Source organism: Nitrospina gracilis 3/211 (assembly GCF_000341545.2).
Taxonomy (GTDB): Bacteria; Nitrospinota; Nitrospinia; order Nitrospinales; family Nitrospinaceae; genus Nitrospina; species Nitrospina gracilis.
The window spans coordinates 2754737-2812407 of sequence record NZ_HG422173.1; the positions used below are offsets into that span (position 1 = coordinate 2754737).

55 protein-coding genes (1 of these 55 cut by a window edge) are annotated in these 57671 nt (G+C 56.0%); 15 read left to right on the forward strand and 40 right to left on the reverse strand.

Annotation, left to right across the window (positions count from 1 at the left end; translation table 11 throughout):
- The 3 genes from TX82_RS16560 to bcp all read left to right on the forward strand — a co-directional run.
- A partial coding sequence (locus TX82_RS16560) for a hypothetical protein (RefSeq protein ID WP_042251292.1) occupies positions 1–204 on the forward strand: 204 nt, incomplete at its 5' end.
- Between the two features lie 238 nt (positions 205–442).
- Entirely contained in the window at positions 443–832 is a 390-nt protein-coding gene (locus TX82_RS13195) for a hypothetical protein (RefSeq protein WP_042251295.1), read from the forward strand.
- Positions 833–845: 13 nt separating this feature from the next.
- Positions 846–1307 (forward strand): thioredoxin-dependent thiol peroxidase, encoded by a 462-nt coding sequence (gene bcp / locus TX82_RS13200; protein ID WP_005011705.1) that lies wholly within the window; start codon positions 846–848, stop codon positions 1305–1307.
- 3 nt (positions 1308–1310) lie between these two features.
- Here the strand turns inward: bcp and TX82_RS13205 are convergent, their stop codons facing one another.
- Positions 1311–2723, reverse strand: a complete 1413-nt coding sequence (locus tag TX82_RS13205) for an aminopeptidase P family protein (protein ID WP_005011708.1) — start codon at positions 2721–2723, stop codon at positions 1311–1313.
- A 135-nt stretch (positions 2724–2858) separates the two neighbouring features.
- Between TX82_RS13205 and TX82_RS13210 the strand changes: the two genes are divergently transcribed.
- Positions 2859–3524, forward strand: coding sequence for an SOS response-associated peptidase (locus TX82_RS13210; protein ID WP_005011711.1), 666 nt, complete (start codon positions 2859–2861; stop codon positions 3522–3524).
- A 13-nt stretch (positions 3525–3537) separates the two neighbouring features.
- On the opposite strand, the gene TX82_RS13215 is transcribed toward TX82_RS13210, so the two are convergent.
- From TX82_RS13215 to TX82_RS13230, 4 genes are read right to left on the reverse strand one after another with little or no spacing between them, the layout of a single operon-like run.
- Positions 3538–4158, reverse strand: coding sequence for a methyltransferase domain-containing protein (locus TX82_RS13215; RefSeq protein ID WP_005011712.1), 621 nt, complete (start codon positions 4156–4158; stop codon positions 3538–3540).
- The gene (locus TX82_RS13220) at positions 4155–4961 is read right to left on the reverse strand and encodes a formylglycine-generating enzyme family protein (protein ID WP_005011713.1); all 807 of its coding nucleotides are present in this window, start codon (positions 4959–4961) and stop codon (positions 4155–4157) included. The genes TX82_RS13215 and TX82_RS13220 overlap by 4 nt, the downstream gene beginning before the upstream one ends.
- A complete protein-coding gene (locus TX82_RS13225) occupies positions 4949–5878 on the reverse strand; it encodes a phosphoglycerate dehydrogenase (RefSeq protein WP_237100465.1) in 930 nt (309 codons plus the stop codon). Before TX82_RS13225 ends, TX82_RS13220 begins: the two co-directional genes overlap by 13 nt.
- 23 nt (positions 5879–5901) lie before the next feature.
- On the reverse strand, positions 5902–7098 hold the full coding sequence (locus TX82_RS13230) for a TraB/GumN family protein (RefSeq protein ID WP_005011716.1): 1197 nt from the start codon (positions 7096–7098) through the stop codon (positions 5902–5904).
- Between the two features lie 218 nt (positions 7099–7316).
- Here TX82_RS13230 and uvrB point away from each other — a divergent pair, with 218 nt between their 5' ends.
- The gene (uvrB, locus tag TX82_RS13240) at positions 7317–9305 is read left to right on the forward strand and encodes an excinuclease ABC subunit UvrB (protein ID WP_005011720.1); all 1989 of its coding nucleotides are present in this window, start codon (positions 7317–7319) and stop codon (positions 9303–9305) included.
- Between the two features lie 20 nt (positions 9306–9325).
- Here the strand turns inward: uvrB and mrdA are convergent, their stop codons facing one another.
- Genes mrdA through TX82_RS13260 form a run of 4 tightly spaced genes read right to left on the reverse strand, consistent with a single transcriptional unit; the run spans position 9326 to position 13619 of the window.
- On the reverse strand, positions 9326–11251 hold the full coding sequence (gene mrdA / locus TX82_RS13245; RefSeq protein ID WP_005011722.1) for a penicillin-binding protein 2: 1926 nt from the start codon (positions 11249–11251) through the stop codon (positions 9326–9328).
- 24 nt (positions 11252–11275) lie between these two features.
- Entirely contained in the window at positions 11276–11770 is a 495-nt protein-coding gene (gene mreD / locus TX82_RS13250) for a rod shape-determining protein MreD (RefSeq protein WP_005011724.1), read from the reverse strand.
- A 3-nt stretch (positions 11771–11773) separates the two neighbouring features.
- Positions 11774–12592, reverse strand: a complete 819-nt coding sequence (gene mreC, locus TX82_RS13255; RefSeq protein ID WP_237100466.1) for a rod shape-determining protein MreC — start codon at positions 12590–12592, stop codon at positions 11774–11776.
- 4 nt (positions 12593–12596) lie between these two features.
- Complete coding sequence (locus TX82_RS13260; RefSeq protein WP_005011729.1) at positions 12597–13619, reverse strand: rod shape-determining protein; 1023 nt, start codon at positions 13617–13619, stop codon at positions 12597–12599.
- A gap of 250 nt (positions 13620–13869) precedes the next feature.
- Here TX82_RS13260 and TX82_RS13265 point away from each other — a divergent pair, with 250 nt between their 5' ends.
- Positions 13870–15816 carry a SurA N-terminal domain-containing protein gene (locus TX82_RS13265; RefSeq protein WP_005011731.1) on the forward strand — a complete coding sequence of 649 codons (1947 nt, stop codon included), beginning with the start codon at positions 13870–13872 and terminating at the stop codon, positions 15814–15816.
- A 6-nt stretch (positions 15817–15822) separates the two neighbouring features.
- On the opposite strand, the gene thiD is transcribed toward TX82_RS13265, so the two are convergent.
- The 5 genes from thiD to TX82_RS13290 all read right to left on the reverse strand — a co-directional run bounded on the left by thiD (position 15823) and on the right by TX82_RS13290 (position 21387).
- Positions 15823–17211 (reverse strand): bifunctional hydroxymethylpyrimidine kinase/phosphomethylpyrimidine kinase, encoded by a 1389-nt coding sequence (gene thiD / locus TX82_RS13270; RefSeq protein ID WP_042251302.1) that lies wholly within the window; start codon positions 17209–17211, stop codon positions 15823–15825.
- Between the two features lie 96 nt (positions 17212–17307).
- The gene (glmS, locus tag TX82_RS13275) at positions 17308–19131 is read right to left on the reverse strand and encodes a glutamine--fructose-6-phosphate transaminase (isomerizing) (RefSeq protein ID WP_005011735.1); all 1824 of its coding nucleotides are present in this window, start codon (positions 19129–19131) and stop codon (positions 17308–17310) included.
- A 10-nt stretch (positions 19132–19141) separates the two neighbouring features.
- A complete protein-coding gene (glmU, locus tag TX82_RS13280) occupies positions 19142–20347 on the reverse strand; it encodes a bifunctional sugar-1-phosphate nucleotidylyltransferase/acetyltransferase (protein ID WP_005011737.1) in 1206 nt (401 codons plus the stop codon).
- A 39-nt stretch (positions 20348–20386) separates the two neighbouring features.
- A complete protein-coding gene (locus tag TX82_RS13285; protein ID WP_005011740.1) occupies positions 20387–21139 on the reverse strand; it encodes a sugar phosphate nucleotidyltransferase in 753 nt (250 codons plus the stop codon).
- Entirely contained in the window at positions 21121–21387 is a 267-nt protein-coding gene (locus TX82_RS13290; RefSeq protein ID WP_005011742.1) for a helix-turn-helix domain-containing protein, read from the reverse strand. The genes TX82_RS13285 and TX82_RS13290 overlap by 19 nt, the downstream gene beginning before the upstream one ends.
- A 203-nt stretch (positions 21388–21590) precedes the next feature.
- Here TX82_RS13290 and mtaB point away from each other — a divergent pair, with 203 nt between their 5' ends.
- The 3 genes from mtaB to smpB are packed head-to-tail and all read left to right on the forward strand — an operon-like array spanning position 21591 to position 24162.
- Positions 21591–22913 carry a tRNA (N(6)-L-threonylcarbamoyladenosine(37)-C(2))-methylthiotransferase MtaB gene (mtaB, locus tag TX82_RS13295; RefSeq protein ID WP_005011744.1) on the forward strand — a complete coding sequence of 441 codons (1323 nt, stop codon included), beginning with the start codon at positions 21591–21593 and terminating at the stop codon, positions 22911–22913.
- Positions 22901–23689 carry an SAM hydrolase/SAM-dependent halogenase family protein gene (locus TX82_RS13300; RefSeq protein WP_005011746.1) on the forward strand — a complete coding sequence of 263 codons (789 nt, stop codon included), beginning with the start codon at positions 22901–22903 and terminating at the stop codon, positions 23687–23689. The genes mtaB and TX82_RS13300 overlap by 13 nt, the downstream gene beginning before the upstream one ends.
- Before the next feature lie 11 nt (positions 23690–23700).
- A complete protein-coding gene (smpB, locus tag TX82_RS13305) occupies positions 23701–24162 on the forward strand; it encodes an SsrA-binding protein SmpB (protein ID WP_042252691.1) in 462 nt (153 codons plus the stop codon).
- A 30-nt stretch (positions 24163–24192) separates the two neighbouring features.
- On the opposite strand, the gene TX82_RS13310 is transcribed toward smpB, so the two are convergent.
- From TX82_RS13310 to TX82_RS13330, 5 genes are read right to left on the reverse strand one after another with little or no spacing between them, the layout of a single operon-like run.
- Positions 24193–25104, reverse strand: coding sequence for a DMT family transporter (locus tag TX82_RS13310; RefSeq protein WP_005011750.1), 912 nt, complete (start codon positions 25102–25104; stop codon positions 24193–24195).
- Between the two features lie 4 nt (positions 25105–25108).
- The gene (gene hisH / locus TX82_RS13315) at positions 25109–25723 is read right to left on the reverse strand and encodes an imidazole glycerol phosphate synthase subunit HisH (RefSeq protein ID WP_005011754.1); all 615 of its coding nucleotides are present in this window, start codon (positions 25721–25723) and stop codon (positions 25109–25111) included.
- Positions 25724–26311, reverse strand: coding sequence for an imidazoleglycerol-phosphate dehydratase HisB (gene hisB / locus TX82_RS13320; RefSeq protein WP_005011756.1), 588 nt, complete (start codon positions 26309–26311; stop codon positions 25724–25726).
- Positions 26312–26331: 20 nt separating this feature from the next.
- On the reverse strand, positions 26332–28320 hold the full coding sequence (dxs, locus tag TX82_RS13325; RefSeq protein ID WP_005011757.1) for a 1-deoxy-D-xylulose-5-phosphate synthase: 1989 nt from the start codon (positions 28318–28320) through the stop codon (positions 26332–26334).
- A gap of 20 nt (positions 28321–28340) precedes the next feature.
- Positions 28341–29231: a polyprenyl synthetase family protein gene (locus tag TX82_RS13330; RefSeq protein WP_005011759.1), complete on the reverse strand. Its 891-nt coding sequence runs from the start codon at positions 29229–29231 to the stop codon at positions 28341–28343.
- A gap of 586 nt (positions 29232–29817) precedes the next feature.
- Between TX82_RS13330 and nhaD the strand changes: the two genes are divergently transcribed.
- Positions 29818–31152, forward strand: a complete 1335-nt coding sequence (nhaD, locus tag TX82_RS13335; RefSeq protein ID WP_005011767.1) for a sodium:proton antiporter NhaD — start codon at positions 29818–29820, stop codon at positions 31150–31152.
- Between the two features lie 2 nt (positions 31153–31154).
- On the opposite strand, the gene TX82_RS13340 is transcribed toward nhaD, so the two are convergent.
- A complete protein-coding gene (locus TX82_RS13340) occupies positions 31155–31877 on the reverse strand; it encodes a ComF family protein (protein WP_005011769.1) in 723 nt (240 codons plus the stop codon).
- A gap of 120 nt (positions 31878–31997) precedes the next feature.
- Here TX82_RS13340 and TX82_RS13345 point away from each other — a divergent pair, with 120 nt between their 5' ends.
- Genes TX82_RS13345 through tgt form a run of 3 tightly spaced genes read left to right on the forward strand, consistent with a single transcriptional unit; the run spans position 31998 to position 36104 of the window.
- Positions 31998–33197, forward strand: a complete 1200-nt coding sequence (locus TX82_RS13345) for an acetylornithine transaminase (protein WP_005011772.1) — start codon at positions 31998–32000, stop codon at positions 33195–33197.
- Positions 33198–33232: 35 nt separating this feature from the next.
- Entirely contained in the window at positions 33233–35002 is a 1770-nt protein-coding gene (locus TX82_RS13350) for a mechanosensitive ion channel family protein (protein WP_005011773.1), read from the forward strand.
- A complete protein-coding gene (tgt, locus tag TX82_RS13355; RefSeq protein WP_005011777.1) occupies positions 34995–36104 on the forward strand; it encodes a tRNA guanosine(34) transglycosylase Tgt in 1110 nt (369 codons plus the stop codon). The genes TX82_RS13350 and tgt overlap by 8 nt, the downstream gene beginning before the upstream one ends.
- Before the next feature lie 8 nt (positions 36105–36112).
- Here the strand turns inward: tgt and TX82_RS13360 are convergent, their stop codons facing one another.
- Together TX82_RS13360 and TX82_RS13365 are read right to left on the reverse strand one after the other, a co-directional pair.
- On the reverse strand, positions 36113–36493 hold the full coding sequence (locus TX82_RS13360) for a hypothetical protein (RefSeq protein ID WP_005011783.1): 381 nt from the start codon (positions 36491–36493) through the stop codon (positions 36113–36115).
- A gap of 63 nt (positions 36494–36556) precedes the next feature.
- Entirely contained in the window at positions 36557–37303 is a 747-nt protein-coding gene (locus tag TX82_RS13365; protein ID WP_005011784.1) for a class I SAM-dependent methyltransferase, read from the reverse strand.
- Positions 37304–37542: 239 nt separating this feature from the next.
- On the opposite strand from TX82_RS13365, the gene TX82_RS13370 reads away from it, so the two are divergent.
- Positions 37543–38019 (forward strand): hypothetical protein, encoded by a 477-nt coding sequence (locus tag TX82_RS13370; RefSeq protein ID WP_005011786.1) that lies wholly within the window; start codon positions 37543–37545, stop codon positions 38017–38019.
- Positions 38020–38025: 6 nt separating this feature from the next.
- Here the strand turns inward: TX82_RS13370 and sfsA are convergent, their stop codons facing one another.
- The 18 genes from sfsA to TX82_RS13455 form a co-directional block, all read right to left on the reverse strand.
- Positions 38026–38715, reverse strand: coding sequence for a DNA/RNA nuclease SfsA (gene sfsA, locus TX82_RS13375; protein ID WP_005011789.1), 690 nt, complete (start codon positions 38713–38715; stop codon positions 38026–38028).
- Positions 38716–38751: 36 nt separating this feature from the next.
- On the reverse strand, positions 38752–40269 hold the full coding sequence (locus TX82_RS13380) for a complex I subunit 4 family protein (protein ID WP_005011791.1): 1518 nt from the start codon (positions 40267–40269) through the stop codon (positions 38752–38754).
- A gap of 21 nt (positions 40270–40290) precedes the next feature.
- Positions 40291–42162: an NADH-quinone oxidoreductase subunit L gene (gene nuoL / locus TX82_RS13385; RefSeq protein ID WP_005011793.1), complete on the reverse strand. Its 1872-nt coding sequence runs from the start codon at positions 42160–42162 to the stop codon at positions 40291–40293.
- A 4-nt stretch (positions 42163–42166) separates the two neighbouring features.
- Positions 42167–42466: an NADH-quinone oxidoreductase subunit NuoK gene (gene nuoK / locus TX82_RS13390; protein WP_005011796.1), complete on the reverse strand. Its 300-nt coding sequence runs from the start codon at positions 42464–42466 to the stop codon at positions 42167–42169.
- A 7-nt stretch (positions 42467–42473) separates the two neighbouring features.
- Entirely contained in the window at positions 42474–43061 is a 588-nt protein-coding gene (locus tag TX82_RS13395) for an NADH-quinone oxidoreductase subunit J (protein WP_005011798.1), read from the reverse strand.
- A 156-nt stretch (positions 43062–43217) separates the two neighbouring features.
- Positions 43218–43715, reverse strand: a complete 498-nt coding sequence (locus TX82_RS13400) for a NuoI/complex I 23 kDa subunit family protein (protein WP_005011800.1) — start codon at positions 43713–43715, stop codon at positions 43218–43220.
- A 13-nt stretch (positions 43716–43728) separates the two neighbouring features.
- Positions 43729–44748 (reverse strand): NADH-quinone oxidoreductase subunit NuoH, encoded by a 1020-nt coding sequence (gene nuoH, locus TX82_RS13405; RefSeq protein WP_005011802.1) that lies wholly within the window; start codon positions 44746–44748, stop codon positions 43729–43731.
- Positions 44749–44776: 28 nt separating this feature from the next.
- Positions 44777–47257, reverse strand: a complete 2481-nt coding sequence (locus TX82_RS13410; RefSeq protein ID WP_005011804.1) for a molybdopterin-dependent oxidoreductase — start codon at positions 47255–47257, stop codon at positions 44777–44779.
- 21 nt (positions 47258–47278) lie between these two features.
- A complete protein-coding gene (gene nuoF, locus TX82_RS13415; protein ID WP_005011806.1) occupies positions 47279–48553 on the reverse strand; it encodes an NADH-quinone oxidoreductase subunit NuoF in 1275 nt (424 codons plus the stop codon).
- A gap of 3 nt (positions 48554–48556) precedes the next feature.
- Positions 48557–49033 (reverse strand): NADH-quinone oxidoreductase subunit NuoE, encoded by a 477-nt coding sequence (gene nuoE / locus TX82_RS13420; RefSeq protein ID WP_005011807.1) that lies wholly within the window; start codon positions 49031–49033, stop codon positions 48557–48559.
- Positions 49033–50235, reverse strand: a complete 1203-nt coding sequence (gene nuoD, locus TX82_RS13425; protein WP_005011809.1) for an NADH dehydrogenase (quinone) subunit D — start codon at positions 50233–50235, stop codon at positions 49033–49035. Before nuoD ends, nuoE begins: the two co-directional genes overlap by 1 nt.
- Positions 50226–50771, reverse strand: coding sequence for an NADH-quinone oxidoreductase subunit C (locus TX82_RS13430; RefSeq protein WP_005011811.1), 546 nt, complete (start codon positions 50769–50771; stop codon positions 50226–50228). Before TX82_RS13430 ends, nuoD begins: the two co-directional genes overlap by 10 nt.
- Positions 50768–51352: an NADH-quinone oxidoreductase subunit B gene (locus tag TX82_RS13435; protein ID WP_005011814.1), complete on the reverse strand. Its 585-nt coding sequence runs from the start codon at positions 51350–51352 to the stop codon at positions 50768–50770. Before TX82_RS13435 ends, TX82_RS13430 begins: the two co-directional genes overlap by 4 nt.
- Positions 51343–51696, reverse strand: a complete 354-nt coding sequence (locus tag TX82_RS13440; protein WP_005011816.1) for an NADH-quinone oxidoreductase subunit A — start codon at positions 51694–51696, stop codon at positions 51343–51345. The genes TX82_RS13435 and TX82_RS13440 overlap by 10 nt, the downstream gene beginning before the upstream one ends.
- 438 nt (positions 51697–52134) lie before the next feature.
- Entirely contained in the window at positions 52135–53475 is a 1341-nt protein-coding gene (locus tag TX82_RS13445; RefSeq protein ID WP_005011822.1) for a hypothetical protein, read from the reverse strand.
- A 105-nt stretch (positions 53476–53580) separates the two neighbouring features.
- On the reverse strand, positions 53581–54513 hold the full coding sequence (locus TX82_RS16885; RefSeq protein WP_244875039.1) for a glutamine amidotransferase: 933 nt from the start codon (positions 54511–54513) through the stop codon (positions 53581–53583).
- Entirely contained in the window at positions 54504–55883 is a 1380-nt protein-coding gene (locus TX82_RS16890; protein ID WP_244875040.1) for a hypothetical protein, read from the reverse strand. The genes TX82_RS16885 and TX82_RS16890 overlap by 10 nt, the downstream gene beginning before the upstream one ends.
- On the reverse strand, positions 55880–56650 hold the full coding sequence (locus TX82_RS13455) for a DUF4159 domain-containing protein (protein ID WP_237100471.1): 771 nt from the start codon (positions 56648–56650) through the stop codon (positions 55880–55882). The genes TX82_RS16890 and TX82_RS13455 overlap by 4 nt, the downstream gene beginning before the upstream one ends.
- A 152-nt stretch (positions 56651–56802) precedes the next feature.
- Here TX82_RS13455 and TX82_RS13460 point away from each other — a divergent pair, with 152 nt between their 5' ends.
- Positions 56803–57671, forward strand: partial view of a 2-aminoethylphosphonate aminotransferase gene (locus TX82_RS13460; RefSeq protein ID WP_005011824.1) — the 5' portion only. The gene runs 232 nt beyond the window's last position; only the first 869 of its 1101 coding nucleotides appear in the window; the start codon lies at positions 56803–56805; its stop codon lies off the right edge, out of view.

Consider the following 57671-nt stretch of genomic DNA (forward strand, 5'->3'; position numbering starts at 1 on the left):
GAAAAAATTTCCATGAACCATCCCAATCACGAATACATTCTGTCGCACCACGTATTGCTTGCCAAATGTTACGCACAAAAAGGCGACGAACCTCAGATGGTACGCAATCTCCAATTTGTCAGGGAGAACAAACCTGAACTTTTACCCAGTCTCCGGGAGGACCCTGCTTTCACCAAATACCGGCACCTCGCCCTCTTTCGATGAAGGGCCGGCGCAAGCAAAGCTTCACTGTTTTCAATATTTTGATGGACTTTGGACTCTAAATAAAATTTGACACAACTGGTCAATAAATGATTAGATGCTGGAAAGTTAATCATAAAAGTGTAATCTTTTGATCAACCGGACAGATCTGTGACCGCCCTAAAAGGAGGTTAGGATGTTTGACAATGTTAGGAACCGCCGCCCAGTCCAAACTGTTTCCCGTCTTCTGGGCCTCTTTCTTATGTCCAGCTTGTTTTTTGCCAATGTGGGGCTCGCAGAAAAGTCGGCCTGTGAAGAAGCTGCAAAACAGTTGCGGGGAAACCTGCAAACCACCCAGGCGCAGGGAGGGGTCTGGGGTTATATGGAAAAAGCCACCTCTCTTAGAGGAGAGTCGATGATTGGCTTCCAGGTGGACAGCAAACTGGCCCGGCTGGTGACCCACTGGGATACCCTGTGCGGGAAAAACAATCCGCCTTCGCAGGAAACGTTCAACATCATTGCCTCCAATCTGGATCTGGCCCGGCAAATCGTCAATAAAACCCCCGGCCGCACCCCACCTCAGGAACTCATGAAAATGATTCAGGCGCTCAACCAAAGTCTCGACAAGGCTTACGGCCAACTGGGACTGTGATCAGAGACGCGGTATGATCAAAGAAGGCAGCAAAGCGCCCGATTTCACGGCTCCCGATCAAAAAGGCAACAAGGTCAAGCTGAGTTCCTTCCGAGGCAAAAAGAACGTTGTTCTTTATTTCTACCCCAAAGACATGACCCCGGGTTGCACCACGGAGGCCTGCGATTTCAGGGACCTCCACCAAAAATTCAAAAACACGCAGGTGCTTGGCGTCAGCGTCGACTCCCCGGAACGCCACCAGAAATTCATCGAAAAATACGACCTGCCCTTCACCCTCATCAGCGACGAGGACAAGAAGGTTGTGCAGAAATACGGAGTGTGGCAAGAAAAGAAACTCTATGGCAAGACTTTCATGGGCATCGTGCGCAGTACCTTCCTGATTGACAAAGAGGGCGTCGTACGGAAAATCTGGCCCAAAGTGAAAGTCAAGGGCCACGCCGAAGAAGTTCTGGAATCTCTCAAGGAATTGAAGTAGTCCTCACTTATTCCCCTTCATCAGCTTTTCGATCTCGGCAACTCGCTTTGGCACGGACTGCGACAGATTGCGGCATCCCTTTTCCGTGATCAACAGGTTGTCCTCAATGCGGATGCCGATTTCCTGATCAAAGCTTTTTCCATTCAACCTGATCTTGAACTGGCCATACAGGCCGGGCTCGTTGCTGATCAGCCAACCCGGCTTCATGGGCTGCACCGCATAATTGCGGAACGGGTCGCCGTCGTGCTCCTGTTCGCCGATGAGATGGCTCACCCCATGTGGACGTTCCTTGTACTTGAGTTTGCATTTTCCGCCCTCATCAAGGAAATCTTTTTTAAGGTAATAATTTACCGTATCCCAGCAAAGTTCGTTGAGTTCCTGGATGGTCCGTCCGGCACATGCCTGTTTCTCCACTTCCAACTGCGCTTTCAACACAATCTCGTAAAGAAGTTTCTGCAACGGATTGTACTTTCCGGATGCGGGAACGGTTCTGCTGATATCCGCGTGCATGGTCATCCAGCGCACGCCGAAATCCAATAGAACCATCTCCTGTTTCTTCACCGGATCGTCGTTCTTCACATAATGTAGAACGGTGGCGTTGTGACCGGAGGCGATGATGGAGGGAAAACTCAACCCGTACGGCGACCGCATGAGCATCTGTCCTTCGATGAACCCCTGGATCTCGTATTCGGTTTTGAACCCGCGGAATCGCGCCAGCGTTTCCTTGAACGCCGCCGCCGTCAGGCGGTTCGCCTTCAGCGTGTTCTCCACATCGTACTTGTCCAGCGGCAGGCGCAGATCGAAATGAGTTTCCATAATATTGTGCAGAGCCCCCTTGGGCGCCTTCCATTTGCGCAACATGCGCTCGACCTGTTGTTTGAAATTCCAGTTGTGGTCGGACTTGATGGTGGTCCGCTTGCCGTTGCGGATGCCTTCCAGCCAGAACGCGCCGACTTTTTTCTCCGGTTGCTTCAGAAAGCGCTCCTTGAATACCGCTTCGAAATCGTCGATATCCCGAACATCTTTCACCCCGGTCACACGTTTGGCCTCGTTCACACTTTTCGGGTCGCCCACCCCAAACCGGATGCCGTCCCAAAACTCCTTGCTCGGGTCCTTTCTCTTCACAAACAGGATTTCATCCGATTCCTTCGAATGGGGATCGAGCAAAAAGATCACTTCCGTCTGGTTGACGCCGGTCAGGTACATGAGGCTGGGTTCCTGGTAAGTCGGCACGAAGGCGTACGTCCAGAGCGTTTCCTGGCCCGGACCATATGGAACGCCCGTCAACACCATCAACATGTTTTCCGCATCCATCAATTTTTTACGGCGCTCCCGGAAGCGGCGCTTGGCGTATGCCCCCGCGCCGCCGTCGCGAAAAATGCCGGAATAGATTTTTTTACCGTCTCTCTGCATCATAAAATTAAAACCCCGCTGTGACCGCGAATAAATCAGTTAGCATTTGCAATATGAGTAAGTATTATTATATTCATAGGAACAGGAATCGAAACCCCCCTTCTGAAATTTCCGGAAAAACTGGAAACTTCATTTGCTATGTGCGGACGCTACAGCCTGACCAAATCGGTGAAAACCCTTCAAGAGCATTTTGAAGCCATCCCGGTGGGTGTGACTCACCAGGCGCGTTACAACATCGCACCCAGCCAGATTCTGCCCGTTGTTGTGGCTGAAAACGGGGAACGGCAACTGCGTCCCATGCGCTGGGGACTGTTACCCTCGTGGGCAAAGGACGAAAAGCTGGGACACAAGCTCATCAACGCGCGCGCCGAAACGGTGCACGAAAAGCCCAGCTTCAAAACCGCGTTCCGTTCCACCCGCTGTCTGGTTCCCGCCGACGGGTTTTACGAATGGAAACAGGACAACGGCACCAAAACGCCGCAATATATCTTTTTGCAGGACGGCGGCCTGTTTGCCTTTGCGGGATTGTGGTCCACCTGGAACGGCCCGAAAGGCCCGGTGGACACCTTCACCATCATCACGACGGAAGCCAACCGGCAATTGCAGGCCCTTCACCACCGCATGCCGGTGATCCTGAATCCGGAAAGCTACAGCGATTGGCTCAACGCATCCACTTCATCCCAGGACTTAAAAACGTTGTTGCGTCCGTTGGCCGGCAACGCACTCGGATTTCATGCGGTCACCACTCTGGTCAATTCACCGAAAAACGATGTCGCGGATTGCCGGAAACCGCTCACGAACTGAACCGGCTTCCTGTTCACGGACGTTGCAGTATCGCCAGCCACTCCTTGCCCTTGCGTTTTTCGATGGAATCTTCGCACTTTTCCAGGTTACGGATGGAAAACCGTTCGCTGAAATGATGGAGAATGTCGTCCGCAGTGGTGTTGAACGGCGGTCCGCCTTTTTCTCCAGTCTCATAAAACAACCCGATCAGCAATCCGCCGGGTTTCAGGATGCGGCAGGCAACGTCCACATAACTGGAGCGCAAATCGGGATGAATGGCGCAGAAGAACGTCTGTTCCAGGAACACATCGTAATGCGCATCGTGTTCCCCGTTCAGCGAAAAAAAATCCGAGTGCACCACCCTTGCGTCCACTCGGGCATTTTTCAGGTGGGTGCGGAGTCGCTCCACCGCGCCGGGGGCGACATCCACCGCCGTCACATCCATTCCGTTCCCTGCAAAGAACTTCACCTCGTGGCCCTGCCCGCATCCGGGAACGATCATGCGACCTTTCGTCACGCGTCCGTCTTCCCACAAACGTACGAAGGGAGGAGCGACCTCGCCCAGGTCCCAAGGCATGTCGTTGTCGTCGTAATGCTTCTGCCAGTCAGCGTGCGTGTAGCCGTCGCCGGTCAAGTCTTCCAGTTCTTCGCTCATGATTTGGCATCCTTTGCACAGCGGAAGCCGACGTTGATATAGCGCGTGTCCGGCTCCTTGTAATCGCGGTAGGCGTGCGCCTGCAACTCCGGCGGTCCGCCCCATCCGCCATCGCGCACCGACTTTAACTTCCCCGCATCGGGACCCCGCGGATTTTTCGCCGGAGCCGTTTTGTAATAGTCGCGGCTGTACCAGTCGGATACCCACTCCCACACATTGCCCGTCATGTCGTATAGGCCGAAAGCATTGGGCTTGCGCTGGCCCACCGGCTGGGCGCGCCCGCCGGAATTGTTGCCGTACCACGCGTAAAAATCGATCAGATCCTTATCCCAGTAATACGTGGTCTGCGTGCCGCCTCGCGCCGCTTTTTCCCATTCCGCCTCAGTGGGAAGACGCTTTCCCACCTTGCTGCAATAGGAAACGGCCTGGAAGTACCTCACTTTCTCCACCGGACACAGTGAACAATCCTTGAAATAACTGGGGTTCTCTTTCATCACCTCCAGATACTGCAGCTGCGTCACCTCGTAAACATCAATATAAAACGCATCCAGATACACCTTGTGCGCGGGAGCCTCGTTTTTGTTGACGCCGTTGCGTCCCATCACAAACTCCCCGGCGGGAACTTTTTCCATGGTGGAAAGCCTTTTCAGTTCTTTTTCTTCAAATTCTTTTTTCTGGCGAAGCAGTTCCAAAGCTTTCAGGGGATCCATGGCCTGGGCCGCCGGAACCAGCGGCAGGAGCCCCAACAGGCCACACAGCATTCCCAGTATCAATATCGATCCACGTGCGTTCACAGAATCCACCCGCTTTCCTTGAAATGGTCCACTATAAACGAAATGGCCGACTGCGCCATGGCTTCCACCGCCTCCTTGGCGTTGCCCCCAATGTGCGGCGTGGCGAACAGGTTGGGACAGGCCAGCAGTTCCGCATCCTCCGGCGGTTCCTGTGCGAACACATCGAGCGCCGCCCCGGTGATGTCCCCTGCGGTGAGGGCACGCTTGAGGGCCTTCTCGTCCACCACTTCACCGCGGCTGGTGTTCACCAGAAACGCCGACGGTTTCATTTCCCGAAACGCCCAGGCGTCCATCAGGTTCCGCGTCTCGTCGGTCAAAGGGACATGCAGGGTGACGATGTCCGACTCCTGGATCACCGTGTCAAAACCCACCTGCTGGGCTCCCATCTCAGCACAGAACGAATGCTTGTTCAGAATATCACGAACGAGGATGCCACAGTCAAACGGTTGCAGAAGACGCACTACGTCGGAACCGATGTGGCCACAGCCAATAACCCCGACGGTTTTCCCTTCCAGCATAACGCCCCCTGCTTTTTCCCACCGTCCCTGCTTGAGCTCATTTCCCGTCCAGAACACGTTGTGGCACAGGCCCAGAATGAAGGTCATGGCCAGTTCCGCAGCCGAGCGCCGGTTGACGCCCGCTTTCCAGCCCAGGCGCACCCCCCGCTGTTCCATCGCCGGGATATCCAGATTATCCAAACCGACGCCATACTTGGCGACAAGACGGAGTTGAGGCAATGCCGCGATCACCTTTTCGGTCAGGGGATCGCGGCCGATCAATAATGCCTCCACTCCATCGCAAAACCCAATCAGTTCGTTTTCGGTAAGGTATCGGCCGGAATCATTGAATCGCGCATCGGGAAACAGGTTGGAAATACTCTTGCGCAGGAAGGGGGATTTGCTGATCGCGGGGGGAGTCACAGCCACGCGGGATGTATTCCCGGAAGTCATCAGCGCACCAGTTGATGAACGATGGAGGTGCCGGCCAGGAAGGTTCCGGCGGCGGACCCCAGGTTGGCGAAAAAGAAGATGAGAAACACCCGCACCACGCGGTTTTTCCACCACATGGACCACTTCGCAATGTCTGACCGCATGGACTCGAAATCTGCAACCCGAGGCTTGCGGATGAAGGACTCGACAATACCCACCACCATACCGGCTCCGATGGTGGGGTTGAGCGAGGTGATCGGCGCCGCGACGAACGCGGTGAGAATGGACAAGGGATGCGCGAACGCCAGCGCCGCACCCAGCGCGCTCAGGCTGCCGTTCAACACCACCCAGGTGAGGATGAGATCAATGCCCAACTCCGGCGAACGCATGTAGCCCACGGCGAACATGCTAATGATGAACAGACCGATGCCCCAGCCGACGTAATACCCCACTCGGCCGGGAGGCGGCTTTCGATCCAATGACTCCACCATTTCGCTGTCCGGTGGCGACTCGAAGGCCGGGACCATGCCGATCAGGTGGCCGGCGCCGACGAGGGCCAGAATGTTCTTCGGTGCATCGGGGGTCTCCGCGAGCTTCACCAGTTTTCCCACCATGTACTGGTCGCGTTCGTCGATCAGCACTTCCTTTATCTCCGGCAACTCCTCACCGAATTCTTCCACCAGCGACTGCAACATGTCGCCTTCTTTCAGATTTTCGATCTGTTCTTCCGTGACCTCTTCACCGACAAAAATGCTGGCGATCATGCCGCCGACCAGTTTCAATTTCTGCCAGAACCCCACCCGCCGGTACATGCGCTGGAGGGTGGTGGTGATATCGCGGTCGATCACCTCCAGCCGCAGATTGTGCTCCGTGGCGAGATCAATGGCCCGCGCCATTTCCTTTCCCGGCTCGATACCCAGCTTGTCCGCCAGCCGCCTCTGGTAGGCCGAAAGCGCCAGGTTGATGAGCAACAACGAGCCCTTACCGCTTTTCAGGATCTGGTAAATGTCGAGGTTTTTCCACCACGACTGGTTGACCATGTTTTCGTATCGGGGCGGGCACAATTCGACCGCAACACAGTCGTAATCGCCGGTGCGGATCTTTTCCTCCACAAGTTCCACGCTTTTCTGCGAAACATGGGCGGTGCCGAGGAGGGTTATCGTGGTGCCGTTGTGCTGGAGGGTTTTGATCACATCTGCATTGGAGGCGGCTTCCACAAATTCGTTTCCTTCACGGGTTGGAGGTGTCGTAAACTGTACCGAAGGCGGCCCTCGCTTTCTGTCTGCGAGCGCCGGCGCCGGAAATCCATCCGGTGTCCGCCGGGCTGGAGATCGTCCGGGGAGGACGCTGGGCTTCCAGGGTTTGAAAACCCAGAATTTTCAGGTCCTTAATGTAACACACTTGCCGAAAACCAAACAATAACGCAATTCCGCATATGCAACCCTTTCAATTGAAAGCCGATTTTTCCCCTTCTGGCCACCAGCCACGAGCCATCGAACAGCTGGTCCGGCAGTACACGGAAGGAGGCCACCAGACCCTGCTTGGCGTCACGGGGTCCGGAAAAACCTACACCATCGCCAACGTGGTTGAAAAACTCCAGCGGCCGACCCTAGTGATCGCCCACAACAAAACCCTTGCCGCCCAGTTGTACAACGAGTTCAAGGATTTTTTCCCTGACAACGCAGTGGGCTACTTCGTCAGTTATTACGACTACTACCAGCCGGAAGCGTACCTGCCCACCACCGACACCTACATCGAGAAGGACGCCTCGATCAACGACGAGATCGACAAGATGCGCCACGCGGCCACACACGCTTTATTCGAACGACGGGATGTTCTGATCGTCGCCAGTGTTTCGTGCATCTACGGCCTTGGTTCTCCGGAGGCGTACCACGGGATGCTGTTGTTTCTGGAACGGGGCATGGAAACCGACCGCGAGCGGGTCTTGCGCAAGCTGGTCGATATCCAGTACAAACGCAACGACATTGATTTCCAGCGCGGCACCTTTCGCGTGCGTGGGGATATCGTCGAAATCCTGCCGGTGTACGAACGCAACGAGGCGGTGCGCATCGAGTTCTTTGGCGACGAAATCGAACGGCTCTCCACGTTCGATCCCCTGACGCTCGAGACGCTGAACGAAATCGATCGCATCGCCATCTACCCGGCCAGCCACTACACCACGCCGAAAGACCAGCTGGAACGGGCCATCTCCGACATCCAGGACGAACTGCGCGAGCGCATCCAGTATTTCCGCAGTCAAAACCTGCTGATTGAGGCCCAGCGAATCGAACAGCGCACCATGTTCGATCTGGAGATGATCCGCGAGATCGGATACTGCCAGGGTATCGAAAACTATTCCCGGCACTTGATGGGACGCGAGCCCGGAAGCCCGCCGCCCACCCTTCTTGATTACTTTCCGGACGACGCCCTGTTCGTGATCGACGAAAGCCACGTCACCATCCCGCAATTGCACGGAATGTACAAGGGCGATCGTGCACGCAAGGAAACGCTCATCCGCTACGGTTTCCGTTTGCCCTCGGCTTTCGACAACCGGCCGCTGAAGTGGGAGGAGTTTTCGGCACGGCACAACAGCCTGGTTTATGTCAGCGCCACGCCCGGTCCCTACGAACTGGAGCAGTCCAGGGACAAGGTGGCCGAATTGATCGTGCGGCCGACCGGACTGGTCGACCCGCTAATTGAAGTGCGTCCGGTGAGCGGACAGGTGGACAACCTGTACCATGAAATTGTTCAACGCGCCGAGCGCGACGAAAGGACACTGGTCACCACCCTCACCAAGCGCTTCGCCGAAGATTTGACCGAACACTTCACCGAAATGGGATTGAAGGTCAAGTACCTGCATTCGGACATAGTGACCATCGAGCGCATCCAGATCATCCGCGAGTTGAGGCTGGGCGAGTTCGACGCATTGATCGGCATCAACCTCCTGCGCGAAGGGCTGGACATCCCCGAGGTGTCCCTGATCGCGATTCTCGACGCCGACAAGGAAGGGTTTCTGCGTTCCGCCACCTCGCTCATCCAGACGTCAGGCCGCGCCGCGCGCAACCTTTCTGGGCACGTCATCATGTACGCCGACAAGGTGACCCCCGCCATGCAGCAGGCGATTGGCGAAACCAAGCGCCGCCGCGCCATCCAGACCGAGTACAACGAACAGCACGGCATCACGCCCACGTCCATTCAAAAATCGATCAAGGACACGATGGGTGACTGGGAACGGCACACGGTGGTACCCATGGTGCAGGAAGAGGAGGAAGAATACATGGCCGGCGGCAATGTGCTGGACTTCATCGCGCAGCTGGAAAAGCGCATGCACACCCACGCGAAGAATCTGGAGTTCGAAAAGGCGGCGGAGTTGCGTGACCGCATCAAAACGCTTCGGCAGAAAGAACTGGAATTCGGTTCCTGATTCCAAAGGGAATGCGGTGGTCAGATGTCCTTCACCGCACGTCCGGATTCCCGACTGGTGCCCGCCATTTCCGGAGGCAGGCCATCGGGCGTAGAGGGTTTGTCCAGCGTATTGACCTTGTTATAAGCTTCAATGATCTTGCGTACGAGAGGAGCGGCCACCTTGCCCCCGGACCCTCCGTGCTCGAGGATTACCGCCACACCGATTTTGGGATTGTCATACGGTGCATACCCGACGAACCACGAGTGGTCACGAAACTCAAACGGGATATCTTCTTTCTCCTCATATTTGGTGAGCGCACTCAACGCGACCACCTGGGCGGTGCCCGTCTTTCCCGCCACCTTGATCTTCCGCGAACCCGCGCGCCGGCCGGTGCCTTTCTTGTCATACACCACACCCAGAAGGGCTTTACGGATCACATCCAGCACATGCGTCCTGGGCTGAAGTTGAGCGACCTGTTCCGGCACCGGTGCAGTGAGGACCTGGTTGTCCTTGTCCTTGATCTGCTTGATCAGGATGGGACGGAACAGCTTGCCGCCGTTGGCGATCGCAGAGATCAGCCTCGCCTGTTGAATGGGCGTCACCAGGTTGTAACCCTGGCCGATGGAGGCCGCGATGGTGTCGCCGGGCAACCACAGTCCCCGCTGAGTGGTGGTTTTCCATTTGACGGTCGGCACCAGCCCGGGTCTTTCCCCGTTCATGCGCACCTGGGTGAAATCGCCCAACCCCATCTGCCGCGCGTACTGGGCGATGCGATCCACGCCGAGTTCATAACCGATGTGGTAAAAGAATACGTCGCAGGACTGGACCAGAGCATCGTACAAATTGACCTGCCCGTGCCCGCTCCGTTTCCAACAGTTGAACCGCCCCTTGCGCGGGCCGAAGGAGAAAAAACCCGGACATTTGTATTTCGTGTCTTCCTGGATGATCCCTTCTTCCATCGCCGCGTAAGCGGTCACAATCTTGTAGGTCGAAGCCGGGGGGTAGACCCCGTTCACCGCGCGGTTCTGAAGGGGGTTGTGGGAGGCGGACTGCATCTGTCGCCATTCCTCCAGCGTGATGCCACGCGCGAACAGGTTGGGGTTGAAGTCAGGCTTGCTGACGATGGCGATGACCTCCCCGTTGGTGACGTCCATCACCACTGCCGACCCGACGATGGGGTTTTCCTTCGTACCGGTCATCAGTTTATCAACCACTTTCTGCACTTCGTAATCCAGGGTCAAAACGAGGTTGCGGCCGCTTTGGGGAGGAAGCTTGCGCAGGGTGCGTAATTGGCGACCCGCGACATCCACTTCGATTTCCTTGTAACCCTTTTTGCCAGTCAACTCCGACTCGTAGAACAACTCCAAGCCATACTGCCCGATCATGTCACCCATCATGTAATCGGCATCTTTCATGGCTTCCAGACGCGCTTCGGAAATTTCGCCGAGGTAACCCATGAGGTGGGAAGCAAGATGGTCGTGCAGGTAATTGCGGAGGGGCTCCACCTTGATCTGGACCCCGGGCAGGATACGGTTGTTTTCCTCAATGAACGCCACGACCGTTCGATCGATGTCTGCCCGCACGAGAACCGGTTTGAACGGACGCGACGTACGCGCGTCCTCAAGGACGCGGTCAATATCGAAATCCAAATGACGCTTCAGAGTGCGCAGCGTCTGGTTGAGGTTTCCGGCATCCTCCGGAGTGATATACAGATTGTACGAGGGGCGGATGGAGGCCAGGACCGTGCCATTGCGGTCGAGGATTTTGCCGCGAAACGACGGAAGGGAAACCAGGCGGACGCGATTGTTTTCGGACAGGGTCTCAAAGTTTTCCCCCTTGAGGATCTGCAAATACCACACACGCATCCAAAGGACGAGAAAGCACGCACCAACCAGAATGACGAAAATCCGTACTTTTCTGCGGACTTCCTCGGAAACGTCATGGCTGTACAGGTATTTGCTCACGAACCAGCCCTCACCCGAAACCCGTCAAAAACCGGGCCGCCGGACCCACCGCCGGCGGGCCCAGTTGAAAAGATAAAATGCGGCGACCCCCACAACCGCGTTGTAGATCATGAAGATAATCAGAGAGGGAAAAAAGACGCCGAATGCAAGATGGGCTTTAAATATGAATACGGAAACGAGGTAAAAAATCATCCCATCGAATAAAGATGCAAGCGCGAAGAACGTGCTTGTGGGTCCAAAGCCTTCCAGCACCAGTTTGCTTTTCAAGTTGGCAAACACAAATCCAATGAGCCCTTTTGACAACGTATTGACCCCCAACAGGTCGCCGGATAGGCAGTCCTGAAAAAATCCAAGGGCCACGGCCATGGCCACTCCGGCGTTTTCTTCAAAAATGATCGCACAATACACCGCCAGGATCAAAACCAGATCTGGTCGCACACCGCCCACGGAGACCGTGTCCAAAAGCGTGGTCTGAAGCGTGAACAACAGCAGGAATGTCAACGCGATGCGCCACCACATGATTCAATCCTGGAGAAGGAGGACCAGCACTTCCTCCAACCGGGCGAGGTCCGCGCTGGGAACAATGGTCACTTCCTGGAACAGGCCCTGCGTGGCCTTCTGAACCTGGATCACGCGTCCCAAATGGAGTCCCTTTGGAAACACCCCGCCCAATCCCGAAGACAGCACATCGTCACCCACCTCCACCCCGGCGTTTATCGGTACGTACTTCATTTCACAGGAATCATCCCCGGTGCCCACAACCACCCCGGTGGCGCGATCTGCCTGAAACAGGGCGTCCACGGCACTTCGGCTGTCGGTAATCAGCATAACCTTTGCGGAGTTGTAACCGACCTGAATAATGTGCCCGACCACACCCTGCGCCGTGACCACCGGAAGGTTTTCGCGCAGTCCGTCATTCGACCCCTTGTTTATGACCACGGTCTTCGCCCACTGCGAGGCATCGTAGGCAATGACCGTGGCAACCACCGACGCCACTTTGGCCTCGGCCTGATATTGGGTCAGGTTGTAGATTCGGTTGAGGCGCGCCACCTCCTCTTCCAGTTCGGTTTTTTCCTTGATAAGGGTGTTGATGCGTTTTTTCAGATGTTCGTTTTCCTCCTCCGTCTTGATCAGGAAGAAGTAATCGTCGACGACGCCGGACAGGGCACGGGTGGTGTGGGTGACGGCACCCTGGATGGGGCTGACGATCCAGAGAATGATTTTTTCGAAGAAGGTGGGATGGGCCGACCGCTTGATATTCACCGTCATGAGGAGGAGAGAAACAAAAACGATGGCGGCGAATACGACTGTTTTTTTTCTGTCTTTGAGTCCTTTTTTCACCACGTCACAGGGCGACTTTTTTCAGGAGTTTGGGGTCCGACAGGAGTTTTCCCACTCCGTTGGCCACAGCGGACAGGGGGTCCTCGGCAACCGTCACGGGCAAACCCGTGGCCTCTCGAAGCAGGGTGTCCAGCCCGCGGATCAACGCCCCGCCACCTGCCAGGACAACACCCTTGTCCACAATATCGGCCGCGAGTTCCGGCGGGGTACGCTCCAGCGCGATTTTCACCGATTCGACGATGGTTCCGAAAATTTCCTGCAGGGCTTCGGCAATCTCCTCGTCGGAAATGATGAGTGTTTTGGGAATACCCGCCACCAGGTCGCGTCCCTTGACCTCCATGGTCTGCCGGGGCTCTGTAGGATAGGCAGTGCCGATTTGAATTTTCACGCTTTCTGCGGTGCGTTCGCCAATCAGCAGGTTGTATTTCTTTTTGACGTAATTGACGATGGCCTCATCCATCTCATCCCCAGCCACGCGCACGGATTTGCTGTAGACCGTGCCGGAAAGCGACATGATGGCGACTTCCGTGGTGCCGCCGCCGATATCGATGATCATGTTGCCGGTCGGTTCTTCAATGGGCAAATCCACACCGATAGCCGCGGCCATGGGTTCCTCGATCAGAAACACCTCTCGGGCACCTGCAGAATGGGCGGAATCGCGCACCGCCCGCTTTTCCACCTGTGTCACCCCTGATGGAATGGCAATGATCACCTGCGGCGACACAAAGGTCTTTCGGTTATTATGCACCTTGCGGATGAAGTGGCTGATCATCTGCTGGGTTTCTTCAAAATGGGCGATGACCCCGTCCTTCATCGGGCGGATGGCCTGGATGCTTCCAGGAGCCCGGCCCAGCATTTTCTTGGCCTCTTCCCCCACCGCCAGAATTTCCCTGGTGTGGCTGTTGATCGCCACCACCGAAGGCTCGCGCAGAACGACCCCCCGGCCCTTGACATAAACGAGAGTGTTGGCGGTTCCCAAATCAATGGCGAGATCGTTGGAAAACAGATCGGCGAATAAATTGAACACGCAGCTATCCTGTAGGAATGAGTGAAATCTATGTAAATACTTGTTTTTTAGAACTTAATATATAACAAGCGTTTGCCGAAATTGCAAACAATAAAACGCAGGCATCCGGTCCGCACCCGCACCGGATGCGGTACAATGGCTGGGAAAAGGTGGCAACTCCGCCGGGAATAAAGGCTTGCGAACCCGCAACGGGTTCTATAGTATGACAGGTCGATTTTAACATTATTTTTTAGGGACTTGGAGTTTTTGCATGCTGAATTTGATCCGACAACATGCGGATTCATGGATGATCAAGGGCATCCTGTGGTTGATCGTTCTCGCCTTCGTGGGCACCATTTTCTATTCATGGGGTATGGGTGGACCGGTGCAGGGCCGAAGCGGCCTCCTCGGGACCGTCAACGGAAAGAACATCACCCTCGCAGAGTACGACCGTTCTTTCGAAAACCTGGTCAGCTTCTACCGCGACCAGTTCCAAAGCCGGTTCTCGGAAGACATGATCGAAAAAATGGACCTTAAGAACTCCGCACTCGAGGCCCTCGTCCAGAAAAAGCTTCTGCTCATGGAAGCGGAAAAACAGGGAATTCAGATAAGCGACGCTGAGCTGGCGGACCGTATTCTTACCAACACCAGTTTTCAGAAGGACAATAAATTCAGCCGGGCTCTTTACGACCGGTTCCTCACTTTCAACCGCATGACGGCCCAGGAATTTGAAGCCAACCAGCGCCAGTTCCTCCTGATGGAAAAGGTAGAATCCTTTATTAAAGACAACACGCAGGTTTCGGACGTGGAAATCCAGGAAGCGTGGGCCAAGGAAAACCGCAAGATCAAGATCCAATACGTGGCGTTTTCCAGGGATTACTTCCAGTCACAAATCACTCCCACCGATGAGCAGCTGAAACAATACTTCGAAGCCCACAAACGCGATTTTGAAGTACCCCTTCAAATCAAGGCCCAGTATGTGAAGCTGAGTCCGGCCCAGGTCATCGGGGATATCAAAGTCTATGATGAGGACATCAAGGATTACTACGATGCCAACCAGGCGACCTACCTGGTAAAAAAACGGTATAAAGCCAGGCACATCCTCGTACGAACGGAACTCAACACGCTGGGCGGAGACACGCTGTCCACCGACGAAAAGGAAAAACGCCTGAACGAGTCGGACGCCAAGGCCAAAGCCAAAGCGGAAGATATCCTCAAGCAAATAAAGGAAGGTGGCAAGACCTTTGAAGAAATGGCAAAGGAACATTCCGACGACAAGATGTCCGGCGCCAAGGGGGGAGACTTGGGGCAGTTTCCCAAAGGAACCATGGTTCCGGAATTTGAAGCTGCCCTGGAAACAATGAAACCGGGCGCCATCTCCGGCCCGGTGCAGACCGCGTTTGGTTTTCATCTCATTAAACTGGAGGAAGTGCATCCGCAACGCCTGAAACCTCTGGAGGAAGTGAAGGAGGAGATCGTTGAGAAATTGAAAAAGATGAAAGCGACGCAACGCATACGCCGCATCGCTAAAAAGATCTTCCAGTCCGCGGAGAAGGATCAGGACCTTTCAAGGGCGGCCCAGAAGTATGAGCAGACCACGAAGACCACCGATTTCTTTTCAGGCAAGGATCACGATATTCCCGAAATCGGCGTGGTACCTGAGTTTTTCAATACCGCGTTCACTCTCCAGGACAACGCGGTAAGCAGCCCGGTCAATACGTTTGAGGCGTCCTATCTGCTCAAGGTCATCGAGCGCAAACCACCCTACGTTCCGGATTTTGAAGAGGTGGAAGCGGAGGTAAAAGAAGCCTTCATGGAAAGCCGCCATCTGGAGGTGACGAAGGCAAAGTGGGAAAAGATGGCCCATGAACTCGCCAAGGACGGCAACCTGGAAGCGCTGGCAGAAGCCAACACACTGGTCGTAGAGGAAACACCGTATTTCAGCCAGGTGGACTCCATTCCAGGCATCGGTAATATTCAATCAATCAAAGCCAAAGCTTTCGATACCGAACCGGGAAAAACCACCAGAGGGGAGTCCCCACAAACTTATTACCTGATCAAGGTCGTTGACCTGCAGCAGGCCGACAAACCGAATAAAAAAGAAATTCAACAAACTTACCAGCGTTTGAAACAGGAAAAGGGCAACATTGTGTTCCGCAACTGGCTGGAAAATAAAAAGGCCGAGGCCCGCATCCTGGTGGACAAAACGCTTTTGTAAAAAACGTCAGCGTTTTCGCCAGCGGTCGGTTTCTTTTGCCGGGCGGATCCTGAGGGCCACCTGGTGAATTTTCAACACCTTGTCCAGCAGGGCACCAATATCCGGCGCCAGAACACGAACCATCTCCTCCTTGCCCTGCCCCCCCAGATCGTAAATGATGTCCGGCACCGCCCCAAACTTTTCAATGGCGGTGTAGGTTCCCCATTCCAGAGACGACCCTTCCAGCTGCTTCACCGATTTGGGTTCCCTGCCACGATCGAACGACGCAATGCGGAACTTCAACCGTTTGCACGCGTTAAGAATAGTATCGCTGAACTTGATGTTCATCACCGCGCGCATAGTGGGATCGAACCGCATCGCTGTGAGCACGATCTTCGCCACGTGACGCGATGCTCCGAACTGCGGCTGGGCCACGGTGCGGATTTCGTCGCCGAGCTTAATGATGCGGCCGGGCACCGCGATGACATCTTCCACCCCGCTCGCGCCGGGCACACCGACACCGAGGTTGGACTGCACCTCAGGAATCAGGTGGCCGATGTGGTTCGCCTTCAACACCTCCAGCGCCGCCGACACGCCCTGCAACAACTCGAACCGTTGATGCACCTGTTGGATGCGCGCCATAGGATCGACGTGCCCCTTGCCCTTCCCCGTCTGAACGCCACCGCGGATTGCGGCATGAATAAACCCTTTCGCATTCTCCACGGCGTCATTCACGGCCAGCCCTTTCGCCAACCCGCAGGCGATGGCCGAGGCCAGAGCGCACCCGGTGCCATGCAGATTTTCGTTGTCCAGCCGCTCGGATTCGAACACCCACGATCGTTTGCCGCCGAACAACCAGTCGTCGGCGTTCTTCTTTGCGTGCCCGCCCTTGATGAGCACGTGCCGGACGCCGGTATTCAGAATCGCCTGCGCCGCCTTCTTCAAATCTTTTTCGTTACGGATACGGACGCCGGAGAGGATTTCCGCTTCCGGCAGGTTAGGCGTCACCACCTGCGCCAGCGGAAGCAACCTGTCTTTTAGAATCCGCACTCCTTCGTCCGACAGCAACGGGGTTCCGTTGGAGGAACGGATAACGGGATCCACCACCAGATTCTTAACCTTGAATTTTTTAAACAGCCGGGCGACGCATTCCACGATTTCCTCATTGCCCAGCATGCCGGTCTTGACGGCAGAAGGTTTGCCGTCTTCCAGAATGGTTTGCAATTGCGCTGTCACCTCTTCCTCTCCCAGATCGTAAGCGGTTTTCACGCCCTGCGAGTTCTGGATGGTAATCGACGCAATCACCGAAGTGGCGAACAGGTCGTGCGCGGTGATGGTTTTGATGTCGGCGGGCACGCCGGCGCCGCCGGAAGAATCGGAGCCGCCCACGGCCAGTACAGTTGAAACAGTTTTCATGACATGTGCGATGCAGGAGAAAGAGTTGGATTCGTTAATGGAGTCCGCCAACGCAATTTGGGATGCAACCCATCACGCCCGGCACGGTTGCACAGACTAACCCACCGTTACCGATTTGGCAAGACTGCGCGGCTTGTCTACGTTCCGTTTGAGGGAGGTCGCAGTGAAATAGGCCAATAACTGGGAGATCACCAGATGAATGAAGGGAGCGACGATGTCCGGCACTTGTGGAATGATCAGTTCTTCGCTGAACAATTCCTTGTCCTTGCCGCGTTCGTCGAAATGAATCCCCAGCACGAATCCCGACCGCGCGCGGATTTCCGCCACGCTGGCCAGTGTCGCCTGGTACATGGCCTTGTCGCTTTTCGGCGGAATGAAAACGATGGAATACACGTCGTCGTCGATCATCGCCAGCGTGCCGTGCTTGAGGAAGCCACAGGGCATACCCTCTGCGTGGACATAAGCGACTTCCTTCATCTTGAGCGCAGACTCCAAAGCAATGGGGTAATAAATGCCCCGACCCAGGTACAACCAGTTCTTTACATTGCGATGCTGGTGCGCAATGCGGTGGATGAACCCGGAACGTTCGTTGAGAATGCCGTTGATAACCTCCGGCAGGTCGTGCAGGGATTTGAGCGACGCCTTGTACTGCCGCTGGGTGATGCGCTTCCGGCGCAGTCCCAGCTTTAGCGCCATGTGTGTGAGGATCACCATCTGCGCCAACGCTGCCTTGGTGCTGATCACGCAGATTTCCGGGCCCGACCCCTGAAGAATCGTTTTGTCCACCAACCTTGATATGGTGGAACCCATGACGTTGACGATGGCGCCTGTCGCCGCGCCCTGCGCCTTCGCGTGCTTGAGAGCGGAGATCGTGTCGTAGGTTTCGCCCGATTGCGAAATGGCAAGCACGAAACTGTCTCCATCCACCGGAGACAGGGATACGAATTCGTCGGAACTAATGGCTGGGATGTATTTTCCGGAAATCTGGCTGAAGATGTAGTTGGCATACATCGTCACGTAAAACGTGGTGCCCACGCCAACCAGTTGGGCGGTGGCCTTTTTGTCGAGCAGGTCCACGAACTCGTCCATCTTTTTTTCATCCACATCCAGCGCGTTGTTGATGGTCTGCGGCTGTTCGTAAATTTCTTTCAGCATGTAATGCGGGTATCCGCCCTTCCGCGTGGTTTCGCTGTCCCACTCGATTCGCGTCACCGGCTTTGCCACCACCTCCTGCGTGACCGTGCTTTTGACCACGTAAGCATCGCGGGACACGATGGCGTATTCGTCATCATCCATGATGACTGCGTTCTTGGTATGGTCGATGAATGCGTTGAAATCAGAACCAACGTATTTCACTTCGTCGTCGATGCCGAGAAGGAGGGGCGACTCCCGCCGTGCGCAAAAAATCTGGTCGGGCTGATGGATGCTGATAAAGGCGATGGCATACGATCCTTCCAACTGGCGGAGCGTGTTCACGAACGCCGCCTCGACCGAGCCTGTTTCCTGGTAAAACTTTTCGAGGAGATGGGGCACCACCTCGGTGTCGGTATCGGATATGAACTTGTGCCCTTCGGCTTTCAACTGTTTTCGCAGAGCCTGGTAGTTGGAAATAATGCCGTTATGCACCACTGCAAATTTTTTGTCGCAGGAGGAGAACGGGTGCGTGTTGTTTTTGGTCACCTGACCGTGCGTGGCCCAACGGGTATGTGCAATGCCGGTATGACCCTGATGTTGGAGAACGTTCTCCTTCTTGTACACATCGTCCACGTAACCGACGTTCTTTTTAACCACGATCGCGCGCTTGCCGCTCATCAACGCCACGCCGCAGGAATCGTAACCCCGGTACTCGAGGTTGCGAATGCCTTCGAACAGTTGATTCGAAATGTCTTTCAGGCCGACCGCGCCGGTGATGCCGCACATGATGGATTCTTTATCCGTTCTTGACTGAGTAATGAGATGGAAAAATCTTTCCCGGCGGAATCACAATGCCGGGCTCGATGGTGTTGCCCGCGCCGATGACCACGTTGTCGCCGATGAAGGCGCCCAGCTTGGTCCGGCCCGTTTTAAACGTTTTCTTGTTCTGCTTTACTTCAACCGGGTCCCACGTCATCGTCCGGTTGACGGTCATGGTACCCGCGCCGATGTCCACGTTTTCGCCCAGCACGCTGTCCCCGATGAACGACAGACGGCCGATTCGCGAATCCTTGTGGATCACGCAGTTCTTCAATTCGACGCCGTAGCCGACCGAACAGTTCCCACCCACGGCCGTATAGCTGCGGATGAGTGAGTTGTTGCCGATGTAACTGCCGGCACCGATGGAGCACGGCCCTTCCAGCACGGCCCCCGCCTTGATGCGGACGCCTTCTTCAATCTGCACCGGTCCGGTGATGGTGACGTTGGATTCCAGCTTGGCGGTCTTGGCGATCGACGACTCCTCCCAGCTGTCCATGATGATCTGATTTGCCGTGAGGATTTCCCAGGGATACACAATGTCCAGCCAGTCCTCTTCCCACATCGAGGCGCGCAGGCCTTCGCCATCCGCCAGCGCCTTGATTGCTTTTTCCATGGACCGCTTGTTCTTTTGGAGCAGGTCGAAAAACGTCTCCGGCAGGATGTAGACGCCGGCCAGAACGTAGTTGCCCAGGTTGTCGCCCTTGGGTTTTTCGATGATCCGCGTGATCTTCATGTTTGCGTTCAGGAACACGTTGCCGAACATATCGTTCGACGGCGGCAGGCAGATGGACGCCACCGGTGATTTGAACGTATGAAACGACTGCTGGGTCTTGCTGAAAATGTTGTCGGCGGTCACGATGTCGCCGTAGATCAACAGAAAGTATTCACCGTGCAGGATTTTGTCGCGTACCTGCATGACCGCATCACCGATGCCCGCGGATTTTTTCTGCTCCACCACATTCAGGTTGAGGCCGTTGAGGGTGTGCTGGTGGATTTCCTCCAGTAATTTGTCCTTTTTATGACCCACCACCACGTACACATCACTGATGCCTGATTTCTGAAGCAGATTCAGGCAATGATTGAACAGGTACCGTCCGGCCACACTGATCATGGGATTGGGGCGGGTGTCGGAAAAGGGCGTCAGGTTGTTTCCTTTTCCTGCCGCAAGGATGACCGCTTTCATCAGTGTGATTCCTCAGAACAAAATGCGAAGACGGAAAGCTCAGGGGTTCGAGGCGCGTTGGGAAAAGAGCCGCTCCGCGGCGACCAGGTCTTCGAGCGAATTGATACCGATCAATTCGGAGGCGTCCGAGGTCTGAATGGCCTCGACCGCAAGCCCCTCCCGATTGATGCGAGCGACGGTATCTGTCAGATAGTATTCCTGCTGTGCGTTGCGATTGTCAACGCCCTTTAAAGCCTTGAAAAGAATACTCTTTTGAAAACAATAAACTCCGGAATTGTATTCGTCAACTGTTTTTTCCTGAGGGGTCGCGTCCTTGTTTTCCACAATGCGGTCCACCCGGCCCTCGGGGGTGCGGATCACCCGTCCAAAGTCTTTTTTCCCCTTTGATTTCAGGCTCAACAGGGTGCAGGCGGCAGCCAATTCCCGGTGCCGGGCAACGAGATCCTGCAGGGTTTCGGGGCGGATCAGCGGCATGTCCCCGCATAAAATGAGGGCATGGCCGGAAAAATCCGCAAGCGTTCCCTCCGTCTGCTGGACAGCATGTCCCGTTCCCAACTGCTCGGTCTGCTCTACAAACTGCGCCACCCCCTCCGGAACGGCCTGGCGAACGCGGTCGGCCTGGTATCCGACCACGATCACTATTCTCTCCGGGGCCAGCGGACGGAGCGCGTCCAGAACATGGAGGAGCAACGGCCGTCCCCCCAGCGGGTGCAGAACCTTGGGAAGATCTGAACACATCCGCGTCCCCTTCCCCGCCGCCAGGATGACTGCGGCTAAACCTTTACCTTGCATTGAATGCCATGCTCGTGGATTTTTTTGCGGAGGGTGTTCCGGTTGATACCCAGAATATTGGCGGCTTTGGTCTGGTTGCCATTGGTTTCTTCCAGAACCATTTCAAGAAGAGGTTTTTCCAATCCAAGGACCAACAGGTCATACAGGTCTCCTTTTTCGTTGCCGTCCATACTGGAAACGTACTGCTTGACACTTTTATGGAGCCATTTTTCCAAAAAGGTGCGGATATCTTTGGAAGTTCTATCCATAAAAGGCGACCCGACACGAAGAGAATTCGGACAAACTTTTTAAATGGGATGGGATAAGATGCGGGCATACTAACAAACCCCTTTTTGGGGGTCAACTGAAAACCCTGCGGGGAACGAACCCGGACGGGGATTTATCGGTTGATTCGATGTAATTGCCTCGTTTAATATGAATCCTCAATTAAAAACCGTTATTCCGAATTATCATGAAAGTCGCTTTCAACACACTGGGTTGCCGGACCAACCAGAACGATACCGCGGAAATGCAGACCCTTCTTGAAAATGAGGGGTTTACCATTGTCGAACCGAACGATTCAGCGGATATTTACGTTATCAACTCCTGCACGGTCACGGCGAAAAGCGACGCCTCCTCCCGGCAGGCTGTGAAACGATCGCTGGCCATCAACGAGGACGCCATGGTGGTGTTCACCGGTTGCTACGCACAGAACAACCCGGAGGAAGTCAGCCAAGTCGCCGGTCTGGACGTTTTGCTGGGCAACGCCAACAAGCTGGACATCGCCAGCGCCATCCGCAAACGGCTGGAAAGCCTGCGCCGTAAAGACGAGTTTGGCGATCCGGACGTGGTGATGACGGACATCACCAAAAGCTGGGATTTCAAAACCATCCCTGTGACGGAATTCGGCGGCAAGTCGAAAGCATTCATCAAGGTGCAGACCGGGTGCGACGAGGAATGCACGTTCTGCACCGTGGCGCGGGCGCGCGGCCGTTCCATCAGTGATGAACGCGAAAACATTCTGACCAATGTACGTTGTTCCCTGGATGCAGGATTCAAGGAAATCACGCTGACGGGCATCAACCTCGGCACCTACGGAATGGACAAGGAAACACCGGAAACATTTTCGTCCCTGGTGGAAGAGATCGCGGATTTGCCCGGCGATTTCCGACTGCGCATCAGCAGCATCAATCCCATGGAGATCGACGACCGGCTCATCGACCTGATGTCTGAGCGCGACAACATCTGCCCGCACTTCCACATTCCACTGCAAAGCGGGGATGACTCGGTGCTGTCGGCCATGAAACGCAATTACAACTCTGCGCAATATCGCGACGTAGTGGAGCGGGCTGCGGCGCGCATACCGAACCTCGGATTGGGGGCCGACGTCATTGTCGGTTTTCCCGGGGAAACGGAGACGATGTTCGAAAATACATACCGACTGGTACAGGACCTGCCCTTCACCTACCTGCACGTATTCACTTACTCCCCGAGAAAGGGAACGACGGCATTTGCCATGAAAAACAACGTACCCAAAACGGACAAAAAGGAACGCAACCGCAGGCTCACCGAATTGGGACGTGACAAGGCCCTGACCTTCCGCCAGTCGATGGAGGGCCGAACCGCCAATGTGTTGATCGAGACCAGCCGCGACCCGGCCAGCGGCCGCTTGCGGGGACATACCGAACACTTCATCCCGGTATCACTCGACGGGAGCGATGCGTTGATGAACCGGGTCGTGCCGGTGTGGATCCAGGACGCATCCGATCAGCAGGTTTCGGGATGCGTCCTGTAATCACCCTCACCACCGATTTCGGTCTCGACGATCCTTACGTCGGCATCATGAAGGGAGTGATACTCAACATCGCTCCGGACGTCCGGCTGGTCGACCTCACTCATCAAATCCAGCCCCAGAATATTTTACAGGCAGCCCTCGTGGTGAAGGCGGCCTACCCTTATTTTCCAAAAGGTACGGTGCACGTGGTGGTGGTGGACCCGGGTGTGGGCGGGGTGCGGCGTCCCATGGGGCTGAAAAGTTACGACTATTGGTTCGTCGGTCCCGACAACGGTGTTTTCACCTCGGTGATCGATTCCCAGGCCAGTTGTTACGAATTGACCACCGAAAAGTATTTTCTGAAAAACCTTTCCACCACGTTTCACGGACGCGATATATTTTCCCCTGTTGCGGCGTGGCTGGCCAGAGGTAAAACCCTGCGCACATTCGGCCGAAAAATCGCCGACCCGGTTACACTGGACCTGCCGTTGCCAAAATTTGATGGCACCAAAATTTCAGGAGAAATCATTTATGTCGATCACTTCGGCAACCTGACAACCAACATCGACGCGGGTCTGCTGGAAGGGGTCTTTGAGCACCCGGAAAAGCTGGAGGTGCAGGTGGGCCGCCTTACCGTGCAGGGCCCGGTTTCCAGCTATTCTGAAGAGAAGGAAGATGCGGTCGGCATCATCATCAACAGCTGGAACGCGCTCGAGATTTTCCACCGCGAAGGCAACGCGGCCCAAAAACTGAAAGTGAAAATCGGCACCCCGGTAAGTGTCACCCAGGCGGATTGACGGTCAAAAATATGTCGGATATCAAAATCATTTGCCAGAACAAGAAAGCCCGCCACGACTACTTCATTGAAGAAACGATGGAGGCGGGCCTTGCCCTGATGGGAACGGAAGTAAAATCTCTGCGCGACGGGCGTGCCAATCTTGCGGACAGTTACGCCTGGGTGGAGCAGAACGAGGTGTTTCTGCACAACTGCCACATCAGCCCGTACACACCGGCGACGCAGTTCAACCATGATCCCATGCGAAAACGCAAGTTGCTCCTGCACCGCAAGGAGATCAACCGACTCATTGGCGCAAGCAATGAAAAAGGATACAGCCTGATTCCGCTAAAAATTTATTTCAAAAACGGCATTGCCAAGGTGGAACTGGCAATAGCCAAAGGCAAAAAGCAGCACGACAAACGCGAGTCCATCAAAAAACGGGAAGTGGATCGCGAAATCCGGAAGGCCATGAAAGGCGACTTCAAGGGCTGAATCCCGCCAAAAGTTGTGCACTTTCCGTAATCATTCTTCAGCCTCACTTTTTTTCCGGATGACAAGAATCACCCCGCCTATGGCCGTCATGGCCCCGAAGTAACCCAGCAATCCAATTCGTTCCGGCTCCACCAGACCCGGCCAGACAACGGGCAGGAGTTTCATCACTCCCAGCGTGATGAAGGGGTTGAGTGTGACAATCACACTGATGAGCCATAGGGGGATATGCTTGATGGCTTCCGCCAGAAACCCGTAGGCAAGAAGAGTGTTCATACCGAGAAACAGCATGAGTCCCCAGGCCACCCAGTCAAAATTAAAGTAATCGGACCAACTCACTGTACTCACCAGCACCAGGGAGGCGATCCCGTAAACCAGCAGGTTCAATTGCTGGGCCTCATACTTTGGTGTGAGCGATTTCTGGAACGTCATGTACACCGCCCACAGCACCCCGGCAACCAACACAAACCCATTTGCCGTATTATAGAGATCCACATCCACTGCGTGGGCATGCTGGTCACGGAAAAACAGGACAAATCCAATCAGCGCAATTGCGAGTCCCCCCGCCTGCGGGGCCGAGAAGCGTTCCCGGAATACGAAGACTCCAATCAATACTACCAGTACCGGTGCGGTCTGGATCAGCACCGCTGCGTTGGATGGGGAACTGGCGCTGATCCCGCGCAGAAAATAATAGTAATTTCCGGAAAGGCACAAACCAGCAAGGATGGCAAACAAGGGAGGATTGCGGAAAATTCCTTCCGGCGGTTTTTTTTGAAGGCGCAGGAATGCCCACAGAGCGATGAACGCAAACGTGAAACGGAACCAGACGATGGAGCCGGGAGAAAAGTCGGCGAGCGCGATCTGCATGACGACCGGCAGCAAACCCCAAAGCACGGTGGTGGTCAACGCGAAGAACACACCGCGTCCGTAATCGGTCCGTGGCATGAAGTCAGTTCAGCCGGGCGAACTTCTCCAGCAGTTTCAAGCCGGCCCTCTGGCTTTTTTCTGGATGAAACTGGAAGGCGTGAATATTTTCGTGTTCGATACCGGAAACGAACTCGCGTCCGTATTCGGTGGTGGTGACCACGGCGGAAGGATTGTCCGGCTGAACGAAATACGAGTGGACGAAGTAAAAATAGGGATGGGGATCGGTGGCATCAAAAAGCACCGAATCCTTTTTAACGTTTACCGTGTTCCATCCCATATGCGGCACTTTGAGGTCGGAACCGTCCTCGAAATCGAATCGAATCACCTTGCCCGGCAAAACGCCCAGTCCCGGAACGGTACCGAACTCCACGCTCTGCTCGAACAGCAGTTGCAGGCCCAGGCAGATACCGAGAAACGGCTTGCCGCTCTGGATGGCTTTGCGAACGGGATCGATCAGGCCGTACGCATCCAGGTTGGCCATGCAGTCCTTGAACGCCCCCACGCCGGGAAGCACAACGGAGGAGGCATCCGCAATGGTTTTGGGGTCGCGGGTGACGCGGGCATCGGCGCCCACCGCCTCGAAGGCCTTGTGCACCGACCGCAGGTTGCCCATCCCGTAGTCGATGATGGCGATCATCTACAATTTGCCTTTGGTAGAAGGAATCGCATCCGACCGCGGGTCCAGCGCGCAGGCCTGGTCGAGCGCCTTGGCAAACGCCTTGAAGGACGCTTCCACGATGTGGTGCAGGTTGCTCCAATAGGGCGAGTTGAGATGCAGGGTGACGCCGCTGTTGGCGGAAAAGGCTTGGAAAAATTCTGGAACCAGTTCGACATCAAATTGGCCCAGCTTGGTTTTGGGAAGGTCGATGTTGAACACGAAAAACGAGCGGCCGCTGATATCCACCACACATTCCGCCAGCGCCTCGTTCAGGGGAACACTCGAACTGGCAAAGCGGCGGATGCCTTTCTTGTCGCCCAGCGCCTTGTCGAAGGCCTGACCGAGGGTGATGCCGACGTCCTCCACCGTGTGGTGAAAATCGATCTCGATGTCGCCCTTGGCCTTGAGTTGCAGGTCAAAATAACCGTGGCGGGTCAATTGTGCCAGCATATGGTCGAGAAACGGAATCGGGGTTTGAATTTCGCTCTGCCCGCTTCCGTCGATGACCAGACTGACTTCAATTTCCGTTTCGCTGGTTTTGCGTGTGATCTGGGAACATCTATCCATTGACGCGATGGCCGGATTACTCAGGCCGTCCTGAGAGTGGGTTTGACGGTTTCCTTGGCTCCGTTGGACGGATGGCTGTGTTTGCTCCCATTGTTCTGGTGGTTCATCCCGGAAACCAGGGACATTTCCATGACCTGGCCATAGAACTGGGAAATTGTTTCCAAAAGACCCTCTTCGTCGATCTTCAGGTCGCGGCGAACCAGGGCTGGCGCGCCGTGCTCCACCACGATGTCTGCGACACCAATGCACTTCACCTGGAACGCCTGGTCAGACGGTTCCTTGTGGAGCGCTTCCAGCACGGCGGAACCGAACCCGCCCTGCTCCGAATGCTCTTCCAGCGTCACCATGCACTGCGTGGCGCGGGCGTAGCGCAGAACCAGTTCTTCGTCAAGCGGCTTGACAAAGCGGGCGTTGATGACCGCCACACTGATGCCCTGCTCTTCAAGTTTTTTGGCAACGTTCTCTGCCGGGCGCACCATGTGGCCGTAAGCCACGAGGGCGATGTCCGTGCCTTCTTTCAAAACCTCGCCCTTGCCGATCTCCATTTCCTGGATTTCCGGATCGAGATCGACACCCAGGCCCGCGCCCCGCGGATAACGCAGTGCAGCGGGACCATTGTGGTAAATGGCCGTTTTGAGCATGTGACGCATTTCGTTTTCATCTTTCGGCGCCATGATGACCATGTTCGGGAGAGTGCGCAGGTAGGCGATGTCGTACAGTCCCTGATGCGTCGCGCCATCTTCGCCGACGATGCCTGCGCGGTCCATGGCAAACACGACCGGGATGTTCATCAGGCACACGTCATGCACCACCTGGTCGTAGGCGCGTTGCAGGAATGTGGAGTAGATGGCCGCAACGGGGCGCAAGCCCTTGAGCGCCATCGCACCCGCGAAATCCACTGCATGCTGTTCGGCCATGCCCACATCGAATGTACGCTCCGGAAACTCCTTGCCGAACTTGCTGATGCCCGCGCCGTCCGGCATGGCGGCGGTGATACCGATGATGGTCTCATCCTCTTTCGCCAGGTCAATCAGTGCCTGCGCGAAAACGGAGGTGTAATTCGGGTTCGAAGCCTTTTTGTGAAAAACTCCGGTTTCAATGTCGAACGGAGAAGCGCCATGCCACACGTCGGCTTTTTCCTCCGCCACCTTGTACCCCTTACCCTTGCGGGTGATTACGTGAACCAGGGTCGGACCTTTCAATCCCTTGATGGCCTCAAAGGTTTCAATCAGCGCATCCGTGTTGTGGCCGTCGATCGGGCCGATGTAACGAAATCCCAGGTCCTCGAACAGCCGTCCTGGAATGAACACGCCTTTGATGGCCTCGTCGATCTTGTGCGCATAACGGGAAATATCCTTGCCGATTCCCGGAATGGCGAGCAGAAGCTGGTCGATCTCACGTTTGATCTTGGTCATGACCTGTCCGGTCATGATCTGGCTCAGATGAGCCGACATCCCGCCAACGTTGTTGGAGATGGACATCTCGTTGTCATTCAGCACCACCACCATGTCGGTCTGCAGGTGCCCCGTATGGTTCAGGCCTTCAAACGCCATGCCTGCCGTCATGGAACCATCGCCGATGATTGCCAGCACATTGTGATCTTCTTTTTTCAGGTCGCGCGCCTTGGCAAACGCCAGTGCCGCCGAAATGGATGTACCGCCATGCCCGCAGTTCCAATGATCGTGCTCGTTCTCTTCACGCTTGGTGAAACCGCTCAATCCTTCATATTGGCGCAGGGTGTGGAACCGATCGCGTCGGCCGGTCAACAGTTTGTGCACGTAGGTCTGGTGACCCACGTCCCAGATGAACATGTCCTTCGGACTTTCATACACATAGTGCAGGGCGATGGTCAATTCGACCACACCCATGTTCGACCCCAGGTGCCCTCCGGTTTTGGAGATGGTATTCAGGAGAGCATCGCGGATTTCCGCCGCCAGGTCCGGCAGGTTTTCCCGGCTCAACGATTTCAGATCCTGGGGACTGTTGATTTTTTGCAAAAATTTGCTCATAACGATTCCACTTGTTTTATTTAAAAAGTCCGTTGAACAAAAAAGAGGGCGATGTCGCGGAGAGGATTCGCGCGCTCGTCAAAATCTTTCAGACAGGTGATGGCCTCCTCAACCAGGCTGTCGGCTTTCTTTCGGGATTCCTCCAAGCCAAACAGCGCCGGATACGTCGCCTTGTTTTTACTGACATCGCTTCCGACATCCTTGCCGATCTTTGCCTTATCGCCAACGATATCGAGGATATCATCTATGATTTGAAAGGCCAAACCAATATGTGCCCCGAATCGGGAAATGGCCCCAAGTTGTTGCGAATCCGCGCGACCCAGTATGGCGCCCACACGGACACACGATTTAAAAAAGAAACCGGTTTTGTAAATATGAATGTATTCCAGTGTAGAAGCTTCGATCGGCTTCCCTTCCGATTCCAAGTCCACCACCTGGCCGCCAATGACCCCGGTGGAACTGAGCGCCTGAGCCATTTCATGCGATGCGCGAAGGATGTTTTCGTGCGGGATGGCCTCCATCAAAAAGGCGTTGGTCATCAATACGAATGCCTGGGTGAGAAGCGCATCCCCCGCGAGAATGGCAATGGCTTCACCAAAAACCTTGTGGTTTGTCGGCTTACCCCTCCGCAGGCTGTCATTGTCCAGCGCGGGAAGGTCGTCATGAATCAAGGTGTACGTATGGAGGAACTCGGCGGCAACTGCGAATGGAAGCACGTCCTTACGGCTGCCACCCACGGCTTCCGTCGCGGCAATCAATAAGGTAGGCCTCAGCCGTTTCCCCCCAGCGGACAAACTGTAGTGCATCGACTCATGGATGCTTACCGGATACGTATCTGGCTCCGGAAGGAACAGGGGAATCGCCTCGTCGATATATTCCTTACACTCAGCTAAATAATCCTCGGCGGGCAATGCTTCCTTATTCCCTTATATCTTATTAAATTTGCGGGAGAAACTCTTATCCACTATTTTCACAAAACAAGATGGTAACACACTTTCAACCACAGTCAACCTTTAATCCAACCCACCCATAACACGAAACCATTTGAAAAATAACCCTTTTTGCCGGATATCCCAGTCCGGGTCGGAATCGGGACGTTCCCTGCAACCATATCCGTGCGGGGATTCCTTATTTCCCGATGCCAGACCGGACCTATTTGCACGGCCTGTTTTCACCGATGCAACACCTGCAGAGCTTGGAAGCCACTCCCTGTTGGATTCGCAGGCAGCCCGGCAGGTATTATTTCATCTATTGAGTTCTGTCCTCACCAATCTCCAATACGGGGTCGAAAAAATTGGACAAAAAAAACAACTATTTCGTTTGCACACTAATAGAATTAAGGGTGGTGTGGTTGATACAATTTGGTAAAATCATTCTTTCTTCAAAGAAGAACCTGATCCAGGATTCTTTTCCTCATAATTATTGTGTTCCGGACTTTAACCGTCTGATCCCTTCCGTTCAGCGCCAAACCCCCGGATAAAAATGTAGGAGCCTCAGATGCACCAATTGACTAACACCTGGGCGGGTTATATTTGTCTCATTGCTTTTGTCGTCGGTTACTCGCTCGTGGTGCTGGAAGAAAAACTTCATTTGAGAAAATCCAAACCGGTGATCGTTGCCGGCTGTTTCATGTGGTTCATCATAGGCCTTTACCAGGCTTCCAACGGCATGGATGGCGATGCCGCGCACCACTATATAAAAGAACTCATCGCGGAAATTGGAGAGCTGTTTTTCTTTCTTCTGGCTGCCATGACCTACATCAACACACTGGCTGAGCGAAACGTTTTCAATTCCCTGCGGGCGTGGTTGTTGAGCAAGAACCTGGGTTTCCGCAAGCTGTTCTGGGCAACGGGACTCATCACGTTTTTCCTTTCCCCGCTGGCGGACAACCTGACCAGCGCCCTGCTCATGTCCACCGTAGCGCTGGCGGTCAGCCAGGGCAACGGACGCTTCATCACGCTGGCCTTCATCAACATTGTGGTTGCGGCCAATGCGGGTGGCGCATACAGCCCGTTTGGCGATATCACCACCCTCATGGTGTGGACGGCTCACAAAGTGGAAACGCACGAGTTCATTTATCTGATTATTCCCTCGTTTGTGAACTGGATCATTCCGGCGTTGTGCATGTTCCCTTTTCTTCCCAAAAAATTCCCGGACGTCCCCAAGGAGACCATTCCAATCAAACAGGGCGGCAAAGTGGTTATGGTGCTGGGCATCCTGACTATCGCCACGGCAGTCAGCTTTCATCACTTCCTGCACCTGCCACCTTATTTGGGAATGATGTTCGGCCTGGGGGTTCTGATGATCTACGGCTACTGGCTGAAAATCCGGCCGGATAAGAAGGTATACGAAACCGGGCTCTACGGGGAAATCCACAAAGGCGAGCCAAAGCATTTTGACATTTTCAACAAGATCGCCACAGTGGAGTTCGACACCCTGTTGTTTTTCTTCGGGGTGCTGACAGCCGTCGGCGCACTTCAGTACATAGGATACTTGGCTCTTGTAAGCCAAAACATGTACGAAGGCATCGGCCCCACCTGGTCGAACATTATTGTCGGGGTTCTTTCCGCCATCGTCGATAACATTCCGGTCATGTTCGCTGTGCTCAAGATGGACCCGAACATGGGGCTGGACCAATGGCTCTTGATCACCCTCACCACGGGCGTTGGCGGCAGTCTGTTATCGATCGGTTCCGCCGCGGGTGTGGCCGTCATGGGTGTAGATCGGAAACACTACACCTTCCTGAGCCATCTGAAATGGTCATGGACCATCATGATCGGTTACATTGCGAGCATATTCAGCTGGTATCTGGTCACCCTTCCCCTGCGTTGACGTCAGGCGCGGGCAAGGGTGAACACTTCCACCCGGTCCGCTCCCGCGCGTTTCAATACTTTGGCCACTTCGTTGACCGTCGCCCCGGTGGTGAACACATCGTCCACCACCAGCAGGCGGCGGCCCGCAATCCGTTCCGGACAGGTCACCTCGAACGCTCCTTTTACGTTTTCCATGCGCTCGGCACGGGTTTTTCTCGCCTGCGGCGGCGTATCGCGGACCCGGCAAAGGCTCCCTTCCACAAGGGGCAGGCAACACAGACGTGCCAGCCGGTCGGCAAGCACATAAGACTGGTCGAACCCACGTTCTTTTAATTTACGCCGATGCAACGGCACCCAGATGATTTCCAGGCCGGAATAGGTTTCGCCAATTTCTTTCAGGTTCTGTTCGATCAGCAAAGTGATATCGCCGATGGCGCCCGGATGAGACTGATATTTGAAAAAGTGCACCAGCTCCTTGAGCACCGATCCGTACACCCCCAGGGACCGTGCCCGGTCAAAGCGATAGGTATTCTTGCGGCACAATCCGCACTCGAAGTCTTCGGTTGGATACTCGTACTCCATTTCTCCGGGTTGACCGCAGGTGGCACAAAAAGGAGGGAGAATGAAGGGGACGTGGTCATGGCACAGTCCACACAGGAATTCACCGTCATCCAGACGCCTTCCACCGCAACCGATGCACGGGCGCGGGAACAGGACGTCGAAAAATTTTCGGATCCAGACCACCGTTTACCCCTCCAAAAATGCTTTTAAAATTCACCTAAAATACTATATGTTAAATGAGCAATAGTTAAGAAGGGATTCTCCTTTTCCGGCGACCCCGTCACCTCCAGCGAACCGTTACCCATGAAAAAGACCGCAAACATCATCAAGCTCACCGACAAGCATGTCGCCCGCACCTACGGACGGCTCCCGCTTGCCCTGGTCCGGGGAAAGGGTTGTTACGTGTGGGACGCGGAGGGAAAAAAGTATCTCGACTGCGTCACCGGGCTTGCGGTGGACAATCTCGGGCACTGTCACCCGGAAGTTGTCAAGGCCATCCGAAAACAAGCGGGTACGCTGATCCATGTGTCCAACCTGTACCACATCGAACCCCAGTCCCGGCTGGCGAAGGACCTGACGCGCCTCAGTTTTGCCGGCAAGGTGTTTTTCTGCAACAGCGGAACCGAGGCCAACGAAGCAGCCATCAAGCTTGCGCGCAAACACTCCACCGACCAGGGGTACAACAACCGGTTCGAGATACTCACGTTTACGAATTCGTTCCATGGACGCACGCTGGGGTCCTTGAGCGCCACCGCACAGACCAAGTTTCATTCCGGGTTCAAGCCGCTGCTTTCAGGCTTCAAGTATGTCCGGTTCAATGACATCGACGCCGTGGCCAAGGCCGTCTCCCAGAAAACCTGCGCCGTGCTCATCGAGCCGGTGCAGGGTGAAGGCGGTGTCAACATTCCGGACAAACAGTTCCTGAAAGATTTACGGCAACTTTGCCGGGACAATGGACTGTTACTGATATTCGACGAGGTCCAGACAGGTTTCGGCCGGACGGGGGCCCTGTTCGCTTACGAACGGTTCGGGGTGAAGCCGGACGTCATCACACTGGCCAAGGCGCTGGGTGGAGGCATGGCCATCGGCGCGATGATGGCCACCGACGAAGTAATGAAATCGTTCGTGCCCGGAACGCACGCAGCCACCTTCGGCGGCAACCCCTTGGCGTGCGCCGCGGCCCAGGCGGCATTGGATGTGGTGGCGCAAAAACCCTTCCTTAAAAATGTACGGGAGACGGGGGATTACTTCGCAAAACAACTGAAGTCGCTTGCAAAGCAACACCCGGTGGTCAAGGAAGTGCGGGGATTGGGAATGATGCTGGCCATGGAACTGAAAGTACCCGGCATGCCCGTCCTCAACGATTGCATGGAAAAGGGAATTCTGATTAACTGTGTGCAGAACACGACGCTCCGGTTCCTGCCGCCTTTGATCATCAAACGAAAAGAAATCGACACCCTCATTCAAACTGTGTCGGAAAGCCTTTCGCGGTTGGAATCCTGAGCGACCGCCAAACCGATTGTGGAGGACGTTCCACAATGCCCCAAATTCATTGCCTGCATTCTTTTCTCCTGTCTTGTTTCCTGCGGTATTTTCTTTTAATAGTCGTCGTTTCTCTTTTCACCCTCCCCCTTCCCTCCCCTGCCTGGGCCCAAAACAGCAACACACCTTCCACCGAGCCTTCCGCCCAGGAAAACGTCCAGAAAATGCTGTTTCTGCTGTCCAAACAGATCACACAGGTTCAGGCACGCCTCAAAGCCCTGAACGACATGCCCGCCACTCCCTCCGTCAACAAAAAGCGGGAGGATCTGCTCTCACAGATTGACGGACTGCAACGCAACTTCGAATCGCTGGCCACGCAATTGAGTGCCGACCAGTTGTTCGAAGGCGACCCGAAAAAATCCGATTGGAGCCAGAAGCTGGAATCGCTCATCATGCCACTTCTTGAAGCAACCAGCGATTTGACGGAAAAGCCGCGCCGGATCGAAAACCTCAAAACACGTATTGACCTTTTAGGCACTCAGTTACGCAATTACGAAGAAGGACGCAAAAATATTGAAGCGTTGTTGACCGCCGCCCGCGAAAACCGCCCACCGCTCAATGAGCAGGAGGAGCAGTTCCTGACCCGTCTAGAAAACCTGAAAGACAAATACAATCCGGAATTGATCCGCCTGAAACTCCTTGAAGCCCGCCGCGCTTTGAAAAAAGAAATGGCCAACAGCGAACCCTTTATCGACACCGCCACGCGCTCCATTAAAAACTTTTTCAAGCACCGCGGGCTCAACCTTCTCATCTCCATCAGCATTTTCATTGCCATCTGGTACCTTCTCATCAAACTGCGGCTCTACATCGTCGGTGACAAGAGTCTGTTCTCATTCGAGCCATGGATGCAGAAGGTGCTGATGACCGCCTACACCGGTCTGGTGCTGGTGCTGTGCGTTGTGTCCAGTCTGGTGTCACTGTACCTGTTGAACGACTGGCTGTTGCTCAGCGTAGTCATTTTGTTTCTGCTCGCGGTGGCGTGGGCGTCGCGCCAGTTCATCCCGCGGCTGTTTCAGGAGATGCGCCTCGCCCTCAACCTCGGTACGGTCAAAGAAAACGAACGCCTCATTTGGAAGGGCGTGCCTTGGTACGTGGAAGGCATCGGCCTGCAGGCGGCGCTCAAAAACCCGAGCCTGGAAGGGGGCAGTGTTCTCCTCCCCGTGGGCGAATTGGTCGGGCAACACTCACGGCCCGTGGTCGAGGACGAACCCTGGTTTCCCACCGAGGTCGGTGACTGGGTCATCCTCGCCGACGGGACTTATGGCCGGGTACAGCACCAGACCATGGAACAGGTCGTGCTGGAACTCAAAGGCGGCACGGAACACTTTTACACGACGATGGATTTTCTGTCGAAAACGCCGAAGAACATCTCACACGGGTTCCGTTACGACATCGTCTTCGGTCTCGACTACGAAACCCAGCCGAGGGTGTGCGATGAGATTCCGGAACTGTTCGAGAAAGGACTGCGCGAGAACCTGAAAAACCATTTTCAGGAGGGCGAACCGGATTTCACGCATCTGGAGATCACCTTCGACGAGGCGGGAAGCAGTTCACTCAACCTGCGCATCGTGGTTCACGTGGACGGCCGGTGTGCGGAATGGTACGATGAACTCAAGCGCGAAATCCAGGCCGCCCTGGTTCGCATCTGCAACGAAAACCAACTGCGTATCCCGTTCACACAGCTCACGGTCACTCTAGCCGGTGACAATAAGCAATCCATGCAAACTACATCCGCCCGGAAAGACGACCCTCCCTCCCGTGTTTGAATTCGAAATCCAGAAAAAACACATGCACTCGGGCGCGCGGCTCGGCACCATCACCACATCGCATGGCCGCATTCAGACGCCTGCCTTCATGCCCGTCGGGACGCAGGCCACGGTGAAGGCACTATCACCCGAAGATCTGAAAAACTGCGGGGCGGAAATCATCCTGGGCAACACGTACCACCTGTACCTCAGGCCCGGACACAAACTGATCGAACAGTTGGGCGGCCTGCACCGGTTCATGAACTGGGACCGTCCAATCCTCACCGACAGCGGCGGCTACCAGGTGTTCAGCCTGAACGACCTCGCCAGGGTCACCGAGGACGGCGTCACCTTCCGCTCGCATCTCGACGGTTCCCGTCACCTGTTGTCACCGGAACTGGCCATCGAAATCCAGCAGTCACTGGGCGCGGACATCATCATGACCTTCGATGAGCCAACGCCCCCGGACGCGGACGAGGCGCAGACGCTGCAATCCCTGGAGCTGTCCACCCGGTGGGCCAGGCGTTGCCAGGAAGCGCACACGCGCAAAGGACAGACACTGTTCGGCATCGTGCAGGGGGGCATGTTCAAAAACCTGAGAAACGAAAGCGCCCGGCAGATCATCGACCTCGGCTTCAAGGGATACGCCATCGGCGGACTCAGTGTCGGGGAGGAAAAGGCATTGATGCTTGAGCTGGCCGAACACACCGCCCCGCTGTTGCCGGAGAATGCGCCGCGTTACCTGATGGGCGTCGGAACGCCGGACGACCTGATTGACTGCGTGAAGATGGGCATCGATATGTTTGACTGCGTCCTGCCGACTAGAAACGCGCGCAACGGAACTATTTACACCAGTGAAGGCAAGCTCAACATCCGCAACGCGCGTCACCGGGACAGCGACCGGCCTCTCGATCCGGAATGCACCTGCTACACCTGCAAGCATTACTCGCGCGCGTACCTGCGGCACCTTTACATGGCAGACGAAATTTTTGCCATGCGGCTCAACTCGCTTCACAACACGGCGTTTTTTCAGAAATGGATGGCGGACATTCGACGCGCCATCGCCGAAGACCGCCCGCTGGACTGGCGTCTGCCGGAATCGGGCGAGAACAATGGCGGCTGAGTGAAGGGTCAAGATGCGCCGTGCTTGGGGTCGTCGAGGATGCCCTTGATCTTGAACTCGTTGATGATGTAACCGGAGCGGTCGGGGATCACGTTCTGGATGACCTGCTTCAACTCCATCACCTTGTCCTCGACCAGGTCGTCGAGCAGACCCTCGAACTGTTTTTCAGGAAAGTACAAAGTGAGGTTCAATCCCGCCTGCCTGTACTGGTAGGTTTGCCCGGCGCGCATGGGGCTGTTGCGGATGGGTTTGTATTCCACGACGCCCGCAGGCAGGCACTCGATCACGGCCTGCCAGTAACCGGGTTCCTCCTTCAAAGCCTGCTTGACCCGCGAAAGCAGTTCAGTGCCATCCATCAATTCGTATGTGTAACTTCGGTTGCGCCGCATGACAATACGTTTCCGGTTTACGGTTTAGATTCATTGCAGGCCTTGGGGATTCAGCCCCCCGCGTCACGCCTTCGCCGGTACCGCGCGCAATGCCAAAAAGAGTGGGATTTCCTGACGCGCCCGGTTTTCCGCTTTGGCGCGCTTGCCCGGCTCGCTGTTCTTGTGCGACGTCCACTCCTCCAGCAGGTCCACCTGCAATCCCGCCGCGTTGAGCGCCGCAAAATAATCCTGCAATGACCGATGGTACGTCGTCGTGTAAACCTGCGATCGCGCCATCGGCGGCGTGAGGATTGGGATCGTGTTGGGCGACAGGTACAGATCAACCCTTCGGTACTGGATTTTCTTTTCCTCGTCCCAGCCCCAGTGCGTCTGCCGCGGAATGCGGAAGCACGGATGCGTCGTCACCATCACAAACCGTCCCTGAGGTTTCAACCAGCGCCGCACGTTTTCGAATACCGGTTGCAGGTGCTCGATGTTTTGTATGGCCAAAAGGCAGGCGACCGCATCGAACGTCCTGTCAGTGAGCGCTTTGGAATCGGCCGCGTCCGCGCAGACAAACCGAACTCCCTTCCCGGTCCGCTTGCCGGCAAAGCGGATCAACTCCTCCGACACGTCGAGTCCCGTCACCTGCAACCCCTTTTGCGCAAGATGGCGCGACAGCACCCCCTGCCCGCAGGCAAGGTCCAGTACCTCCCGGCCCTTTTTGAGATCCAGCATGCGCTCGGTGCCGGGAAGGATGATGTTCTTCTGGTACTCACTCCCTTTAAAGCCGACCAGGGAATCGTACCACCGTGCCGCCTGGTCCCACAAAGCCGTGCCGGGTTTGCTACCACCTCGCCCCGGAGACCGCCCGGCCCCACGGCGCTGGGAGGCATCTTTCTCCGGTGCACGGCGGGGCCGTGGTGATTTGAATGATTTCGGGGATTTTGCCAATCAGGTTGCCTTTCCCAAAGAGGGACTTGCGCGGTACCGAATAACCCTATATAATTCAAAAGGTTATTTGGGAGCCACAATCCGGGTTCATCAATCTTACCATACGAGGTTTCAACATGATACGCCGCAACCCTGTCTTTCACCTTGTTTCCGGTCTCTGCCTGTTCCTTGCCCTGTCGGCCTTGCAGGCCTGCGCCACGGTGCCGCAGGAACGGCTGGAAGACCTCGAAACCATCACCCGCGCGTACAACAATTTCTTCGAAAGCCGTCATCCCGATGGCGGTGTGACTTATGTTCGCGACGATTTGAAATCTGCTTACCTGATGCAATACGCGCAGGTCAAGGACCGGGTGATCTTCGGCCAGAGCCAGCGCATCAACCAGGCCTTGTACAAGGATGATGAACTGGTGCCCTTGACCGAACAGGTGTTGGAAGCGGAACACCCTCCGTTCAACAAGGCCGTCATCACCATGCGGTATGAAGTGGCCACCAAGCCCAGCAACCGCGTACGTACGGTGGTTTATGATCAGGAATGGTTGTTGCAGAACGGACGCTGGGTGCTGGTGCCCAACCTCGATCCCTTCATCAAATAATCCGGTTTACAAAACCACATCCACAGGACGGTTCAGGGACACCGACGACGCGGTGACGCGGCAATTGTATCCGTAAAGCTCCACTCCCACGTCCCGCGCCTGCCTCAAGACTTCGCCGAAAGCAGGGTCGATGGTATCGAAGCTGGTGATCGTCCGCGTGTCCGAGCGTTGCGACACGAACAAAACCGCCGCGCGGTTTCCCTTTTTCTTCAAATCGATCAACTCCTCGATGTGCCTCCTGCCGCGTTCCGTCGGCGCATCCGGAAATTTACCCACCGTCTTCTCCACGCAACTGACCGACTTCACCTCTACGTAACAGTCCTGCCCGCCAAATTTCAATCGAAAATCGAATCGGCTTTTGCCATGCTTCACTTCGGCATCGAAGCGATCGTATCCAGGAAGCACGGCCAGCGTCCTTGACTCCAGCGCGTCGCGCACCAGCGCGTTCGCGAACACGGGATAAACGGAAACCCAGATGCGGCCATGACGCACCAGCACCAGGCTGTAATCGGTTTTGCGTTGCGGGCCGGGATTGTGGAGTAGCCGCACGCGGCGGCCGGGGATCATGAGGCCGGGCAGACGGCCGGGGTCGGGCACGTGGGCGGGAACGGTCACACCATCGACCACCACCTGCGCCAGGTACCGGTTCGGCCGCTCCTGAAACACGCCGTCCACAATGCGCGGTCCCAGTTTCATGGCGAGGGTAAGTCCGTCAGCAGCAGAGGACGGGAATCAATGACCGCCGCCACCACCCTGTGATGGAACATGCACAGTTTTCTCGATTTGGAGCAGTTTGTCCACCGAAGCGGACATGGTGTTGATGAAGGGTTTGGGGTAAAGACCGATGAACAGGATCAGGATGCACGCCGGAACGAGCAGGCCCGCTTCGGTTTCGTTGACATCCTTCAACCCCTGTGGAAGATTTTTGACTTTATCCTGCATCGATCCCTGAAACATGAAAAGCATGTAGATGGACGCGTACACAATAGTCAGCCCCGCACCGAGCACAAACAACACGGCCATGTCTTTCTGCACGGCGGAGGTCCACACACCAACTAGGATGAGGAATTCACCGACAAACCCGTTCAAGCCCGGCATACCCAAAGCCGCCAATGTGACCAGCATGAACATGCCATACAGAATGGGCATGGATTTTTTGAGGCCGGAAAATTCGTCCAGGTTGCGGGTTCCCAACCGCCGCTCGATGATCCCGACAATGATAAACAGGGCCGAGGCGATGATGCCGTGGTTGACCATCTGCAAGACACTGCCTTCGACGCCGTTGCCGTTGACCGCAAATATACCGAGCACGACGAATCCGAGATGACTGATACTGGAATACGCGACCAATGATTTGAGGTCTTTTTGCGCGATGGCGATCCACGCACCATAGATGATGCCGCCCACCGCCGCCGCGCCGATCCACGTGCCCCACTCCTGGATGAAATCCGGGAACAGCGGAAGGCAAAACCGGATGAGTCCATAGGCGCCGGTCTTCGACATCGCCCCGGTAACCAGAATGAGCACCGGTATCGGGCAGGACACATACGCATGCGGGAGCCAGCTGTGGAACGGAAAGATCGGCACCTTGATGGCGAATGCCAGAAAGAAGAACAGGAACAGGATCCATTCCAGGTCGTGGGGAACGGCAGTGTGTACCAGTTCCTGAATGTTGAAAGTCAACTCGTGCGTCGCCGTATAATGGAGTACGGTGATCCAGATCATGCCAACGAGCATGAGAAGACTGCCCACAAGCGTGAAGATGACGAACTTGGTGGTGGCGTACACCCGGCGTCCCTCACCCCACAGGCCGATGAGGAAGTACGTCGGGATCAGCATCACTTCCCAGAACACGTAGAACAGGATGAGATCGAGCGCGACAAACACGCCAAGCATGCCCGTTTCCAGGATCAGGATGAGAGCGAGGTAGTACTTCGGATTCTTTGTCTCACCGGCCGAGAAGCGCACCGCCATGATGGAAAGGAACGCCGTCAGCACCACCATCCACAGGCTGATGCCATCGACCCCGACCATGAATTGAATATGAAGTAGCGGAACCCAGTGAAAGGAATTGACGTACTGCATGCCCGGGTCGGATGCATCGTAACCGAACAGCAGGACAAGCGTTCCGAGAAACGTCAGCAGAACGGCGATGGTCGCCGTTTTCTGGATGGCTGCCACCCGTTGCCCGTCCATGAACAGGATCAGGACAGCCGCCGCCAGCGGAAGCAGTAAAACCGTAGTCAGCATGACGTTTCCAATACCCTTTCGTTACAGAAAAATCACGAACAGGAGGACGGTGATCATCCCCGCCACCATGTTTAGCGCATAGAGCCGGACGTTGCCGGACTGCCAGATGCTGATCTGGCGGCTCACTTCACGCATCTGTTCGCCCACCTGATCGACCGAGAAATCAATGCCGAATTTCTCCGCCCGTTCCTCCAAAAACTTGCCTATGGCCTTGACCGGTTTGACGATCAACAGATCGTAAATCTCATCGACATAATATTTGTTGTAAAGCAGGTCGTGCACCGGGGCCAGCACCTGCTGCAGGAATCCCAACTGGCCGCTTCCCGTCATGAACAGGCCCACCGCGCCCAGGATGCCGACCAGGGCCACCACAAGTGGTGCCGTTTCGAGGACGATGTTTTCGTGGTGCACTGGCACCGCACCGCCGAATACCGGCGCGAGAAACGTATCGACCGAATGGCCGAAGGCGCCGCCCAACAGGGAAAACACTGCGAGGATCAACAGTGGTCCCGTCATCACCAGAGGCGACTCGTGCGGATGCGCGGTGGGATGGCGGAGATTGCCCAAGAACGTATAGAAGAACAGGCGGAACGTGTAAAAACCCGTCAGGCCCGTCGCCGCTACAGCCATCAGCCAGAAAAACCAGTTGCCGTATTCTTCGGCGAACCACGAATGCATGATGATGGCCTCTTTACTGTAAAACCCGGCGGTCAGCGGGAATCCGGTGAGGGCAAGCGATGCGATTAGAAACGTGCCGAAGGTGATAGGCATGGAGCGGGCCAATCCACCCATTTTGCGGATGTCCTGCTCGTCGTTGAGGGCATGGATGACACTGCCGGCACCGAGAAACAAAAGCGCTTTGAAAAAGGCGTGGGTCATCAGGTGAAACATGCCGGCACTGAACACGCCCACGCCCACCGCAAGAAACATGTAACCGATCTGGCTCATGGTGGAATAGGCGATGACGCGCTTGATGTCGTATTGTGTCAGCGCGATGGTTCCCGCAAAGATTGCCGTTGCCGCTCCGACAAAGGCGACGAAATACATGACCCACGGCGCCAGCGTATAGAGGGAGTTGCACCGCGCCACAAGGTACACGCCCGCGGTGACCATCGTCGCCGCATGGATGAGCGCGCTGACCGGCGTGGGACCTTCCATCGCGTCCGGCAACCATGTATGGAGCGGCAACTGCGCCGACTTGGCGAATGCCCCTACCAACAACAGAAGGGTGATCATCAGGATCGTCCCTTCGTTCGGAATGAACCCGGACTGCGTCTGCTGAAACACTTCCGTGTAGCTGAGCGAACCGAAGCGCTCGAAAATCATGAACGCGGCGATGACCATACCGACGTCGCCGATGACGTTCATGACAAACGCCTTGCGCGCCGCAAGGACCGCCGAACGTTTTTCCGTCCAGAAGCCGATCAACAGGTACGAAGCGAGACCCACCAGCGCCCAGCCGACGATGAGGAAGAAAAAGTCCGCCGCCAGAACCAGCACCGACATCGAGAAGATGAACAGGTTCATGTACGAAAAGAAGCGGGCGTATTCCGGGTCTTCGCGCATGTAGCCGATGGAATAGACATGGATGACAAAACCAACTCCCGTCACCACCAGCAACATGAAGATGGACAGGCGGTCCACCAGAATAGCGAGGTCGAGCGTGAACTTTTCCGACTCGATCCAGTGGTAAAGGACCTCGACCGAGCCGCCGGGATCGCCCTCGCCCCCGGCCATGCTGGCGAAAATCAGCAGCACCACGCCGAAGGCCGCGCCGATGGTGCCGCTTCCACCCCACCCCACCCAGGTTTTAGGCAGGCGCGAACCGAACCAGCTCAGGATCAGAAACCCGAGAAGCGGAAACAGCAGTATGAGCCAGGCGATCGAATACAACAGTTTATCCTTTCAGCACATCGATATGGTCCACATTGAGATCGTGGCGCGTCCGGAAAATGGTCAGAATGATGGCGAGCCCCACCACAACCTCCGCGGCGGCAACGGTCATGATGATCAGGGCGAAGATTTGTCCGTCCAGCGACTGCAACTCGCGCGAGTAACCGACCAGCAAAAAGTTCACGGCGTTCAGCATCAGCTCCACCGACATGAACATGACCAGCGGGTTCTTGCGGATGACAAACCCCACTGCGCCAATCGAAAAAATGGCGGCGCTGACAATCAGGACGAATTCGCTTTCCATGGTGAAATTACCTCGAGCGCTTTCTCACGGGACGATAATGGAACTTGGCCAGGGTGATGATGCCCACCGTGGCGACCAGGAGCAGAATTGACGCCAGTTCGAACGGAACGATATGGTTCGAAAACAATTCGATGCCGATGGCTTTGGCGGAACCGACTTCCTTCAGCACTTCCGGGGTGATGTTGCCGGTGACGGGGCGGTTGGCGCCGATACGCAACGTCATCAACAATTCGCAGAACAACGCGCCGACAAACGCGAACCCGGCCATGGCCTGCAGGTTCAATTCCGGCTTTTCCTTATGGGCGCCCAACAGGGCTATGATGAAGAGAAATAAGATCATCACCGCGCCCGCGTACACCACAACCTGCACGGCCGCGAGGAACTCCGCACTGTATAGAAGAAACAGCATCGCCAGGCACACCATGTTGCCGATAAGAAACAGTGCGGAATAAATGGGGTTGGTGCAGAGGATGACCCCCAACGAAGCCAGCACGGCAGTCATGCCGACGACAAAGATCACCGTCTGGTAAAACAGATCAAATACAACTTCCCGCGGCAGGTTGAAATTCAACGCCTGCTCCAGCATTTCCATCACGGTGTGATGCTCTCCTCTCCTTCAACCGCCCGGGATAGAGACAAAAATACCCAGTTGGGTGAATGTCCGGCGCCCTCTACTGGACATTGTTGGTTCACCACGGAGCGAGAATCCGCCCCGCAGGATTGGTTGAGAAAATTACGTTCCCCCGGTGAACTACTTCTTGTTCACCACGCTGGTATTGCCCAGAAAGTTCACACGGAACTGATTGGGTTCCGGGTACACCAACAGGTCTTCCTTGGTCGCAATGTAATTCCGGCGGTCGTAATCGGCCAATTCGTAGTGCTCGCGGAGAACCACCGCGTCCACCGGGCACGCCTCCTCGCAGAACCCGCAGTAGATGCAGCGCAGGAGGTTGATCTCGTACACCTCCGCGTAACGCTCTCCTTTTGACTTTGGATTTTCTGGATCGTTCTCCGCGGCGACAACATGGATGCACCCGACGGGGCAGTTGACGGAACACAAACTGCACCCGATGCACTTCTCGTAACCTTCCTCGTCCTTGTTCAGGAAGTGCCGCCCGCGGTAACGCTCCGGCATGGTCCGTTTCACTTCCGGATAGCTGAACGTCGTGGGTTTCGACACCATATTGCGAAAGGTGACTCCCATACCGATCAACAGGTTTTTGGCTCCATTGAATACGGTTTGTAGCATAAACGATCCCAATTCAAAGAGTGCTGACTTTAATAAAGCTGTACACCAGCATGTTCACAAGCGACAACGGCAAAAGAAACTTCCAGCCGAACGCCATGAGCCGGTCATAACGGATGCGCGGAAACGTGGACCGCAACCAGATGAACACGCACAGCAGTAAAAACACTTTAAGCGCGAACCAGACGAACGGAATGTCCGGCAGAACGTATGCGTGCCAGCCACCCAGAAACAGCAGGGTGATGAGCGCGCTCATGGTGATCATGTTCACGTATTCGCCAAGAAAAAACATGGCGAATTTCATGCCCGAGTACTCGGTGAAGAACCCCGCCACCAGTTCCTGCTCCGCTTCCGGCAGGTCGAACGGGGCGCGATTGGTCTCCGCCACACCGGCAATGAAAAACAAAAGAAACGCCAGCGGCTGGGTCACGATGTTCGGCAGTGTGGCCTGGTCGTTCACAATATCGATGAGGCTCAGCGACCCGCTCATGATGATGACGCTCAGTGCGGCCAGGCCCAGCGTCAGTTCGTAACTGATCATCTGCGCCGACGAGCGCAGTCCGCCCATCAGCGAATACTTGTTGTTCGACGAAAGGCCGGCAAGCACGATGCCGTAAATACCCATCGACGAGATGGCGAAGATGAACAGGATGCCGATGTTCAGGTTCGCCCCCCACATGCCGATTTCCTGCCCGAAGATCGTGAAGCTTTCACCAAACGGGACCGCCGAAAACGTGACGATCGCCGTGAACACCACAATCGATGGCGCGAGCAGAAACAGAAACCGGTCCGCGGACTTGTGAATGATCTCTTCCTTAAAGAGCAGTTTGATCGAGTCGGCAATTCCTTGTGCCAGACCGAAAGGCCCAACGCGGTTCGGTCCCAGCCGCACCTGGAAGCGTCCCATCAGCCGCCGCTCCAGCCAGACAAGGCCTGGAACCGTGGTCAACAGACCGATCACGATGATCACCGCCTTGATGATCCCGATCCACAAGTAGGCGTAGGACGCCAGAAACTCAGTGATGCCGTCGATCAATCCTCAAACCTTTCCTTATAATCCGCCGTTACTTTTTAATCTGCACCCAGGCTACCGTCTGTCCCGGCTCCATGAGGCCGGCCACACGCTGTTCGTCGGAAACACGCGGCAGGACCACCGAACCCGGATTGCACCGGTTGGAGATCACCACCTCGGCCTTCACCTCGTGACCGTTACCGGACACCGTGACCTCCTGCTCGGCCTTGAGACCCAGCCGGTCGGCGTCGGCTTTATTCAGGTGAACCGTGGACGGCTGAAACTGGTGCGCGAGCCGGGATTCCGCATCGAGAACCTTGTCATGGCAGAACAGCACTTCCGAGACGCGCAACTTGAAGGCGTCGCCGGAACCACTTGCAACCTGCGTCTCGCCTGCCGGTGCGGTGCCATTGACGGCGGCGACGGGCTGGCGCTTGTGCCCGGCTTTGCGAATCGTCTTCTGCCGGATCTCGGAATAACCGTTCACTTTTTCCGCGATCTCCTGCGTGACTTCCCACACCGTCTTGTGTTTCCAGTCCGCGCCCAGCGCTTTCGCCATGGTGGTGACGAGCTTCCAGTCGGACGGATTGTCCGTGGTGAGACCGCGCTTGCGCATCTGCACCCGCGCGGCGAGGCTCGTGGTCGTGCCTTCGTCGTAGCCGGGACCGTTGGACGGAATGACGTAGTCGGCCATTGCCGCGGTTTCCGTTTCCATCATGTCATGCACGACGAGCAGGTCGAGTTTTTCCAGCGCCTGCTTGACCTTGTTCCCACCGGGGAAATTGAGCAGCGGGTTGGTGCGGAAAACCACCAGCGCCTTCAGTTCGCCGGACGCCGCCTTTTCGATCATCTGCAAGGCCGTGAGTCCCGGTTCCAGCGGAGCGTTCTCGCCCCACTTTTCGCGGATGGCCTCGGCCTGCGACAGGTCGAGTCCGCCGGGATAACAATCCGGAAGCACGCCCATGTCCATCGCCCCCAGCGCGTTGGTCACCGGCGCGGCGGGCATGGCCCCGACCGAGGTATCCGGCAATGCGCCCATCGTTTTCAGCATTTGTTTGAGTGTGTGGATGGACGTCCCCGTTAGCGCCGACGGGTTGAACACCACCGTGGTCTTCTGGCTGGCGCGGATTTTATCCGCCAGCGCGCCGATGCGGTCGGCTGCAATCCCCGTCTGCTTTTCAACATCACTTGCGGGAGCCGTGCCGCTCAACGCCGAGTTCAACGCGGCGAACAGCGCACCGTCGGAGGCAACGTCGTAGCGCAGGGACAATGTTGCATATTTGTCCATCAACGTCGCCTGATCGTTCAGTACCACCATCTCGACACCCAGTTGCGTGACGGCTTTTTTCAGCCGCAGATCGAGGATCGGCAGTTCTTCCGTCGGGTCGCTGGCGATCACGACAATGAGCTTGCTCGACTCGATGTCCAGCATATCGAAGTTCGGCACCGGCAGGCCCGGCGTGTCCAAATAGGTTTTGTGATCGATGTTGTTGGTGCCCAACTGTTCGCGGAATAATTTCTGATACAGGTACAGTTCCTCGTTCAGGCCGTAACCGGAACCGATGAAGCCGACGCTGCTGGGTCCGTGCGCCTCGACGGTCTGTTTCAGTTTCTCCGCCACCTCGCGGCAGGCGTCCTGCGCTGAAATGGGATCGTGCAGGCCTTTTTTCCGTACCTTGGCGATGCGGTTTTTGCTTTTGGTGAAATCGTGCCCCCACCGAGCCTTGTCGCAGATCCAGCCGTCGTCCACCGCATCGTTCGGCGACTCCGGCGTGGTGACACGGCGCAGTTCGTTGAGCCGCGTGCCCAAGATCATGTTGCAGTTGCAGGCGCAGTGCGCGCAGAGCGTCTTGGTGTTGTCCAGGTCCCACGACCGCGCGGTGAAACGGAATTCCGTATTGGTCAACGCGCCGACGGGACAGATGTCGATGACGTTGCCGGAAAAGCGTGTGTCGTAGGGCCGGTCGTTGAACGTCGAAACGCGGTTCTGGAATCCACGGTGACGCATGACCAGCGCCTGGTCTTTTTCGATGATGTCGCTGTAGCGCGTGCACCGCTGGCAGGCGATGCATCGTTCGCGGTCGATGGTGATGACGGGAGACAAGGGCGTCGCCTTGTCGCGGTTGTAACGCTCAAACTGCATGCGCGTGTCCGGCGGGCCGAACTTGAACGTGTTGTCCTGCAGGGGACACTCGCCGCCCTTGTCGCACACCGGGCAGTCCAGCGGATGGTTGAGCAGGGTGAACTCGAGCACGCCCTGCTGGGCTTTCTCCACCTTCGGCGTGTTGGTGCGCACCACCATGCCTTCGCTTACCTGGAGGGTGCAGGCGGTGGCGAGTTTGGGCATCTTCTCCACTTCCACCATACACATACGGCAACAGCCGAACGGCCCAAGCTTTTCGTGGTAGCAGAAGATGGGGATTTCGATGTCCACGGTCTTCGCCGCGTCCACCACCACCATGCCCTTGGGAACGGTAACCACCTTGTCGTCGATGGTCAGCGTGACGGTATCCTGTGCAGTCTTGGTTTCCATAAATATCCGAACCTGTATTTTTTATCCGACGGCGTCGGCGGTTTTCAGGGATTCGATCAGCGCTTCGTAATCTTCGCGGAAGTACTGGATGCTGCTGGCCACCGGCCCCACCGCCGCGTCGCCCAGCGGACAGAAACACTTGAAGGCCATGTTGTCGCAGATGTCGTTGAGCAATTCCACCTGGTTGGGCTTGCCCTGCTTGTGAATGATCTCGGACAGGATCTGATGCATCCAGCGCGTGCCTTCGCGGCAGGGCGTGCACTTGCCGCAGGACTCGTGCATGTAAAAGTATGCAAGACGCAGGGTTTCCTCCACCACGTTGACCGTCTCATCCATGACGATGAGCGCGCCAGAGCCCAGCATGCTTCCCGCTTCCATCAGCGACTCGTAATCGTAAGGCACATCCGCCTTGTCCGCAGGGAGGATGGGCACCGACGATCCACCGGGGATGAACGCCTTCAGCTTGTTACCGTTTCTCATACCACCCGCCCACTTGTCGATGATCTCGCGCGTCGGCGTGCCCATCGGCACTTCGTAGTTGCCCGGCTTGTTGACGTGACCGGACACGCTGACCATCTTCGTGCCCTTGCTCTTCTCGGTGCCGATGGCGGCGTAGGCTTCCGGTCCGTTGTTGAAAATGTAAGGCACCGCGCACAGCGTCTCGACGTTGTTGACCACGGTCGGCTTGCTGTACAAGCCTTCCACCGCCGGGAACGGCGGCTTGAGACGCGGCTCGCCGCGGCACCCTTCCAAAGACGTAAGAAGCGCCGACTCTTCACCACAAATGTACGCCCCCGCGCCGAGGTGCGAATGAATGTCGAGATCGAATCCCGACCCCATGATGTTCTTGCCCAAATACCCGCGGGCATAAGCCTCTTCGACGGCCTTGTCGAAAATGTCCGCCAGTTCCGCAAACTCGCCGCGCATGTAGTTGTACGCCGTGTTGATTTTACATGCGTACGAGCAGATGATCATACCCTCGATCAATAGGTGCGGGTTCTTCATGAGCAGTTCGCGGTCCTTGCAGGTGCCCGGCTCGCTTTCGTCCGCATTGCAGCAGAGGTAGCGGGGAAACACGTCCTTCGCCAGAAACGACCACTTGAGGCCCGTCGGAAACCCCGCACCGCCCCGCCCGCGCAGGCCCGACGCCTTGACCATCTCGACGATCTCTTCGGGCGGAGTCTGGAACAGTTTCTTCAAGGACTGGTACCCGCCCAGCGTCTTTTCATACACATCGATCGTCGTGAGGTTGGGCGTGTCGATGTCCTTCATTAAAATGAGTACGGGTTCTTGCATGGCTTACTTGTACGTTTCCAGAATCTGGTCGATTTTGGTTTCATTGAGGTTGACGTGGTAGGTCTTGTTGACCATCATCATCGGGGCCTCCGAACACGCGGCGAGACACTCCTCTTTCAACAGGGTGAACCGCTTATCCGGCGTGGTTTCACCGATCTGGATGCCCAGCTTCTTCGCCGTGTATTGCATCAACTCATCCGAGCGGTTGAGCTTGCAACTGATGTTGTGGCAGAAGCGGATGACATTGCGCCCCACCGGCTTGGTGAAGTACATCGTGTAGAACGTGACCACGCCTTCGACGTACGCCGGCGAGACGTCGAGCCTTCGGCCGACTTCCACCATCGCCTCCGGCGTCACATACCCTTCCTGATCCTGCGCCAAATGCAACAACGGCAGGATGGCGGATTTCTTGCGTTCCGGCGGGTATTTCGCCATGATCTTTTCGATTTTCTTTTCCGCCTCGTCGGTGAACACGAACATCAGCGATCGACCTCCCCCATCACAATATCAATACTGCCGATGATGGCGACAACGTCGGCGATGTACGCCCCTTCCATCATCTTGCACATGCCCGGAATGCCCATGAACGACGGCGCCCGCAGTTTCATGCGCATGGGTTGGTTCGATCCGTCACTGACCATGTAGAACCCGACCTCGCCGCGCGGCCCTTCCGTCGGCACATACGTTTCGCCCTTGGGCACGTTGATGCCTTCCGACACCAGCTTGAAGTGATGGATGAGCGCTTCCATGCTGGAGTGCAGGGTGTCGCGCGCGGGAAGGGACACCTTGTTGTCCGGGATGCGGTAAGGCCCGTCGGGCAGGTTCTCGATGGCCTGCTTGATGATCTCGCGGCTCTGCCGCATCTCTTCCATGCGCACCAGGTAGCGATCGTAAATGTCGCCGTGCTCCCTGACGGGGACATCGAACTTGAATTCGTTGTAGCGGGAATAGGGACGGAGTTTGCGCCAGTCCATGTTGATGCCCGCGGCGCGCAGGACGGGTCCGCTCATGCTCCAGTTCAGGCATTCCTCGCGGTTGAAGATACCGACGCCCTGGGTGCGGTCCAGCCAGATGGGGTTTTTGGTCAGCAGGCTTTCGTATTCATCGACCTTGGAAGGAAAAATCTCGACGAACTTTTTGACGTGGTCGACCCATTCCGGCGTGGCGTCCTTGGCAACCCCGCCAATGCGGATGAAGCTCGTCATCATGCGCACGCCGGAGAGCATCTCGTTGAGGTCGAGGATCATTTCCCGCTCGCGCCACGCGTAAAGGAACACCGTCATCGCGCCAATGTCCAGCGCGTGTGTGCCCAGCCAAATGAGATGACTGCCGATGCGGTTGAGCTCCACCATGATGACGCGGATGTAATCGGCGCGCGGCGGCAGTTCGCCCAACTGCAATAATTTTTCAGTGGTCAAACAGAAAGCGAGGTTGTTCTGCGGCGGGCTCAGGTAATCGAGCCGGTCGGTCATCGGGATGCAGTGCTCGTAACGCTTGGCCTCGCCGGTCTTCTCGATGCCCGTGTGCAGGAACCCGATGTCTGGCTCCGACGACTGCACCTGCTCGCCATCCATTTCCATGACCATGCGGAACACTCCGTGGGTACTCGGGTGTTGAGGACCCATGTTGAGGGTCATGGTGTCTTTTTCGCGTTCCAGCAGGCCTTGCTCGGTCACTCCCATGGCGTCGGACTCATATCCTTTTTATCTTTAATCAGTTCCTGCTTGTGCTCGGGGTTGTGGGAGAACGCCACTTCCTCGACCACCAGCGGGTAATCCTTGCGAAGCGGATGCCCTTCCCAGTCCTCCGGCATGATGAGGCGCTTGAGATTGGGATGCCCTTCCACCTGGAAGCCGAACATATCGAACAGTTCGCGTTCGGGGAACAGGGCCCCCTTCCATATTTCCGAGACCGTCGGCACCTTCGGGTCGTCTTCATCCAGCCCGACACGCAGGCGGATGCTGTCGCCGCGGTCCAGGTTGTGCAGTTCGTACACCGTCTCGAAACGCGGCTCGCGTTCCTCTTCCAGGTAATCGACCCCGGTGATGTGCGACAGGTAATGGAAATCCAGCTCCGGGCTCTCTTTAAGGAAACCCGCAACCTTCAACAGGTTTTCCGTATCGACGTGAACCACCGCGTCGCCAAGCGTGACTTCGGCCTTGATGATGGCGTCCGGCAAAGAGGCCCGCACTTTTTCAACGAGTTCCTCGCCCGTCATGCCACCCTCTGTTTGGCGCGCTCCGTGCCGGCGTCGTTCATGATTTTTTCCTGGAGCTTGATGATGCCATAGATGAGGGCTTCCGGACCCGGCGGGCACCCCGGCACGTACACGTCCACCGGCACCACGCGGTCCACGCCCTGCACGATGGCATAGTTGTTGAAGATGCCGCCGCAGGAGGAACACGCGCCCATGGCGATGACCCACTTGGGTTCCGGCATCTGCTGGTAAATCCTTTTGAGAACGGGTGCCATCTTCTGCGACACGCGTCCGGAGACGATCATCAGATCCGCCTGACGCGGCGAAGCGCGGAACACTTCCGCGCCGAATCGGGCGGCGTCCCAACGGCTGTTTGCCATCGCCATCATCTCAATGGCACAACAGGCCAGCCCGAAGGTCGCAGGCCACAGGGCGTTTTTCTGCGCCCAGCCGATCACCTTCCCCAGCTTGGTGGTGAGGATGGTGTCGTACAGCGCGCCGGAGTAATCCGCGGAAAGCTGATCCCAGGCGTCTTTGGCATTCAGTTGCAGGTTCTTGACTTCGGTCTCAAAAGCATCGACCGCTTCATCCATCAATCCCATTCCAAACCTCCTCGCCCCCAGATGTAAACATAGGCGATAGCCAGAATCGTAATGAATATGACCATTTCCACCAGGCCAAACAACTTCAGCTCATCGAGCGCGACGGCCCAAGGGTACATGAAGACCACTTCGATATCGAAAATAATGAACAACATGGCAATGGTGGCGAAACGGACCGGGAACCGGCCCTTGGCCTCTTCGGAGGGGAGCATACCGCACTCATAGGCAATCTGCTTTTCAGTGTTGGCCTTGCGCGGGCCCAGAACCATGGAAAGAAAAAGGATTCCGAGCACAATGACCAGCGCCACGACGGCGAATACGCTGACAAAAATATATTCGGTCACTTGGAGTTTCCGTTTGTTTCTTCGGGAGGGGGGATTGCCAACCTAAGTGAGGCAATATCAAACAACTCCACCCTCCGGTCAAATGTTCCTGGAAGGTGAGTAGCCGGGTGTCTCCCATCCTTATGGACCCATTTTACCCAAAACCCGTTTCAGGGTTCCAGAAACTACTGGAATGGGCGATTATATTAGCACCACCATACCCTGTCAATTACTGTTTTTTCTATCTTTACAGGGTGGAAACGGACACCCCCAAACCCCCATAACCACTTATTATTCAAAGTATTTTAATTTGAAGGCGTGTATACAGCGGGCGTGAGGGGGGCCCGGAAAGGCGCATGGACCGATACGGAGGTGAAAGAGGGCCGTACGTGGCTTGCAGTGTCCGGAACAGGTGGATACCCTAATTTGCGGATTCCCCGGGCCGGATAGCGATCCGGCTCAACCCTCCAGATATTCCAGGTGCAGACGGTAAATCAGGCCGGAAGGGTTGTCTTCCGGCGCAGCGGCATCGGGTTTGGCGTAGTTGATGACCTCGAAATGGATTTCGTTGGTCCCTTCGCGCAAAAAGTCATCGCAGTTGATAATGAACGGCTCCGGGTACTCCGCCCCGCCGTAATCCTGTTTCAGGCCGACATCGTTCACGGTGACGCGGCAGACATCATCAGCGCGCAGGAAGAGCTCCGCCCGGGGCATGGCTTTGGTCCCCGGCGGGATGTCGAATTTCAGGCGGAAACCATGCTGGGTGCCGGTCTTCGCTTCCTCCAGCGTCACCTGCTCCCGAATCCACACCCACATGCTTCCTTTAATACCGCGCCAGTCGTCACTGCCCTGGCAGATCTCGGCAGTCCGCCAGCTTTCGGTTTCCGGATCGTGCACCTCCGTGTCCTTGCCACTCGCGAACACCTGGGTCCGGGTTTTGGGACCTTCCCCCACCAGCCAACTCGGGGTGAGTGGCTTGCTCTCCAGCCACATGGAGTCGTTGAGGTCGCGGTAATGATCGTACAGACCGTGTTTCTTGTTGATGAGGACAATGCTCGGTCGTTGGAAGTTGCGCCCGAGGTAGGGACCGATGTCCGCCACTATGAGCCCGCCCGGTTCCTGCACATCCAGAGAAATAAACGAGTGGGAGGGAATGAACCGGTAGGTGTGCACAACAAACTTGCCCTTGGTTGGCGACTCCACGGACTCGATCTCCTCCTGAAGTTTCTGCAAAAGCAGGATGGAGGTTTTGATCTCGTTCAAAAAGGTCGACTTGCCGTGCGCCTGCCGGCTGATGAGATCGACCACCGGCGATTGCGGGTCCATTAACAAAAGTTTCACATTGACCCCGCTCAATACCTTTTCACGCAGCAGGTCGCGGCTTCCGGTGGAGATGGACAGCAACGATGTCCCGCCAATGTAGATTTCGTGCTTCACCCGTTTGAATAGCGTCTCAAAGGAGGTGGCGTTGCCCAGTTCCGACCGGTTCTTGTAAATCCCCTGAATGCCCAGGCGCACCGCATCGGGATTGACAATTTCCTGCAGTGCATCCTTGTATTCATTAAAGGTGAGTTCTCTCAGGAACAACTCATAGCCTAAGGACACAACACCGATCATGGCAATCAGCAGGGAGAACTCCTTGACGGGGTGGAGCCAGATACTGTGGGTCGGAAACACCTGGGGAGAAAGAATGTATGCGGCCGCGCCGAATCCAAAAATGATGAGCGCCAGAAACACAACGCGGTCCCGAATCCACATCCGGAGGGCCGGACCTTTGCTTGTTTTCTTGTCTTCGAGCATTTTTAAATGAGCCTGAACGGGTAAATAGTATTGAAATCGATGTTAACGCAAGGCAGTAGGATTCACAAGAAGGTTACGGAAGTCTCACTCATTTCTCATGCATTCTCAACTCAACCCGGACTTGCGGCGAAGGTACCACTCTAAAAAGAGAAACCCGAGTATCAACCCGTATGCCGCCCACGTATCCCACAACGAGACGAACAGTTTACTGGTTTTGATTTCCACCTCTGGATTGGGGAAGGCCAACGTATCCAGCCGCAGGTCAGGCCGCAGAACCCGGTAACTCCCTCCGGAAACCTCGGATAGCTTCTGGAGGAACTCAGGCTGAACACGCGGTTTCTGGAACTCCACCTGGGGGCTGGTGACACTGAACAATTCGCGTTCGGTCAGGGTGCGGTCGCCCTGTTTTAAGGAAACCTGCGCCGCGTAGAATCCCTCGCGGCCCGGATAAAATTCGTAACGACCCTCGCCGTTTTCGTCGGTGGCGATGGATTCCGTCTTCAACGTGCTCCGGTCAGGCCAGGTGGAGAGGGTCAATTCCGCCTGTTTTCCGGCCAGGGGATTGTAATCCTCCCCCACCAGCTTGAACTGCACGAGCACCTTCTCCTGTTCGCGGTACTTTTCTTTGTCGGTCTCCACCTTGAGCAGACGGGTTTCGGGATCCCTGGTCAGCCAGGCGAGGATGTTCTCCCACAGCTTCTGGTAATGCCGGCCACTGCCCCCCTCCCCCACGCGGCGGAAGTTCCAGTACCACGCGGAGTCGGTGGCGATCATCAGGGTGCGGCCTTCGCCTACTTTCCGGGCGGCGAGCACCGGCAGGTTTTTCTTATCCACCTTCGCCGTGGCCAGAACCTGCGCCTCCCCTGCCGCGGTCAAACCCATATTCAATCCCTGAAGCGGAGGCAGGGATCGCCAGGCTTTTAAATTCACCTCTTTTCTACTCTCCAATTGAAGAATGGGATGATTGTTCAAGCTACCCGGAACGTCGATCGCATAGAATTTATCGACGAACGGTTGCGATGCATGCTTCAATTCCACGGGAAGGATTTCCTCCACCGGCGTGCGTTCGTACCCCCCCCTTGAAACGACAGATCGCCGCCGATCATCAGGAACGCACCGCCTTCCTCTACATACGATTTCAAGTTGGACAGGTACTTTTTATCGAGAAACGGTTTGTACCGGAAGTTGTGAAACACAACGAGATCAAAGGAACTCAGGTAATCGCTGAGCAACAGGTTTGACGGAAACGGAATGAGGCTGAGTTCGGTAGTCGGTGCATCGACATCGTCGCTCAGCGTCCTCAAAATGAAGAAAGAAAGCAGGTCCACCTTCGGATTGTTGATCAACACCTCGCGCAGAAAGCGCGAGTCCCATGACGGCCGGCCGTTCAAATGCAGAACGCGCAGGCGGTCGCGCACCACCTTCACCTGAAAATCCCAGCGGTTGTTCGTCTCCACCGCCTCCCCCGCAAACACAGGCACCGTCACCGAATAAATGTGCTTGCCCATGTTCACCGGCATGAACTCCATATCCACCCGGTAATCCTGATCGTCCTCCTTTAAAGAAACGACCTGCGACACGAGGATCTTGTCCCCTTCTTTCACCACCACGGGGATGTTCTTGTTGCCGATGGCGTACGCACCCAGCTTGACAGACACCTTGACCGGCTGGTTGACGAAACCGAAATCCGCCGCGTCCACAGTCTCGATTGCAAGGTCCTTGAACTCGTCGTTGGTACCCGCCTGAAGGGTATGTATGGGGCCGTCAAATTTAACCAGTGTCTGTTCGAAGTCCTCAGAAAAGTCGGCCGGATCCTGGATGAGATCCGCCCCGTCGGAAAACAGGAGAACGCCCTGCAACGATTTATTCTCATAATGCTCGAGCACCTCGCGGAACACCCGGGCGAGATCCGTATTGACGTTGTGAGGCTGGTACCGCGCCGCCAGTTCCTCGGTACGGACGGGATCGGTATGATCTGAAACGAAATAGTAATCTACGTCATAGTTTTGCCGCAGGCCCGTCAGCCAGTCCTTATTCCGTGCCAGGGCGTCGCTCACCAGTTGCATTCGCGGAACTTCTTCTGGAAAGGTTTTGATCGACATGCTTTTGCTGTCGTCGACCAGCACGGCAATCGTATTTTTGAGCGGCTGGATGTTTTTCAACTCCAGGCGGGGTTGAAGCATGAGAAGCAACAACAACGCCAGTGTCAGAACGCGCAAGGTGTAGAGCACCGTTTTGCGCGGAAGGCTACGTACCTTGCGCAAGCTGGCCCAGAAAAACCACAGCATCAGCGGCGCCAGCACCGCAAGCGCCATCAAGGCCCATCGGTTCTCGCCCAGGGCCCAGTGCAGCTCCCATGCGTTGTACTCTTCCCAGTTTTGCCCGAACAGCTTTCCCAGAAAATTCATCGGCCGGAATACCTCCGAAGCCGTTCAAGAATGATGGGTAAGTGCACCATGTCTTTTTTATAATCAAGGGTGAGCGCGTACATGACGATGTTGACTCCGAGGCGCAGACTCAGTTTGCGTTGGCGATAACCGCCGCCGACCATGTCAAAATTCCAGTGGCCAAGCTTGTTTTTCGACCACGCACCGCCAAGGTCGTTGTTTGAGTACACGAGCACCGTACGTCCCTTGCTGGTAACGCCTTCCAGGTAAGGCTTCACCACCACGCGCCCCACCACCTGATTGATCAGGTAGAAAGAACGGAAAATCGAGTGATCACGCGGAATGCGTTCCAGAGGGGTGTTGGGATACAGTCTGTCCAGCAGGCGGCGCACGGACGCATCGAATCCGGAGTTGGGCCTGCCGGAGTTGTCGTCGATCAAAAGGAATCCGCCGAAGTTCAAGTAATCGCGGAGAGCATTGACGGAATCGTCGGAGATCGGTTTGAACTCGCGGTCGCCCGCAAGATAAAGAAAGGGATGATGAAATAAAGTCGGGTCGGTGGGTGCAAGGTCCAGCGGTTCGCGCTTGACCTCAATCGACGTGCGCTTCGCCACCTGGGCCAGCAGGCTTTCCACCGCATCGGGACGCGGCTTGTACACGCCACCTTCGTACTTCACCTGCGGGATGACGAGTTTCGAGCCTTCCCCTTCCGCCTGGCCGAAAGAAGGGGCATAAAGAATCCCGAACCCGACGAGGGCCCAACAACCCAACTGCTTCAAAAAGGACAACAACAAACTCCGGTTCGGGTGGCCTGCGCTTAAGTTATTAATCATATAATAATGTTAGCAAATTAATAAAGCCCCCGAACGCGATTTCAATTCGTTTGGTTCACTCCGGATCGGGTGTTATAGTGGGGCGATTTTCCTAAAGGTTACCGCATATGAACCGCATGATCCTGCTGAATCCCGGCCCGGTCAACGTCACCGATCGCGTACGCAAGGCTTTATTGCATCCGGACCTCTGTCACCGCGAACCGGAGTGCGCCGAATTGGTGCAATCCATCCGCCAGAAACTGCTGGAGGCCTTCGGGTTGGAGGGAGTTTTTCTGACAGCGCTCATCACCGGGTCCGGCACCGCTGCGCTCGAGATGGCGGTGTCCTCCTGCGTCGCGGAGGGGCAAGCCATGCTGGTGGTAAGAAACGGGGTGTACGGCGAGCGCATCGCCACGATGGCGGAGTCCCACAGCATCCCCACCGTGACCGTCGATTGCGACTGGGGCGTCGTACCATCGCTTGATGCCATTGAACGGGCTTTGAAGGAACATCCCGAGATCGGGCTGGTGGCGCTGGTGCATCACGAAACCACAACCGGCCTGCTCAATCCCGTACACGAAGTCGGCGAACTCGCACACCGCTACGGCAAGAAACTGTTGATCGACGCCATCAGCAGTCTGGCCGGCGACACGCTCGATTTTGAACGCAGTCACGTCGATTACTGCGTCGGCACCGCCAACAAATGTTTGCAGGGGTTCCCCGGTGTGTCGTTCGTCCTGGTACGCAAAGAGGAGATCGACTCACTCGCCACGCACCCGGCGCGGTCGGTTTACTTCGACCTGAATAAAAACCTGAAAGCACAGGAAGCGGGGGAAACCCTGTTCACCCCGGCAGTGCAGGTGCATTACGCATTTGATGCGGCACTGGACGAGTTGATCGAAGAGACGGTGACCGGGCGCATCAAACGCTATGCCGGTGCGTCGACCTTGCTTCGCCAGGGTTTCAACGAAATGGGACTCGAGTACCTGGTCGATCC

Coding starts and splice junctions, on each gene's coding strand:
- nhaD (WP_005011767.1), top strand. CDS start 29,818: ATGCACCAATTGACTAACACCTGGGCGGGTTATATTTGTCTCATTGCT.
- TX82_RS13445 (WP_005011822.1), bottom strand. CDS start 53,475: ATGCTCGAAGACAAGAAAACAAGCAAAGGTCCGGCCCTCCGGATGTGG.
- TX82_RS13370 (WP_005011786.1), top strand. CDS start 37,543: ATGATACGCCGCAACCCTGTCTTTCACCTTGTTTCCGGTCTCTGCCTG.
- bcp (WP_005011705.1), top strand. CDS start 846: ATGATCAAAGAAGGCAGCAAAGCGCCCGATTTCACGGCTCCCGATCAA.
- thiD (WP_042251302.1), bottom strand. CDS start 17,211: ATGAAAACTGTTTCAACTGTACTGGCCGTGGGCGGCTCCGATTCTTCC.
- smpB (WP_042252691.1), top strand. CDS start 23,701: ATGTCGGATATCAAAATCATTTGCCAGAACAAGAAAGCCCGCCACGAC.
- uvrB (WP_005011720.1), top strand. CDS start 7,317: ATGCAACCCTTTCAATTGAAAGCCGATTTTTCCCCTTCTGGCCACCAG.
- TX82_RS13410 (WP_005011804.1), bottom strand. CDS start 47,257: ATGGAAACCAAGACTGCACAGGATACCGTCACGCTGACCATCGACGAC.
- TX82_RS13360 (WP_005011783.1), bottom strand. CDS start 36,493: ATGCGGCGCAACCGAAGTTACACATACGAATTGATGGATGGCACTGAA.
- nuoF (WP_005011806.1), bottom strand. CDS start 48,553: ATGCAAGAACCCGTACTCATTTTAATGAAGGACATCGACACGCCCAAC.
- nuoD (WP_005011809.1), bottom strand. CDS start 50,235: ATGGGAGTGACCGAGCAAGGCCTGCTGGAACGCGAAAAAGACACCATG.
- TX82_RS13210 (WP_005011711.1), top strand. CDS start 2,859: ATGTGCGGACGCTACAGCCTGACCAAATCGGTGAAAACCCTTCAAGAG.
- mreD (WP_005011724.1), bottom strand. CDS start 11,770: ATGTGGTGGCGCATCGCGTTGACATTCCTGCTGTTGTTCACGCTTCAG.
- TX82_RS13345 (WP_005011772.1), top strand. CDS start 31,998: ATGAAAAAGACCGCAAACATCATCAAGCTCACCGACAAGCATGTCGCC.
- sfsA (WP_005011789.1), bottom strand. CDS start 38,715: ATGAAACTGGGACCGCGCATTGTGGACGGCGTGTTTCAGGAGCGGCCG.
- TX82_RS13380 (WP_005011791.1), bottom strand. CDS start 40,269: ATGCTGACTACGGTTTTACTGCTTCCGCTGGCGGCGGCTGTCCTGATC.
- glmU (WP_005011737.1), bottom strand. CDS start 20,347: ATGAAAGCGGTCATCCTTGCGGCAGGAAAAGGAAACAACCTGACGCCC.
- TX82_RS13265 (WP_005011731.1), top strand. CDS start 13,870: ATGCTGAATTTGATCCGACAACATGCGGATTCATGGATGATCAAGGGC.
- hisH (WP_005011754.1), bottom strand. CDS start 25,723: ATGATCGCCATCATCGACTACGGGATGGGCAACCTGCGGTCGGTGCAC.
- mtaB (WP_005011744.1), top strand. CDS start 21,591: ATGAAAGTCGCTTTCAACACACTGGGTTGCCGGACCAACCAGAACGAT.
- TX82_RS13215 (WP_005011712.1), bottom strand. CDS start 4,158: ATGAGCGAAGAACTGGAAGACTTGACCGGCGACGGCTACACGCACGCT.
- TX82_RS13310 (WP_005011750.1), bottom strand. CDS start 25,104: ATGCCACGGACCGATTACGGACGCGGTGTGTTCTTCGCGTTGACCACC.
- TX82_RS13400 (WP_005011800.1), bottom strand. CDS start 43,715: ATGCTACAAACCGTATTCAATGGAGCCAAAAACCTGTTGATCGGTATG.
- dxs (WP_005011757.1), bottom strand. CDS start 28,320: ATGAGCAAATTTTTGCAAAAAATCAACAGTCCCCAGGATCTGAAATCG.
- nuoE (WP_005011807.1), bottom strand. CDS start 49,033: ATGTTCGTGTTCACCGACGAGGCGGAAAAGAAAATCGAAAAGATCATG.
- TX82_RS13350 (WP_005011773.1), top strand. CDS start 33,233: ATGCCCCAAATTCATTGCCTGCATTCTTTTCTCCTGTCTTGTTTCCTG.
- hisB (WP_005011756.1), bottom strand. CDS start 26,311: ATGGATAGATGTTCCCAGATCACACGCAAAACCAGCGAAACGGAAATT.
- TX82_RS13435 (WP_005011814.1), bottom strand. CDS start 51,352: ATGGGATTGATGGATGAAGCGGTCGATGCTTTTGAGACCGAAGTCAAG.
- TX82_RS13290 (WP_005011742.1), bottom strand. CDS start 21,387: ATGGATAGAACTTCCAAAGATATCCGCACCTTTTTGGAAAAATGGCTC.
- TX82_RS13285 (WP_005011740.1), bottom strand. CDS start 21,139: ATGCAAGGTAAAGGTTTAGCCGCAGTCATCCTGGCGGCGGGGAAGGGG.
- nuoK (WP_005011796.1), bottom strand. CDS start 42,466: ATGGAAAGCGAATTCGTCCTGATTGTCAGCGCCGCCATTTTTTCGATT.
- TX82_RS13205 (WP_005011708.1), bottom strand. CDS start 2,723: ATGATGCAGAGAGACGGTAAAAAAATCTATTCCGGCATTTTTCGCGAC.
- glmS (WP_005011735.1), bottom strand. CDS start 19,131: ATGTGCGGCATCACCGGCGCGGTCGGCCTGAAAGACATTTCGAATCAA.
- TX82_RS13195 (WP_042251295.1), top strand. CDS start 443: ATGTCCAGCTTGTTTTTTGCCAATGTGGGGCTCGCAGAAAAGTCGGCC.
- TX82_RS13430 (WP_005011811.1), bottom strand. CDS start 50,771: ATGACGGGCGAGGAACTCGTTGAAAAAGTGCGGGCCTCTTTGCCGGAC.
- TX82_RS13300 (WP_005011746.1), top strand. CDS start 22,901: ATGCGTCCTGTAATCACCCTCACCACCGATTTCGGTCTCGACGATCCT.
- TX82_RS16890 (WP_244875040.1), bottom strand. CDS start 55,883: ATGAATTTTCTGGGAAAGCTGTTCGGGCAAAACTGGGAAGAGTACAAC.